The sequence below is a fragment of the Priestia sp. MDV22-iso46 genome, from assembly GCF_058629175.1.
In genome coordinates, this window is the sequence record NZ_JBZVWT010000007.1 from 56438 (window position 1) to 114108 (window position 57671).

A 57671-nucleotide genomic window follows, 5' to 3' on the forward strand; every position below is an offset into this window, starting at 1 on the left:
ATGAGAAAATGGCGGAGGTATCACCAGAAGAACTCGAAAAACTATTAGAAGAAGTCGGTACGCTTCAAGACCTCTTAACAAACAATGACTTTTATGTTATCGATGCAAAAGTCGAAGAAATTGCACGCGGATTAGGATTAGAAGATATCGGCTTAGATCGCGATGTACAGGATTTAAGCGGCGGACAGCGTACGAAAGTATTATTAGCCAAACTGCTGCTTGAAAAACCAGAAATTCTTTTACTTGATGAGCCTACAAACTACTTGGATGAACAGCATATTGAGTGGCTGAGACGCTACTTGCAAGAATATGAAAATGCCTTTATTTTAATTTCTCACGATCTTCCATTTTTAAATAGCGTGATCAATTTAATTTATCATATGGAAAACCAAGAGTTAAATCGCTATGTAGGAGACTACGACGATTTTATGAAAGTATATGAGATGAAAAAACAGCAGCTTGAAGCAGCTTATAAAAAACAACAGCAAGAAATGGCAGATTTAAAAGATTTCGTAGCGAGAAACAAAGCCCGTGTGTCGACACGAAATATGGCCATGTCCCGTCAAAAAAAGCTCGATAAAATGGAAGTAATTGAACTAGCTCAAGAGCGTCCAAAACCAGAGTTTAACTTTAAGGGTGCTCGTACTTCAAGCAAATTAATTTTTGAAACATCTGATTTAGTCATTGGATACGAAGAGCCGCTTTCTAAGCCACTGAATTTAAAAATGGAGCGAGGTCAAAAGATTGCCCTTGTAGGAGCAAATGGAATCGGGAAAACAACTCTTTTAAAAAGTATTTTAGGAGAAATCAAACCAATTTCAGGCTCTGTAGAAAAAGGAGATTACCAGCATATTGGCTATTTTGAACAAGAAATCAAAACGGCTAATTACAATACGTGTATTGAAGAAGTATGGAATGAGTTTCCTCACTTTACCCAATACGAGATTCGTGCAGCTTTAGCTAAATGCGGCTTAACAACAAAACATATTGAAAGTAAAGTAGAAGTTCTAAGCGGTGGAGAAAAAGCAAAAGTTCGTCTATGTAAGCTGATTAACAATGAAACCAACATTCTTGTACTGGATGAGCCTACAAACCACTTAGATGTAGATGCGAAAGATGAATTAAAACGAGCTTTAAAAGAATACAAAGGAAGTATCTTAATTATTTGCCACGAACCTGAATTTTATCAAGATGTTGTCACAGACGTGTGGAACTGCGAATCTTGGACGACTAAATTATTTTAAAAAAACGGGTTAAAAGAGGCATATCTTTTAGAAAAAGTGGGAATGATAAGATTAAGTTCCCCCCCTTTGTGTGAGTAGCCATTTTTTAAATGGTTACTTTTTTTATGTATAGTCCTTTAATAAAATGGCTATATTGTATCTATACTCCCTAAACCCAAAAAGGCCGCTGCAGCGATGCAGCGGTCTTTTCGTTGTCATGGCTTCATCTGTAGCCAGCTATCAAAATAATGAACAGCTATACTGCTTGGAGGATTTTCAGCTTGACACTCCGTAAGCAACATACCCAGCTCTTGCATCATCTTTTCTTCTCCTTTAGCAGAAAAAGAAATGTATTCTCCTTCATCTGAAGCTTTCGTTTCTACCCCTATTTCAATCGGAGTGGATAGTAAACGTCCCCACTTGCGTTCATTTTCTGTTATTTCAGCAATACCGTTTTCTTGATCTGCGTGGTTTCGGTACGCCATAATTGTGACTTCATCAGCGTACTGAATAACCCACCGCCCCAGCGAACCGGAACCATTGCTATTTTTGAATGGAACTTCGTCAAACCAAAACGGTATATCTACAGCAAGCGGCAAGTGTAACTCATGAGACTGTACAGCGGCTTGAGAAATAACATATTGATACTGCAGAATACTTTTCACGCGATTATTTTCCCAACTTTTATACAAATAAGGCTCTACATCCAAATGAACCCCTGAAAATTGCTGTTGCTCGTCTGCTTCTGCTTGGTAAACTGTTATCCAATTAAAAAATGCTTCCTGCTCTTCTATACCAGAAGGCCCTATCCAATAAGGAGCGCCGTCAAGTGCGTAAACACTTATGCCCTTGGCTTGTGCTTGTTGGATAAAATGCCTATATACGGAAGGTGAAAGATGAGTATCAATTTGTAAATAAACGTTTGTCACCTTTTTTTCTTGAAGCTTTTCGAGGATAGCTTCTTGGTTCAGCATCCATTTCTTTGTATCCCACACCCACGTCGACAGCGGTATATTCATCTCTGCATTCACATTTGATCCACATCCTATTCCTTTCCCCATATTAAACAGCCATACAACCACCAGAAAAATAAGAACGCACTTGCTTTTCACACTCTTTTTCCTCCTTTATACGAGCCAGAACTCATATAAAGAGAGTCTGACAGCTTAGCACAACTTTATGGTGAATTTCCCCCTTAAATCTGTAGCTTTTAGCAAACTCCTCCTTATCAATTTTTTGCAGCTTAATCTCTATATGTTCTATCGGTTGCTTGATTTATTTCTCTATATCTTTCTTATTAAATAAATATGCCTGTTTTGGATGGTTTGGCTGATTTGGATATTTCAACTGTAATTGTCCTTTACGTAATAGCTTTGTTAAATAATTATTACGTACTCCATCCGGCGTTCTTTCTAGTAAATAAGCAAACTCTTTAAGCATAAGCGGTTTTTCTTTACATAACTCAAGAATAATATGTTCCATCTGATTCGGCGAAAGCCGTTTTTTTTCACGAGCCAGCGCTGCAATACCCCATAGCTTCGTATCAATATTCTCCACATTTACCAAATTAGAAGAATCCTCTTCTTGTTCATTATTGCAGGAGTTATGATTTTTATTATAGGAGTTAACATCATTATTATATAAGTTACTATCATTATTATAGTAGTTATCTTCTTTATTTAAGGAGTTAACATTGTTATTATATGACTTTAACTCCTCTATTAATTCTTTATTATAGGAGTATCTATTTTTATTATAGGAGTCAATTTCGACATCGTTTTCAGGTGTATTTTGATATTTTTCGACATCTTTAAAATTATTTCCCAAATCGGTTATGGACGTATTGTAAGTGTCTTTTTCAGAAGAACTTACCTGTCTTTCTTGAGTGGACAGAGATAACGTGACCACTGTACGATGCATAGAAACATCTTGATCAATAGCCGGCGTTTTATAATGATGCAAGCTCCAATTTTGCTTTACTTTTTTTAAACCAGAGCCCGAACGTTCACATAACCCTAGTAAACTGAATAACTTAACGATATTTGGGTTTCGAAGCTGACTAACGGTATTGCTAAAAACTGAATCTGTAGGTACTAACAAAAGACCTGGATTAGAAAAAACGTAATGTGAAGGTTGCTTTTCTAAAATAACGCCGCCCTCGCCATTATAATCTGCATGAATAAGCATATTAATCAAAACTTCTGTTAAAGAGGAAGCGATTGACGGCTGGGGTTCGCTATTACGAACAATTTCATGAATATGAAAATAAAAATCAAAGATATTTCCTGACCACGTCCCGTCTTGAGAGGTAAAGCGCTCTGTCCATTCTTCGTTTCCTTTACTTTCCCGGTATTCTAAAAAGTATTGTGGTAAAACTTCTGTGATAATCCGTTCTTCACTGAATAAAAGCAGGCCTGCGAGTGTGACTCCTTCTTTATGGGTATCTCTAACCTTTCCCCAAGCTCCTACTTTGTATAAAAACTCCTTTGTTTCAAGCGCATTCCAAGGATGAGCTGGTTTTACTTCAGCAAACCGATCCCGGTAGCTTTTGATCGTATCAAAATTTAATTCGTTTAATCCATAGTGCTCTAGGATGAGATTATCTTGTAACATATTCAACTCTCCTATTATCTTTGTATATTTATTTAACAGCGCGAATATGCTGTTTCTTACCTCTTTTTACTAACGTACTAACTTTATTTATCTAGATGCCATCAGCACCCCAAAGTCCAGTCCGTAGATTGTACTTCTGTTGTACAATTTCTTCTAAATCGATATATACATCTTATCTATTCTATCATTTTTTCTTTATTCTCTCCTTCATTTTTCAATCTTCAAAACAGTCGAGTTTATTGTGTAAAAGCTGTGGATATTCATCTTTATCCACAGCTTTTACACAGACTACAAACCCTTTTCTAGCTGTTTCAATATAAATTTGTTATAATACCCTTCATAACAACGGATTAAGTGAGGGATTACGTATGGAAAAAGCTACATTTGCAGGTGGATGTTTCTGGTGTATGGTTACACCTTTTGAAGAGCTAGAAGGTATTCACGGCATTGTATCAGGATATATGGGTGGAACTGTGGATAACCCTACTTATGAGCAAGTAAAATCTGGAACAAGCGGTTACTACGAAGTGGTTCAAATCACATTTGACCCCGAAGTGTTTCCGTATAAACGTTTATTAGATCTTTATTGGCCGCAAATTGATCCAACAGATGACGGAGGTCAATTTCAAGATCGCGGCTCGCAGTATCGAACAGCAATTTTTTACCATAACGACAGCCAAAAACAAGCAGCTGAAGAGACGAAGCTAGAGGTCGCAGAAAGCGGACGTTTTAAAAAACCAATCGTGACAAGCATTCTTCCTGCCTCTACGTTTTATGAAGCCGAAGAGTATCACCAAGATTTCCACAAGAAAAATCCAAAGCATTATAAAGAAGACCGCGCTAAGTCTGGTCGAGATGAATTTATTCAAACGAACTGGAAATAATTCTTGTGTTCAAAATAAAGCCGCATAGCGTTTGCTATGCGGCTTTGTTTTACCAATTATCTGTATAAGTCGTTGTTGTTGACGGCACGCTCCAATATTGCTGCGAAGGCTGCCATGCTTTTAACGATCCATCAGCTCTCTTCACAATTGCTTTAAATTGAACATTTTGACTCGCAGGAAAATAGACGGTGCCTCTCCAATCAGCTGTAGATGAATTATATGTTAATTTAATTGGATAAATGGACGTATCCCACTGACCTAGCTCAGCTCTGTCTCCAACAATATAAACCGTTTCTCCTAATGCAGTTGGCGCATTTTTTACTACAACCGTTTGCGCAACAGGTGTAACGCCCAACGTATTTTTAAATTGCCCCATCAGCGTATCATTGTTAATAACATCGTAGAAACGAAGCAAAGTAAATCCTGCAAAATTATAGTTAAAGGCCATTTCAGCTGCTTTTTTATATTGATCTTCACTGCCTATAGTTAAAGCATTTTCCCCGTTTAAAACAACTCCTTTTGCATTCGCAATACCTGCTACCTGGCGTACAAGCGTCTTTGGCATAGAATATTCCGGATAATTTCCGCTGTCCGTCATTTCTAAGCACGTAAACGTTATATCTAATTTAGCTGTTTTAAACGCATCTAAAAGCGCGTTGTAATCATTATATCCAGCAGGTTTTTCTGCAGCATGAGGAATCGTGGGATTATTATACTGCCAATGAATTCCTGCCACTTTTGCACCGATTGGTACGTTAAAGGTGGAATCAAAAGCCTGATGAGCTAACTGTCCAATACGTTTTGTGTGATCTTCCAAAGCTCCTTGATACCATGCTAAGAAATCTTTTCCATAAGCTGTTGAATAACCATCTTTTAAGAACTGATAGCCATCTGATGGCGGTAAAATTTGCGATGCAGACGTTAAATTGGTTCCCCATGCTTGATTAATGCCGGCGAGTGAACCGTATTTAGTCAAAGCATATGATTGAAACTTGCTTTTGGCGAAGTTCGTATACACTTGAAATTTCCCTCTAGACGGATAGCCGGTTCCGTCTGCTGCTGTATAAGACGGATAACGAATTTCACCTGCAGGGCCTCCTGATAAATAGATTTTAGCAATCACGTCTTTATAAGGTGCTAACGCTTGCGCAAATGCCGTATAGAGCTCTCCGTATTGCTTAGAAATAACGTCGGTTGCAAGCGGGCTTAGCGTTTCTTTATTTGTCGTACCTGTTTCAGATTTAAAGTAAAGGCTGTCATCACTTTTTAAGTTCCATACCCAAGACGGAAGCGGAACGTTACAATCATCTCCTACATTACCGCCGCACTGATGAGTAGAAATAATAGGAACGATCTTTATACCCGCGTTACGAGCTGCTTGAGCAAATCGCTGAGCATAGGAAAAATCGAACTGCTGATCGCCGTTTTTCTCCATATCTCCCCACCAGAAGTCTACTGTCACTGCATAAAATCCATTTTGTTTCGCTTTGCGTAAATCGTTCTCAAACGCTTCCCATGTTGTATAGTCTGTTACCTTTTTTAAAGGCGCCATTAAATAGGTTTTGTAACCTGGATTCATTGATTTTCCATCTACGGCAGCCGCTCCGTTAATTGGACTTAAAATGAAAGCGTTAACAAAAATGAACATCAAAACGAAAGCCAATCCTTTTTTACATAGCTGTTTCATATCTTCCCTCCATTTTTTCAAAATCACCTATAGGTATTCGGCAGATTTTAGTTTTTTCCTTTTTCTTTTATAAAAAAAGACGCCCCGCCAGGACGCCTTCTTCATTAGTTCCAAATCTCATTCACCCATTCAGGATGGTCAATAAACGGATTGCGGTTATGCTGATAGTCTGAATAAATAATGTCATTTCTACGTCGTTCTCGATCATCTACTGGGTCTTGGGCATTCCATTGAAGAAGCACAGATAATTTCCCGTGATAAGGAGCAGTGCCATTATTCACTGTGTTATTAAGTTCTAAGTCAGGCTCATCACTTACATCGCCTTCATAGCGCACGGCCATATAAAACAACATACGAGCCACGTCGCCTTTTACTTCATCTCGAGGTTCCCATGAATCACTGTCAAAATAATTTCCGAGTGCTTCGCTATGTTCCGTCCCTCCGTTATCAAAATCTAAGTTTCCTCTCGTACTGTTTACAGACACATCGGTTGGACGTAAGTGATGAAGATCTGTTCCAGGTCCCATAGCTGTTCCGAAATCCCCGTGAGACTTTGCCCAGACGTGCTCACGGTTCCAATCGTCCACTCCGCCTCCATTTGTACCCTTAGCCTGTGAACGCCCCGTGTAGAGCAAAATAACGTTATTTGCGTTAGCTGGATCTTCATCCGTTTTCTTTAAAGCTTCCCATACGGCTGAATACGACAGTTCTGTGTGATGATCAATAATGTTATGAAGCTCTGTCTTTAAGCTGTTTCCTGTTTTTTCAGCTGCAGTACGATAATAGTCTTCTACTGGAACGGTTGGCTCTGTGGGATCTGGAGCGGGATCAGTTCCTCCTGTTTCTGTACTGATAGAAGTAACTGATTTTATTCCAGAGTGCGAAAAATAAGGAGTGAGTGTGCCCGTAACAGTAAGACTTTTCCCTTTTAACTCCGAGTGACTTTGAAGTCCAAATGTACTTCGCAAATTTGAAGGAATTTGAACGTACACCACCTTGTCTGTATTGGTTTCATTTGAACTGTCAGCAAGAGCAAGTGCATAATCGTTTGGGTAATTGCTCGTAATAACTGTAGATGTGCCTGTAGGTTGACCTACTACATATCCTTTAACCGTTTGTACACTGTTGTTTTGATTCTCAAGAGCTTGTGCAACAGATAAAAACGCGGCTGCTTGACTAACAGGAGTTAAGCTTACTAAAAGAACAAAAATAAGCAGGGACATTGCCCATGTTTTTTTACACAGAGCGTATAATTTCACTTTTTTATTCCTCCTTATGATAGGTTTGAAAACTAGTTTTCTTCCACCTCTTTATATTATTTTTTCACTGTGAATTCCCTGCCTCTTTTTTGTTAAGTTTTATAGTGAAAAAGATGTATTCTTCTTTACAGTGACGGCCACTTTATGCGAAGGGTTATATTTTTAAAAGTCCACATTGGAAAAAGCATTATGTGTCTTTCTTTATATATGGTATAATCAACCGAATCGTAAAAGAGCTTATACTATTTCAGAAAATGAAATGATTTAAATAGAAATGAGGATTGTCTATGCTTAGTTTTGACGAAAAATTAGCTATTATTTCATCGTTTCCAGAGCTGCATCGAAAAGATGTATCTTTAGGACGCGTGAATTTTCATTATGAAGAAAGCGTGTACGATAAAACGGTTGTTGTGCATCATCTGCATCCTAACGGAAATGGATTTGTATATGCAGGGTTTTTAAAAGGATATGAAACAAATGACAAAGGTCTTGTAAATATCCGTGATTATACAGAAGAAGAGCTTCGCTCTATTATTGAAGCTTCTATTGAATCTTTGTCTACCCTTCCTGATACAGCTAGAGAAGAAGCTATTGTAGGGAATGGAAATGAACAGCGCTGGAACGGCCCAGACAATGCAACGCTTTTACTTGTTCATGAAGATGACCTGTGGAATGTTTATTCTGGCTTGAATTTAGAGGCAGCATTTCTATCTTACGAAGAAGCAGAAGATTATTTGTTTGAAGAAGGCTTCCGCCGCCTATAAGCCTGCGTCTATACGAAAAAACCTCGCTGTTGATTAACAGCGAGGTTTTTTCATTTTTTTACAGAAGGCTGAGGGCTAATGCGCGGTATTAAAACCGCAAATAATATAACAACCCCCACACCAATCAATAATAAATAAAACCATTGTAGGTCTGATGACTTTTCAGAAACAGTTTGTTCTGTTCGCTCTTTCTTGTAGGAAGTGTTTTTAGAAGAAAACAAGTTATATTCTTTTGCTTTCGCAGAAATCGTATTATCTTCAGCTGATGCGTTCGCAAAAAGACTTTCTTTTAAGCTCTCTTTCTCTGCATCTTCCTCTTTTTCAAATGTAAGATCCTTTATTTCCTCCGGAATATTTCCTACTTCTTTTTTATTTTCTAGCAAAGATTCGGGGTCCAAATTAATCGGATCATCCTTATATACATTTGGTTTAATCTCTTCAACGTTTCCGTCATCAGCTTCAGCCGCTGCTGCTATAGGGAAACAAAGAAGTGAAAAAATAAGAACAATACTTCCAATCTTCTTATTAAGCACTATAGGTTTCATCATTTTCAACCTCTTTAGTCGTCTTTAAAGCACGAATAATAGATGGCAGAACACTTAAAACGGCAGTCATTCCCAGTAATACAATAAGCGCCTGTCCAAACAGAGACTGCGTATCATATTGAATTGACATATATACTTTAGATACTGGATCTTCGTAATTAAAGTTTGGCATAGATAAGTTAAGAAGCGGGGTAATATAAAATAAAATCAACCCTACTGTCGTCACCCATCCAGCGAAGCTTCCTAATAAGAAAGCAATACGTACGAGTGTAGATGAAGCAAGCAATAAGACGATTGTAAAGATTGACCATTCCATTGCCCGGTCTCCCGATAACGAATAAATATTAAGGCTAAAGATACTTACCATTAACCCTACAATCAAATTCAATAACCCAAACAGCGTACCTTTCACAAGCATAGGTGCATGTCGGTAGTATTGACTGAAATAGCCAATTAGTAAGCTGCTGATTAAGATAATAACCAAAATGACAACTGGTGGAACCTCTTTTACTTTTTCAGCCGGCACTTCACCGCTTACTTGAAGAGGATTCGCTAAATAATGATAAACGTAATCATTATTCTGTCCATCTACTAATGTATTATTTAACAAACGGTATACCTGGCCGCGAACCAACTTCGTTGAATCCACGTTTTGGGCCCACTTGCTGTTAAGCGTGTCAGCTTTATCCTGGACTTCATTTACACGCTTCTGCAATTCATCTGTGTATGTGACAACATTAGCTTGTCTTTCACCTAAAGATGAAATGAGTTCGTTCATTCCCTTCAACTCTTGACCCATGCTTTGCTGCAGCGTCATTAAGCCCGTTACGTCCGGAGCTTCTTTCTTTTCTAATGCTTGATCTTCACCTGCGCTAGATTGAAGCTCTTGATTCATTGCATTTGCTTTTTCTTGAATAGCTGATAGCTCTTCCATAATAGATGCTTGTTCAGCATCAACTGTTTGTCCATATTGATCAGCAAAATCTTGCACTGAACTTTGGAACTGTGCTAACTCTTCTTTTGTTAGAGACAGGTTTTGTTGGATTTGCTTACGTGCATCTTGAGAAGAGACGGTGCCAGCTAACGCCTGCTGCAAACTTCCTTTAATAGAGTCATTGTTAAGGACGCTGTTCTGTATGTCTGTATTTCCTATTTGAGCTAAAGTCAAATCATACTGCGATAAATCACCGTAATACTTTAGCAGATCTTCTGCACTGCTGCTTTGAATCTTACCTGAGAATGTATTGCTCAACTTTTCCTTGCGAGAAGCTGAAAGGTTTGGAGAAGATAAAATTTTATCTTCTTTGTTTTTAATCATCGTAATGAGATTGTCTACATCCACACTACCTTTAGAAGGCTTTTTGCCGTCTTCTTTCAACTTTTCATTCTCTTTTTTTAATCGTTCATTTTCTTCTTGAAGCTTAGCAATTTGACCGCTCGACGACTTGGTTGCTTCTTCTAAGTCTTTCTCTGCTTTGTTTTTCTGTGCTGTCAAAGACTTAACGTCTGCTTCCAAACTGGCAATTTTCTGCTTCAGCGCATCCGTATTTTCTCCTGAAGCTTCCGGCTGAACGGTTACATTTTGCAGCTCATCTTTGACTGCTTGTACCTGTGTTTTCAGATTAGCCACTTTTTCAAGCGCACTTTTCACAGCATTGGATGTACCTGATGCATCCGCTGTGTCCGATGTTTCAGGCGTTTCCGTTCCCTCAGATGTCTCAGGTGCTTCAGGTGCTTCAGGCGCTTCAGGTGTTTCGTTCACCATTCCTTGGAGCTGCTGTTCTAAGTCTTCAAGTCCTTTTGATATATCATCAAGCTTTGCTGTTTGCTGAGATAAATCCACTTTAATTGGTTCTGACGTTCCTTCGCCTTGACCGGAATCTGGCTGAGTTCCATCATCTTCTCCAGGATCCGTCGGAGTCTCTCCACCTTGATTCGGATCTGGCTGAGTTCCGTTATCTTCCCCAGGGTCCGTTGGCGTCTCTCCGCCTTGATTTGGATCTGGCTGAGCTTCGCCATCTTCTCCTGGATCCGTTGAGCCTCCGCCACCCTCATTTGATGAAGCTGTCTCTAGCTGCGCACGAAGCGGCTTTAGCTTACTTTCAATTTGATTTAGGGTTGTTTGCTCAGACTGCTGTTTATATGAACTGACTATTTGGCCGTTCAAATCTTGCAGAGCTTTTTCTTGTTCACTGACGTTATCCGCTTGTTGTTCTCCAAGTTCTCCGACGGCTTTTTGATTTTGATCCAACTGCTGTTGAATGGAAGATAAGCCACTAAACACTTGATTGGCCTGCTCATTAAAATTTTGCTTAGAGCTTGGCTGATTAGATTCAAGGGAAGACAACTCTTCTTGAATCGCAGCGACGCTTTGAGCCTGCGTTTTTTCAAGCATTTGTTTCTGTGTTTCTTGATATGTTTGATATTGATTTACATATTCAATGAAGCTGTTTAAATTCTTTTCAACCTGTTCTACGTCGCCTTGTCTGTCGCTTGAACCTTTTTCTGCTTTATTTACATTATCTTGGATTTGCTGAAGAATTTTCTTTTGATCATTTAATTCACCTGCTAAATCTTTTGAATTCGGTTTATAAAAAGCGACCATTGTTTTTTGAAAGGCGATTTCTTTATTTAGAATTTTATCGAACTGGCCGCGTACCTTATCTACTTCCTGTGATACATAACTCCAGTACAAAGAGGACATTTCATTATTAACCTTTGTAGTAGCATCTTCTAATTCCCCTACTACTTTTTCCTTATTAACTGCGTTAAGCTGACTTTGAACTTTGTATTCCAAAGTAGCTTTTTCTGGCTTTTTTTCCTGATACGATAAAATATTTTGTGAGAAGGTCGAGGGAATATAGATAACCGCATCATATTTCCCATTCTGTAAACCGCTTGTAGCTGCGCTTCGTCCAAGCACGGTCCATTGATAATCCGACCCCTCCTGTAAAAGAGGAGTCACTTTTTCTCCAAATTCTATCGCTTTTTCACTATTTTCTTTTACTCCATTATCTTCGTTAACAACCGCAATCGTTCTTGTTGAGTTTTCTGTGACTTGCAGCGGGTTGTCTCCAATATACTGGAAAAAGAAAGAAGGAAGAGCCAAAATTAAAACAACAGCTAATATGACTTTAAGTGTATACTTACGCTGTTCGGTCATGTTAAGATCTTCCTTTCACTTACACATAGCGGGATTTGAATTCTTGTTTCTTTTCCACTTTTAATATAATAACCGAAGCCAGGGTTAACATCGGCTTCTTTTCGGTCATAAGGAAGTGTAAATAAGCTTTGCTCTGTTTTCTTCATCAGCAACACGGCTTGGCTAATTTGCTTCACTTCTGTTGTTAACGCGTCAAATCCTTTTGAAAACTCATTGTTGTTCCCTGCAACAATCAAGTTAAAGCCCAGGTGACTATAATTTTTCATCAATTTTGTAATACGATCCTGCAGGACGCTGTCTAAGTTTTGCTGGAATCGTACAAATCCGTCTACTACAAGCATGATCGTGGCAAATGAAAGACTGTGTACCGTTCCTTCCTGCACTGCTTCCAAATACTTATTTTCACGTCGCTGCAATCGTTCTTCAGTTAAATCAAGCCAGTCGATAATCTGTTCTTTTGTTTCCATGTAAACAACTTGCTCTTCAGCTGCATAGCTTGATAAACCGCGGTCAACCGAATCAAATAGTCCGATTTGCTTCACGCCTTGTTCAAGCGCTGTTTGCAGTATGACCTTCACTACATTTGTCTTTCCTTTTTGCGTCTGCCCCATGACGATGCAATGCTTATTTTTCGTAAAGTTCATATGCACCGGTCGAACAAACTCTTCATCTAATCCAAGAGGAATGACTCCTTTTTCCCGAATAACCCTTCTGTCCGTCATAAACTCGGCAAGTACAAGTTTCGATGACAGCATTGGTACAGGCTCCGGAACAGTAGCATCAGCATATTGATTCTTTAATCGTTGAATGTGCAGCTTAACTGCATCAAAGATTTCAAAATCATCTTTTCCTTCCGCAGGTAAAAACAGCTGCGCAAAATAAGGTTGATCCGTTTTGATAATAGCCCGGCCTGGAATAGACTCTAGCGCATACGGCGTACGTCCTAAAATAGAATACGCTTCTGAATGATCCATTAAATAATGAACAACTTTTGTTTTCAAGTTATTCATAAGCGACTGACGAATAGAATTCACGCGCGTCGCGGTAAAGATCATATAAATTCCTAAAGACTGACCGTCACGCACGAGCTGTGTGAACTGCATTTCTAGATCTTGCATTTCTTCTTTGACAAGATCAAAATTATCAATCGTGATAAAAATTAGAGGAAGCTCTTCTGAACTTAGAGCATTATACATTTTGATATTGCTAACTTCCCGCTGTTGAAATAACTGCTTTCGCCTTGCGATTTCTTGTTTGATAATCGTCATGAATTTTTCAATTTTACGCATTTGATCCATTAAGAAATAATCCGCCGTATGAGGCAGCTGACGAAGCGGCAGCAGCGTGCCGTTTCCAAAGTCAAAAATGTAATAATGAAGCTGCTCCGGGCTCTGTCTTTCAGCTAGACTAAGAAGCAACATCATGACTGTAAACGATTTACCGTATCCTGACGAACCAAATATACCAATGTTTCCATCGTCCATCAGCTGATAGTTATATACCGTTTGGCTTTGCTTTTCCGGTTCATCAATCAAGCCAATTGGGAATACGCCGTCTCGCTTCTCTTTGTACTCACTGCGAAGCAATCTTTCTTTAAGAGGCGGCAGCCATGGACTATTTAATTTTTTGATAGCTAGTTCCTGCTGCGTTTTTTCAATTTTTTGCACCACAACATCAATTTCTGCTTCCGCTTGTTTAGATGACGTCTGCTGAGTAGATACATCAGATAAAGGAATCAACCCGAGATCTGTGACAATGGCGACTTCATCTTCAGCCCCATACGTATCTTCCATGTACGGCGCGCCGCTCCAAGCTGACTGAAACAGTTCATACACTTCATTATTTCCAACCTGCAGATAGCCTCGACCCGTCACCGTAATAGAAGCAGCGTCCGCATTTTTTAAAATTTCTTTACTGTCAGCGGCATCTTGGACTTTTAAAGCTACTTTAAAGCGCGCGTTACTCCAAATTTGATCGTCAATAACACCGCCTGGCTTTTGCGTCGCTAAAATTAAATGAACGCCCAGACTACGTCCAATGCGCGCCGCGCTGACTAATTCCCGAATGAACTCTGGTTCTTCACTTTTTAACTCGGCAAATTCATCCGAGATTAAGAATAAATGAGGCAGAGGTTCTTCTGCCATACCTTGCTTATATAAATCTGTATAATCATTAATGTGATTGACTTCATATCTATCAAACAAGCGCTGGCGCCGTTTTAATTCACTTTTAATAGAAGCTAGGGCTCTTGTACTAAAATTCTTACTTCCTTCAATGTTTGTAATGGTTCCAAGCAGATGAGGCATGTTTTTAAACGGCTGAGCCATTCCTCCGCCCTTATAGTCAATCAATAAAAACGCAACTTCATGGGGGTGGAAATTCACCGCTAGAGAAAGAATGTACGTTTGTAAGAATTCACTTTTTCCTGACCCCGTCGTACCTGCAAGTAATCCATGAGGGCCGTGAGCTTTTTCATGAAGATTTAGTTCAACAATATCTTCTTTTCCTTTTAAACCAATGGGAACTGCTAGCGACTTAGCTGATTCATTGCTTTGCCACCTTTGCACGATATCCAACTCACCAATTTCTCTTGCTTTAAATAATTCTAAGAATGAAACGCTATTTGGAATTGAGTTGGTCATGCCGACTTGGTGATCCAATGTTCGCAGCATCCTTGCAAATCTTTCATTATAATCAAGCGTGTGTTTATCAAGCTGAAATGGAATATTCACAGCTTTTTGCTTTTGAATTAATATATCCCCCTCGGATTCGTTAATATAACGGACGAGTGTATGAACATGCTCCGTTAAGCTTTCCTTTGTCTCTGCCGCAAATATCGCAGAGAACCCAAGGTGAGGGTGATATCCTTCTAAATACTCTAAGATAACGTGATCTGCAATTAACTGCTGATTCGTAATAATAAAAACAAAGTGAGGCAAGAAAACCCCTTCTCCTTTTGCTTCATCTAAATCGCGTTCTCTCAGCATTTCATAAATAGAAGATAAAAGCTGATCTCTCGTTTGTTCATTATAGATGAAACCTTTCGCAAAAGAATGCGGAAGCTGAAAATGAGGAAGCCATTTCATCCATTCCCACTCTTTATATTCTTCTTCATCAAAAATGAATACGAATCTTAGGTCATGATAACTGTGGGAAAATGCCAGCTGTCCTACAAGCTGATGCAGTTCATTCTTCACCGTTTTCATCTTTCCTACCAGACCGATAGAGCCTAAACCTAAATGAGCGGTAACAGGGGCATTTTTCACTTCTCGATAGACCTTTTCCATGTGCTGAGACTGCTCAAGCAAATCATCAATTTCTCGATTAGCCATATCTCCGCTATTCAAAGAAATTTGGTAGCTTCCCGGAACTGTTCCTGTTCCAAGGCGCACCTGTAAAAAATCACTGCTTTCTACAGTTCGTTCCCAAATTCGATCAGAAATCTGTTCTGTTAAATATTTCATTCGTTCAAACGTCGGAAAATGATAAGATAATACATCTCGTTGAACTGATACTAGTTCTTGTAATTCCTCGCGCTTGTTTTCTAAATACTTTGTATAAATTCGACGACGACGCTCCTGCCGCTTCTTGCGCTGTTTTTTATCTTTGAAGTATTGAACGGTAGATACAATCAGCGTAGTCGTAAACATCATGACAGATATAATAATAAAAATTCCCCTAGGCTGAATAATCGAGACCGTACCCATGACTAAAAGCATGACTAATGGCGGTAAAATAGTAAGCCATAAGCTTCGGTTATTTTCATCATTGTCCTGAGACGGAAAGGACAAGCTTACCTTATCATTAGGCAAATCATATATCATGCGCGGTGTCCGTCTATAAACCGGGTACTTCTTTTTCATTTCAGAAATAGGCTGTGCCGTAGCTGGAAGCTTAGATGCATAATCGTAGTAGCTTTGAATCTTCAGCAAATCTTTTTCGATCAATTGAATCGTCATAGAAGACCATAAAATAAGATCTCCGGGCTGAAGGTTCGTATTCTCTTCTAGTCGGTGTCCGTTAAGATAAAGCGGTTCTTGGTTATAAAAGACCTTCCACTTTCCGTTTATCTTTGATAAGTAAAATCCTTCTTTTGGCTCTACTACACACTTTTGTTTCTGCTGATACACATCAGCTGCTTCATCACTTGTGGAAAACGAAACTTCTGATCCGTAATCAATATAATAGACAGCTTCTTTAACAGCCGTCTCTGTAAGGACAAAGGTTAAAGCATGTCCTTGTTCTCGCCATACAAACGACTCAGAAACAGATAGCTCTGCTATCCTTTCTTCTCCGTAGGAAATTAAGAGCCGGCCGTTCTTTTCAGATGACAGCGTCATTTGCCCTTTCTCAAACGGATAGGAAAACGTAAAAGTTTGATGCTGAGTGTTTCCAACCGTTGCTTGGCGAAAGGTTTTAAAATCTACAGGCAGCTGCTGATACGTTTGCCCACTAACTACCCAAAGCATATTCATACAACTACCTCCCTACTTCGATTGGTCTTCCTGCTGTTTTTTCTGCTCTTCTTGTTTCTTTTTCTCGGCTTCTGCAACTTTCTGATCTTCTTCCTGCTGCTTGGCCGCCTGTGCCTCCTCAGCTTGTTTCTCTTCTTGCTGCTTGGCTGCTTCCGCTTCTTGCTGATCATTTTCTTTCTTAAATTCTTCAAGTTCGTTCGCTACTTTATCAAGCTCCTCTTGCTTTTTATCAGCCGCTAAATCGTTGTCTGTCTTTAGCTGACCTTCGTATTTCATTAGTGCATAGATAATTAATGAACGTTCTTCTAACAACCTGCTGACTTCTAGCGCTTTTTTGTTGTCTCCTCGGCCAATGTAAAACCAATAGGCAAAATACTGAGGATCTGACTGAAGCGTAATAGTCTTTAAAGCATTTGCTTTTTGCTCCTCCCCTAACTTTTCATTAACAAGATAGGAAGTTGCTATTTCGTATTGCACAATTTTAGGCATGCTTTCAATGTCATAATCTTCAAGTGTGTCGACTACTTTGCTGTAGTTTTTTTCAAGAAAGTATTCGTTGCTTTCTACAAATGCTTCTTGTTTCGGCTGAGCAAAAAAGTAAGAGTAAAAAGTATAAATAAGAGCTGGAATTAATAAGACAAGTATACCCACAGATGAAAACTTAAAAATAGTCCAGCGTTTTTGAGGAAGTTGAACGAGTGTCTTTTGATGCTTTTCAATTTGGGTTAGCTTATGCTTAACAAATTGACTCAACTCTTCCTCATTGCTGATATGCATTATTTTTTTAGCGTCTTCTTTTAATTGCAAGGTCTCATATAACTTAAAATACTGTTCAAATGTATGCGATGAGTCAACGGCCGCTGCTATCGTAGCCTTTAACTCTTGAAAGCTTTGTTCCTCGTTAGACTCATAAGGAGGTAAACTTTCTTTGACTCCATAATGTAAAAAAGCCGGACTTAAACTTTTATCAAAAATGATATTTTCTGGACAAATCAACAAATGCAGCCTTGAAAAAGAATGCTGCTTTACCTGTTTGATAAGCTGATCTGCAAACAGCCATTTTTGCTGTTCTTCTTTTCCTCTTAATGCTGTAAAAGGTTGAAATTCAGAAGTAGGCTTAATTGTTATTTTAAGTTCATCATCGCTCATCATGATTTCTTTTTGAAAAGCCGTGTTTACATCCTTTAACATTTCAATCTCAACAGAACGATTAAATCGAATTTTTTCTTTTTGAAAAATAAATGTATATTCATTATTATGACGTGTCATTACAGCTTCGAGCTGTTCTTCTAAGTAAGTCGGTTTCTTCTCTGACATTCTAATAGACTCCTTTAGAGAATTTCGATACAATCACCTGTGGTAATTCCGCAGTTAATCATCGTCTCATTTCCCGAGAAAATAAGATTTTTATTTGAAACACGTATCCACGCACCGTCCTTTGGTGATTGAGTAATCTTTTTAGCTTGCCAAACGATCTCGACTACTTTTTTGAGTGAATGATAGTTTGATAGTCGCAAATCGAACCGATCACCTGTATAGTGCTTTAAGTCTACTGTTACTTCTATATACATAGGGTTTCATCACCTCAAAACATAGAAAAAGCGCCTTCATCTTTTGAGAATAGGGCGCTCCTTTTATTACTTCACTTAGATTATTAGATGAAGTTAACCGCGGATTTGGCTAGCGATTTGGTTATCTGTATCTTCAAGAACATTTGCAGAGTCATCTAATTGCTTAGCAATCTTTGTAAGTAGGTTAGACATTTCAACGAAAGAAGGCTTTAATTCTTCGTATTGAGCAGCAAACGCTTCGCTTGAAGCACCTTCCCACATGTCTTGAAGTTGATTTTTCATTGTATCAAGACGGCTTACTAATTCTTGAACTTGACCGCTTTCGTTAGTATAACGACCTGCCATGTCGCGAAGCTCTGCTGGTGTTACGCGAATAATCCCTGACATACATATCTCTCCTTCGGTTTATATATTTACTATTATTGTAAGAAACTCTAGTGTTAAGGTCAAAGGTTACTTGCAAAAGCCTCCAAAAATGAGAATATGTATCTACAAATACCCCTAAAAAATGCAAATAAAACCTAAATAACCAAGATTTTGTTCTCATTTAAACCTTTTCCATCTGATCTATAGGTACCTATTTAAAGGAAAATAAAAACTATAAGACTATTAAATTACATTTTTGTTCATTATCTATAGAACTATTTACTAGTAATAAAAAAGCAGCAGCCTATTTAAGGCCCTGCCTCTTTATATATCTTCTATTTATTTAAGATTCAGACATGCTTTGAAAAAGCACATGCGCTTTTTATTTTTTGGCTACTGCTTAAAATAATTTTGATCTTCTTTTAACATCCTTATTTCTTCGGGGATGAATAATTTTGAGAGAGGCGTGTCAGGGTTAAGTAATATCGCTATTTCTTCATTTAATACAGGCAGCATATCCTTAAATGATACGCATACGGTCTTTTCATCTTTCAGCATCTGTTCAATCGGATATTTTGACGAAAAAACAGGTAAATATCGGTACGCTGCGCTTTTCATCGTCTGAACGTAGTGCTCTGCAATTAATATATCTGATGCTCCATGCTCTGAACTAACAACTAGCCATAAATTGCTATTCATTAAAGTTTTATAAAATTGAGCAATTTTCTTATTATCTTTCATTGCTTCAATTAATGATTTTTCTAATAAGTTAAATGTATATTTCATTGCCGAGACAACCCTGTAAGGAACTGTACCATTTCACTTCCAGCGCCATCATATACTTCATTCATTCTCTCTTCACTTCCTCTGTGCTGTCACTAAACATAATGTTTGAAGGATTCATTTCCTGACTTAAAATGCCCAACCCCATTTGAATAACGCCATAAGTAAAAAATTCCGTTCGACTGCATGTAGAACCATTCACTACTTTTTCTTCCCAAGACATAGAAAGCGAATTCCACATAACATTAAGAGTACCTAAAGGTTTTTCAATCGTTCTATGCATATTGTCATACGTATTCCATTCTTTTAAGTTCTTTATGTCATTCCACGTATCTTGTGAATGGGTGCTCCCATCGCTCCACACGCTCGACCAAAACTCCGTCCAGCCTGAAGAGCCTTCTAGCTCTCCATCTGCTTTTCTCATTTGTTCTGCAGTGTCTTTTACTAATAAATGTGCGTTTTCCGTTAGCGAATCAAGTTTGCGAATCATATGCTGTAACTCTTCCTGCAAGTCCAGCACTTTATCAATATCTGCAACAGACAAGAAATGTAGATTTGTAGCTTCCCAGCTTAGTTTTTGAAGTGCATCAGCCGTCTGTGAATGAGACTGCTGAATTCGCTCTGCAAATGTCTGCAGCACCTCTGGATTTACTTTTATCTCCATGTATGTCCGTCCCCCTATCTCTTGTAAGCCTTCAGTCATCATCCAAACATTTTTTAAGCCTATACGGAAAGACTCACTTTCTAAAGGAGTGAGTCGATAATGTTATTTATTACGCCGATGCTAACTCTCTTAATCGTGAAATTTCTAAGCGTAAAGTTTGAAACAATTCATCCCTTACGTCGTACAGATGAAAAGTAGATTGCGTAATATCATTATAAATATCCTCATATGAGCTCTTAGAACGCCCTGACCAATCTGACGCATATTGTTGGTGCGAATTTTGAAACAGATAGATACCCTCTTCAAGAAATTCCATGATACGTTGAACTTCATGTAAATATGATTCTAATTGATCTGCATCTCGACTATATTCTTTACTTTTTCTTCTTCGCTCTATGTCGTCAAAGAGATCATCAATTGCATCCATAAAATGTCCCCACGTCCTTCTTCCTCTTTTATTAGAAGTCTCTTAAAGTAATGTTAAAATAAGGTTACAAAAAACAAAATCCATCATTCAAACTATTTTCATACCTAGGAAAAAATATCTACATTTCTCTTTTTTTACTTATTTATACAGGTAAAATAGAGAAAATAAACAACGCCAGGCTGCTGTAATAAAGCAGTAGACGTTGCTTTTTAGGTTGTGACACTGCTGTTATAAAAAGGAATAATACCTAGTTTACATTCGACCTTTTTGTTTCTTTTTCTTGTTAAATGGCTTTTTTGAAGGTTTTTTAGCTGTACGGGACTGCTCTTTTGTTCCGTCATCCACGATTTCACCCATATAAAGTTCTTTTTTCACTAATGAAAGTTGAAGTTCACGTGCGATTTGTTTTAAATTTCGTTCTTCACGTTCAGTCACAAGAGAAATGACTGTACCTTCTGCTCCCGATCTGCCTGTTCTACCTGAGCGATGTACGTATTGATCTGCATCTTGAGGAACATCGATGTGAATTACATGCGTCAATCCCTTAATATCTAATCCTCTAGCTGCGACATCCGTTGCTAATAAGACAGGGAAATCTCCTTTTCGAAACCCTTTAATCGTCGTAGCACGATCTTCTTTTTTCGTTTCACTGTGTAAAGAGCCTGCTTCTACACGCTTAAATGTTAATTTCTCTTCAAACTCGATGAGAGTATCAATCCCTTTAAAAAAGGCTAAAGCTTTCATTTGTTCTTGACGAACTAGTTTTCTAAGCACGTCCACTTTATCTCTAGCTTCACTTTTGATGTATACATGCTCTACCTTCGAAGCTGGAAGTTCGTCTCTTCCTACCTCTATTTCAAGAGGATGGTTCATCATATCTTTCGCTAGCGATTTGGTACGTTCTGATACAGTAGCTGAGAAGACTAGGATTTGACGATCACTTAACGCCATTTTTACAATCTGTTGAACCGTTTGAAAATGCTCAGGTACAAACAATTGATCCGCCTCATCAATCACAATTGTTTTGACTTCGTGCATTTTTAATTTCTTCATTTTAATTAGCTCGTTCAAACGTCCTGGGGTACCAACAATGATATTAGGACGTTTTTTGAGTTTTTCTAATTGTCGTTTCATATTTGCTCCGCCAATAAACGCAGCACTTGAAATACCGCTTCCCTGCGACCAAGTTTGAATTTCACCGTGAATTTGCATAACTAATTCATGGGAAGATGCTAAAATAACTGCTTGAATATGAGATGGTCCCGGCTGAATGCGATGTAAGACAGGCAACAAATATGCCAGCGTCTTTCCTGTTCCCGTTGGGGATTCTCCTATTACATCTTTATTAGCTAAAATCTCTGAAATAGCTTTCGTTTGAATAGCAGTAGGCTCATTGAACCCTGCTTTTTTCCACGCCTCTTGTAAAAAAGGCTGTAAAGTCTCTATAAACTGACTCATATCTATCTCCTTTTCCATGCTTTTCTCGATATTATAAACGATTTTTTTCATTTCAATTAAACGAATGTATCAGTCGCCATGTGATGTGCGTTAATACTGACCTTAATTTCTATTTATAAATAAACCTTCCTTATCCCAAGGGACCCTGTCAATCCGTCAGTAGAAAAATCGGTTGTTGCCTTAACTTTTCTACATCAATAAACATAGCTTCAACTATGATACACTATTGCTTCTATAGAAAACAATATGATCCTCTTTATTATGAACGAAAACTTGTATAAGAAGGAGGTTTTATGTCCTATATGGATCCAGACGCAAAGGGCTCATCTGCTTACTGCCTCTTTTTCAAGAAAACAGCCGCCTCTCTGAACTACGAGAGGCGGCTGTTTCGTTCTATAATTGGCATATCAATAGTAACCGTTGTCCCTTTTCCTTTACCGCTTTTAAAATGCATGGTACCTTGATGACGCTCCATGATTTTGTAACACACGGCCAGCCCTAAGCCAGTGCCAGCTTCTTTTGTAGAATAAAACGGCGTTCCTACTTGTTCAATCCTCTCTTGACTCATTCCGATTCCATTGTCTTCAAAGTGAATCAATGCTCGTGTATCTTTTTCTTCAACTGTTATTGTAATATGGCCTTTCTCCATAATAGCTTCTACACCATTTTTAATCACATTGATGAACACTTGTTTCAACTGATTTGCATCAGCTGAAACATAAATAGGCCTTTTGGCTGTTTCTTTCAATAAAATAGAAACATTATTTAAATTGGCCTGCGCTTCCATTAGGGTAATAACTTGTTTTAAAATCTCGCATAAATTGGTCTTTTCAAAAGATACATGCTGCTTTTTTCCAAGAATGAGCATTTCACTGGAGATTAAGTTGATGCGGTCGATTTCAGACATCATAATATCTAAATATGTGTCATTTGTTTCCTTAGAGGCTTGCATAACCTGTACAAAGCCTTTTAAAGAAGTAAGCGGGTTTCTAATTTCATGTGCGACGGCACCTGCCATTTGTCCAATAACCGACATTTTTTCCGAGGTTATCATAAGCTCTTCATCTTGACGGTATGTAGTAATATCGCGTGCAATCATAAATACACCTACTACCTGCTTATGAACGATGATGGGAAGCAAAGAACACCTAAGCAACCGTCTTTCTCTCTTTCTATTGATCACATTCATTTCGAACTTAGCACCTTTTCCATTCAGCACTTCTTTAAAATACTCTTTACACATATCAAACTCTTCAGCTGCGATAAGAGCTGAAGGTTTCATCTTTTGTAATTCTTCACTGGAGTATCCAACGATTGCTTCACCTTCTGGATTAGCAAGAAGAACTTCACCCGTTTTACTTATTTCAAAAACGCCATCGGGATTATGTTTGAATAAAGATTGATAGTGCTGATTGCTCGTTTGAAGTTCGTGTTCTTTTACTACGAGCTCTTGCTGGGACTCCACTAGTTTATAAGCTCTCCTATATACCAATCCATACAAAATAATCCCCGTAGCTAAAATAAAAAACCAACCTTTGTATTGTTGAAAAAAAATATATACTTCAAAACGACCTTGCGCTAATGTTCTAGATATATTATCAGATATCAAGATCCATACAGCGCCAATAATGATATATATAATTGAAATTCTTAAAGCTACTTTACGCGCGTGTTTCACCAAATTTTAATCACCTGTTTATCAGTATTGATCCCCTGTCTTATTGTCTTTATATGAAGTGTTCACTTTTTGTAGTCATTTCATGCCGTTGTAAAAAATTGATGAATGACCTGACCTAAGTTACTAATAGATTTTACATTTGCTTGAAAATGATACTGGTGAAGCCATTGACTATGATCGGGTGTCACACCTGTTAAATAAATCTGTACACCCATTAGCTGAAATTCCCATATTAAATGTTCTAGGGCTGCAACACCTCGTTCATCAATTTGACCTATTCCATTAAAGTCAATGATAACTCGATCAACCGTTTCTTCATCTATTTGTCTGAGCAGCCGATGTTCATTTTTCATGATGACTTCCTCAAACAAATCGCCAAACAGAGGTATAAGCACCATGTTGTTCGATAAATGAATAAACGGTCCCGACAGTTCTATAACTCGGTTCATTGCTTTTTCTAATCGTTCTTTTTGCAGCAGCAGTTCTAAGTCTGTTTCAGATAAACGCGCTGTATGTTGTTCGATTTTTTCTGAAAGAATTCTAATTTGAGAATCTTCCTCTACACATATTACATGTGCCTTATCTTGCTCCCATTTGCAATTCACGGTATAAAGAGACATTTTAGCTTTGCGCGAATGCATGACTAATTCTGTTTTTATTTTTTTCTTCTGCCCTAATCGTTTTCTAGCTTTGTTCTGACTATCTTCGTCAACAATTTCTAAAAAATGTTGAACCTCTCCGAATAAAGCGGCTGCTTCATCAGATTGCGCTAGAATATTCATTTCCTCATCCATAATAAAAACAGGAAGCGGAGCATATTTAATAGTCGACAACCTTAATCCCCCTAATTGATTGATAATGAAAAAACTCTTTCAACTCCTCTAACTGTGCAATAAATCGAACTTGATTTGTTTGAACAAGAGGAAACTTATAGTTTGAAACTACTCGGCCTCCAACTAAAATAAGCGGCTGATGTTTTGTCTTTTGTAATCCTTCTATACATTCGCTTGCTTTTTCTATATGATGAGTTAAACTGAACGAGATTCCTACTAAATCAGGTTTCCATTGTTCAACAGCGTGCGTTGCATGTAAAAGCGGAGAATCTGCTCCTAAAAGTTTCGTCTGCCATCCGTGCTCTTCAAAGAGAATGGAAATCATTTTTAAACCTAAAAAATGCTGTTCATTTTCTATGCACAAAAACAGACCTTTTTTTTCATTTTTAATAACTTCTTGTCTTATACACAATTGATAGCGTGACAAAACATAGTCACAGGTAGTAGTAGCTAAATGTTCATCAGCCACTGAAATTTCATCTTCTTCCCACATCATACCGATTTGAGCCATTGACACTGAAATGAATTGCTGAAAAATATAAAATGTATCGAAACCCTGCTGTCTTTTTTTCCACACAATATTCCAAGCTTCATCTTGATTCCCTGATAACAGTAATTCAGTCAAGCGTTCTATGCTTTCAATCAAGAAACCACCTCTTTTTCATTCCTTTGTTATTATCAACCATACCACTTAACTCACCCGCACTCTACAGTAAAATATTCTCACACTGACAAAATAGCACCGGACGTCTCTGACAGGTCAATCTCTTTATTTTTCAAAGTCAACGAGGTAGTGATGCAGCAAGTGACGGTTTTGTTCATTGTATAAGTACGCATACACAGGTCGTCCTATTGTGCCGTAAGTCATTCTTTCTCCAAGAAGACCTATATCTGTTAGAAATTTTAAATATTTCCGAATAGACACTCTTGAAATTCCCGTTTTTTCAGCTACATCATCAGTCGAAAAAGGGTGATCTTTAAGATGCTCAATGGCTTCTACGATAACTTCTAATGTTCCTGTCGTTAAACCCTTAGGCAACGGCTCTACCGGAGCTTCTTTTATTTTTTTATTAGACAGCAGCCCGTCTAATTCCTGTTGATTAAGCTGAGGTTGCTGTTTTAACGTACGAAATGTTTGTTTGTAAGCCGAAAGTGCTTGATAAAAGCGTTCAAATGTAAAAGGCTTAATCAAATAATCAATCGCTCCGTAGCGTAGAGCTTGCTGAATCGTTTGGGCATCCGAAGCAGCGGTGATAAAAATGACATCTATTTCCTCTTGTTTTGTTCGAATCTCTTGTAAAACTTTCAAACCATTTTGTCCAGGCATAAAGACATCAAGCAGCACTAAATCAACTTGATATTCATTTACCTTCACCAAGGCTTCATGACCCGAATGAGCAACAGCGACCACTGTAAACCCCTCTATCTCTTCAATGTACTTTTGATTAAACTGAGCAACCATTGGGTCGTCTTCAACAATTAATACTTTAATCAACTTGATCTCTCCTTGTTTCGTACGGAATATCAATATAGAATGTGGTACCGCTATTTATAAATGAGTCAATGACGATTTGGCCACCTAGTTCATCAATCGTTTGCTTCACTAAATGCAGCCCAAACCCTCTGCTCGTGCCTTTTGTAGAAAAGCCTTTCTTGAAAATCTGATTCATTGTATCGGAAGGAATGCCGCAGCCTGTATCCGTGACTTGAATCGTAAGTTTATTGTTTTTATACACAAGCATAACGGACACTTTTTTAGAGGCTTGATGACAAACTGAATCAATTGCATTATCAATTAAATTTCCAATAATGGTAATGAGATGATGAGTAACTTGTGGATCTGAAGGTTCTGGAATAACTTCATCAGCGGAAAACGTCAGTTCTACGCTTTCCTCTCTAGCATAACTCATTTTGCCCATGAGGAACCCTGCCAACGCATGATCTTTAATAGATTTAGTCACTGAACTAGATTCATCGACACGGTGATTAACAAGCTGATGAATATACGTTTTTAGCTCATCATAATAATTCATCTGCACCATTCCTAAAATCACATGAAGTTTATTCATAAATTCATGCGATTGTGCTCGAAGCGCTTCCACATACATTTTAACACCTGTTAGCTGTTCTGCTAAGATATTAACTTCTGTTTTATCCCGAAACGTAGAAAGTGCCCCTACAATCTCTTCGTTTACTACTAGCGGAACCCTATTAACCACAATGGCTACTCCATTTATGACTTGCTCTTCATCGTAATGAGATTCCCCCGTAGACAAAACGTCGTCCAACCTGGAGGTGGGCATATATTCTCGAATAGACAAACCGATTGGCTCTGGTGCTAACCCTGCTTTAACAAATAAGCGGCGTGCAGAACGATTAGCAAGTGTAATATTACCTTCTTTATCAACAGCTATCACTCCTTCACGAACCGACTGCAGCATGATGCTTCTCTCTTCTAGAATTTTAGCAATTTCAGAAGGTTCCAAGCCAAATAAAATTTTCTTTATGTAATTCGCTAATAAAATAGCACCAAGAACGCCTACAAGTAAACCAATTAATGAACCTAAAACAATTCGACGATGCCCATCTCTAATTGCTTCATTTACATTATTCAAAGAAATCCCCACAGCTACTGCGCCAATTTGTTGATTTTTTTCATTATAAATAGGTGCAAAAGCGCGCAGAGATTTATCGAGCGTTCCTTTTGATACAGATACATAAGATTTTCCGTGCAATGATTTTTGCTCATCGCCTCCGGCAAACCTCTTTCCTATCTTTTTAGGATCTGGGTGAGATTGCCGAATTCCATTCATATCCATAACAACGATAAACAAGACGCTTGATTTTTTACGAATTCGTTTAGTGAATTCTTGAATTGACTGAGGTGTTTTTGTTTCTAGTCCTTCTTTCACGTTCGTTGATTCTGAAATAATCGTAGCAATAGTCCGAGCTTTTTCAGCCTGTTGATCTCGAATATTTTTTCCAATTGAACTGCTAACTAATAAATCCGTTAACAATAGCGATAGAATCACCACCATGCATACAAGCAGCACCGTGATGCTTCGCAGCCCCATTCTTCCGTGTTTCACATTCTTCCCTCGCTTCCCTGCTTTTCTTGTTTATAGCACAAGAAAAAGATCTTATCTAGAGTCAGATAAGATCTTCGCTTATTTAATTTCAGTTTTACTGAGTTGATTAACATTTATACAGGAAGGTTAACAATCTACTTTATAGTTTAGGTCCTTTTCGATATTTGAACCATCCCATTTTATAAAAGGCAAAGACCATTACGCCTACAAGCCCAATCATAATGCCAAGTACAATAAAATAATTATATTTCCCCGTCAGTTCCGGCATATATGAAAAGTTCATGCCATAGAGACCAGCAATAAACGTCAACGGTAAGAAAATAGCTGACATAAGCGTTAGCGTAAACATAATTGAATTCATACGATCCGAGTTAATGGACATAAAGCTTTCTCGAATATCATTTGACAAATCCCTGCTCGCCTGCATAATTTCAATCATATTTAATAAGTGGTCATAAATATCATTAAAATAGCGAACCTGCTCTTTTGCTTTTAACGCATTAGTTGACATAATACGATACATTAAATCTCTCATGGGGTTTAAAATGCGGCGCATTCGTGACAAATCACTTCGGATGTCATAAAGCTGCCTCATTAATTCATCCATAGGTTCGTCTTTTGCATTGTCTTCAATGTCGTCTATGTGATCTTCAAATTTATAAAGCACAGGGAAGTATTCGTCAACGGTATGATCTAAGAGTTCATACATGATATCCCATGTTCCATCTTCGGTAGCCTCAGGGTCTTTTTTGATAAGCTCCCACACCCTAGCCACGCTCGTTAGCTTATCCATATGGTAAGTGACTAAAAAGTTATCCCCTACAAACGCAGATACTTCTAAGTGCTCAAGCTCTTCTTTATGAAGGGCATAATAGACTAAAAAATAATGCTCATCATACAGCTCAAATTTAGCGCGCTGACCTTGATTTAAACAGTCCTCAACTGCTAAAGGATGAAAATTAAATTGTTCAAGCTGCTTTTTTTCTTCCTCGGTGGGATTGTAAAAATCAACCCAATACCATTGAAAGTCATGGCTTGAACGAATCTCATTCATTTCTATTTCTTTAATAGCTCCTTCTTTGGTTTTAGCTACAATTTTAATCATAAGATAACCTCTGTCTTTTTTGATACTATTCTCTGCACATACCCTTTTTACCATTTTGTTAAACTTTTTTCTTTTAATGTACGCCTTTTCTCGTCTATACATACGATGATGGTGACGACAAGAGAACAAAACGGTGAGGAGGTATATCCATATGTATGAATTTTACTCCCGGCATGAAGAATATTGGGAAGATGATACAAGACTAGACGAACAGCTTCTAAGAGATATAAACAAAGCTGTAAGCGATGAGTTTTCCGCTATTCACTACTATACACGCTTAGCAGAACTGGCTCCTAATAATCAGTTTCAACAAGCTATATTAGGTATTCGGCAGGGTGAAATTAAACACTTTGACTGGTTTTCTAAAGCCTATTATGATTTATCAGGCAGCTACCCACAGATTTCATTAAACATAAAACTGCCAAATACTTTTCAAGAAGGGGTCTCTGAATCCATTAAAGATGAAGTAGAAACCGTTCCATTTTATCAATCAATCGCTAGAAGAATCACAAATGCTCGAATTCAAAGCCGCATTGTTCGAGCTGCGAGCGATGAACAGCGCCACGGTCAAATTTTCCAAACCATTCAGTCCCGCTTCTCATACTAAATAATACGCTTGCAATCGCAAGCGTATTATTTGGTATGGTTTTATCATTATCTCTTACTTTGTAGCATTAAATTCTTCTTTGATTTTTTGGAACAGCGTTTGATTTGTTAATACGTCATACCCTGTTAATGCCATTGTTTGTGCCCCAAGTATCATTGCTTCTCTTCCTTGCTCACTTAAAGCTGCTTCTCTAAATTCGTGCGTATGACAAACAAAATAATCATCACAAATTTGAATATACGGATGAATAGCCGGAACAACCTGACTTACATTCCCCATATCTAAAGATCCATGATCGCCTTGGTCTTCCGTAATGCTTTGTTCGCTCACGCCTAATGAGATGAGATTATTTGTATAGACATCGGATAATGTTTGATTCGTTTGCATATCATCATAAGAAAACTCATAGTTTGAGATTTTTAATTTTGTTCCCGTGGCTAGAGCAGCGCCGTTTGCACATGCCTTCACCTTCTCTGTCACTTCATCTACATATGCACGAGTTGAAGCGCGGACATAAAATTGTGCTACTGCATAATCCGGTACAACGTTGGCCGCCTTGCCTCCCTCTGTAATCACTCCATGAATGCGTACATCCGGCTTCACGTGCTGGCGAAGCGCATTAATGCTGTTGAACGTTTGTAATACGCCGTCTAACGCGTTGATTCCTTCATGAGGAGCAGCAGCTGCGTGCGCGGATTTTCCGAAGAACTCAAATTGAATGGCATCCATCGCAAGAGAACGTCCGCTTTTTTGGTGGCAGTAATAAGGGTGTACCATCATAGCTACGTCTAAATGATTAAAAATGCCTTGCTCGGCCATCGTTACTTTGCCGCCTCGTGTTTCCTCTGCAGGCGTTCCATATACGTATACTTTACCGCCTGTTTCTGCAACTGCTTTACTAAGACCAATACCAGCTGCAATCGACATGGTTCCAATTAAGTTATGTCCGCATGCATGTCCGAGATCCGGCAAAGCATCGTACTCAGCCATAAACCCAATCGACGGACCTGGCTTTTGACTGTCATAAACAGCAGTAAAAGCCGTTGGCAAGTCACATGTACCAATTTCAACTGTGAACCCTTGTTCTTTTAAAACATCCGTTAATGCTTTGCACGCTTTGAATTCTTCGTGACCAAGCTCAGGATTTTGCCCAATATATTTGCTTACCTCATAAAATGTATCCTGTAAGTTATTAATTTTTTCATTTATTAATTGTTTCATTAGTTGTACTCCTCTTTTAAATATTTAAACAAATTATAGTATATTTATTCGTTTTTTAAAAGCTGGTTTTTAAGACGGGTTTTCCTATCACCTTAATATGCCTTATAATTAAATTACTAACTGTTTTAAAGAAGGTATGCATAATGATTAACATAAAAAAATTCAATTTTTTAGGCGGTCGTATTATTAAAACAGGCATTGCCGTTTTTTTAACTGCGCTCATTTGCCAGTCCATTGGCTGGCCGTATATGCTCGCTGTTATTACAGCTATTGTTACGATTGAACCAACAGCTGCCGATTCTATTAAAAAAGCTTTCATCCGCTTTCCTGCTTCAGCAATCGGAGCTGCTTTTGCCATGCTTTACACATTTCTATTAGGAGTGACGCCGCTTACCTATATGCTTGTTGCTGTTTCTACTATTATATCCTGTTCTAAATTGCGTTTGCATGCAGGAACACTCGTTGCCACGCTAACAGGGGTGGCTATGCTGACGATTGTGCACGATCATTATTTCATCTCGTTTTTAATTCGGTTAGCGACCACCAGTATTGGGCTGCTTACTTCTTCACTTGTGAATATCATCGTTCTTCCTCCTAATTATACACCGATTATTACGAGGAAAATTCAAAATCTCTCAAAACAAATGAGCAGCGTTTTACAGCAAAGAGGAAGCGAACTTTCCCAAGTACATGCTTGTCATAAACAAACAAAGCTTCAATTTCACCAGCTTTCCGCTGAAATTGAAAAAATTGAGACGCTTTGTGAGTATCAGCGAAAAGAATGGAAGTTTCATCATTTCACTCGTACAGCTATGAGAAAATTCCACTATGAATATAAGAAACTTTCTCTTATGAGGCAGCTTGTCTACCATATTGGTAATTTAATTTACTTGCCTGCTCATCAGCTGCAAAGTGCAAGACATCAAGTAATATGGGATACATTCACTTCCTTTCATAATGTCTTACAAAATGAACAATATAAAAGCTCTTTGCAGCATCAAACGCTTGTTTTGACTTTAAAACAAAGGTTTTGGGCACATAAGCAGGAGGAAAACAGAGGGGATCACCCTTTTTCAACAGAAACAACAATGCTTTACGAACTGCTTGCAATTCACCATCTGCTTGAAGAACTACACCGTATTCATTGTTTGAAGGATCGATATAACTTAAATAACTCATCTGTCTCACTTTCTTCATAAAAAAATCCTCACATATGTGAGGATTTTCTTGTTTACGAAACTTGTGACTCATCTTTCTTATATTCTTTCTCCCAGTAGTCTGCATTTTTAATTCCCAGCTTAACAGGATCAAATACAGGGTCTACCCCTTGTTTTTTCTGAGCTTCATAGTCTTTTAATGCAACTAACGCAGGCTTAGCTAAAATTAAGATAGCAATTAAATTTAGCCATACCATGATACCAAGCCCGACATCTCCTAACGCCCAAGCTAGTGATGCTTGTTTAACTGAGCCGTAGAACGTAGCTCCTAGAAGGACAAGCTTTAATGCAAACATAGCCCACTTTCCGTTCTTTCCGCGAGTTAGGTAAGCAATATTTGTTTCAGCAATGTAATAATAAGCCATGATCGTTGTAAACGCGAAAAAGAATAGGGCAACTGCCACGAAGCCAGCTCCGAACCCCGGCAACACTGTTTCAATAGCAGCTTGTGTAAATCCAGGTCCTGCTTCTACACCCGGTAGATTTGAAATAATAAATGAACCGCCTGGTCCTTCCGTATTGTACATGCCTGTAAATAAAATCATAAACGCTGTCGCTGAACAAACGAACAGTGTATCAATATAAACCGAAAAAGCTTGTACAAGACCTTGTTTCACTGGGTGTGAAACTTCTGCTGCAGCTGCTGCGTGTGCACCTGTTCCTTGCCCTGCTTCGTTTGAATAAATACCGCGCTTAACTCCCCAAGAAACAGCTAAACCAACGATTCCTCCAAAAGCAGAATCTAATGCAAAAGCACTTTTAAAAATAAGAGCGATAACTCCCGGCAACTCGGAAATGTTCATGGCAATAATAATAAGAGCTAAAATAATATACCCAAGTGCCATAAAAGGTACAACGAATTGGGCCACTCCTGCAATACGCTTAACGCCTCCAAAGATAATAAAAGCAAGAATAATAACTAATCCTACTGCTGTAACCGTTGGACTAACGCCAAATGCGTTGTCGATGCCAAGCGCGATGGAGTTAGACTGAACGCCCGGCATTAAGATACTCATTGCAACAAGTGCTGCAATAGCAAATAAAATGCCATACCATTTCATACCTGTTCCTTTTTCAATGTAGTACGCTGGACCACCTCGATATTGGCCATCTTGTTTAACTTTATAAATTTGAGCAAGTGTTGATTCGATGAATGCACTAGAAGCACCAATAAAAGCAACTGCCCACATCCAAAATACAGCTCCTGGACCTCCAAAAGCGATAGCTGTTGCAACTCCAGCAATGTTTCCTGTTCCGACTCGTCCCGACAGCGCTAAAGACAGGGCTTGGAAGGAAGAAACTCCTGCTTCTGAGCTTTTACCCTGAAACATCAGCATAACCATGTCTTTTAAGTGTCTTACCTGCAAAAACCTCGTTAAAATTGAGAAAAACAGGCCGATCGCAAGACACCCATAAATAACAGGTGTGCTCCATAGCACATTATTCAAACTCGTTACAAATTGCTCCAAACGATAACCCCCTTATTTTTCATTCAGACTATTTTAAATTATAAGTTAAATTATAAATTTTAATAATAAAACTCTAAATTAAAACTCGTTTTTAGTTAAAATACACAAAAAAACTTATAAAATCCTCAAAAACATCCAACGATAAACCGTTTACATTCCGTAATTATCGCTTTCAAAAGAGAGATATCTGCACCTTTCTTATCAGGAACACATAGGCTGTAGGAGTTATTTTCTATTAGAAGGTGTGAAAAACAATGATGAGAATAGAGCCTTTATTTTATCGTCCTTTAGCTCTAGACCTTCTTTATGCGTGCGTCTTAGCTTATAAGCAATACGCACAGGGAGGCACATTTGATGTACCTGAAGGCTACCGACTTATTAAATCGTTTAAAGCTTCTGCCGTAGGGGTGCAAGAATGGTTTGGTTTTATTTTAGAATCTGATGACTCTATCGTAATTGCCTTTCGAGGAACTCAATCTGAGGCAGACTGGATTGCTGATGCTCGCATTAGGCAGCGCCCTTATCCATACAATCAACAAGCCGGTCTCGTCCACGAAGGTTTTTTAGCCGTTTACGAATCATGCCGTGATGAAATTTTTGAAACGTATCAGTCCCTTGCCCCCAAGCCACTTTATATAACGGGGCATAGCCTAGGTGGCGCACTCGCTGTTCTTCATGCCTTAGATGTCGCCACAAACGCATCTTTTCCAGAAGTTACAATGTACAACTACGGAGCTCCTCGAGTAGGTGATCCTCAATTCGTTCAAACATACACAAATCTTGTTTCAAATAGCCGCTGTTTTGTTAACACGACGGATACGGTTCCTAAAATCCCGCCGAAGCGCCTTTATTCCCCTTCCACCAAGCAAACAATTTATTACGATCAGGATCCTCTGCAACTCTCGTTTACGATTCAAACAGGCTCTACCGTAGGGAACCATAATCCCCAAACATACAGTGTTGGTATTTGGATGATGTCGGACTATCCTATTTTGGTCCAAAAATAAAAAAACAGGCGGACTGCCTGTTTTTTTTATGCACCAATTGCTGCTTTGATTTCTTCTATTTGTTCTTGATGACGCTTTTCATGATAGCCAATAAAATCAATCCACTGCTTTAAATCCATTAACCCAAACACAGGGTGTGGAAATGATTTTTGCTTTAGCTTGTCTTCACTTGCTGTTTCTTCTAGCTCTATTAAAGCCGCTCTTGATTCTGCCAGCTTACTCTTCATTTCTTCTAATGTCTGCTTTTCATTAGAAGGCGTAACTTGAGCCGGTGCATCTACTTTCCGTGAACGGTCTACCGCTAAATGAAACGGCTTATCTTCAGTCGGCTGATCCACACCGTTTTCTAACTGATCCTTTACACGTGAAACAATCATGCGCTCCATCAAATATAAATGTTCTAATACTTGCATAACGCTCCATGTATTAGATGCTGGCTGTTGATTTAATTGTTCATATGTTAATGATTCTACACTGCTCAATACGTCATTTCGAAACTGTTCATTTTTATTCATATTTAATCCTCCTCTAGGATTCCTCTAGCTTATCGTATCAAAAAACTCTTCTATATAAAAAGGATATCCCTTTACTTAACCATGTTTTAGCTGCAATTGTTTCACGTGAAAAAATCATATTTTCTATTTGACATAGATCAACTGAGGTGTTATATTTAGATTTCTGGCTTTTCTTTAAGAGCTGGACATAGTGAAAGTAACTTGAAAGGATGTATCGTACAATGCAAGGTAAAAATACTGGCATTCGACACATGTCTTTGAACAAAACTTATTCACACTGGATCGGCTTCGGAGCCGTAAGGATGCAAGAGAGGTAGGGCTTGCGTCGTTTAGGTTAATCGATCATGTGGAAAAACAAACCGCGGCAATGGATGAAATCCATGCAAGCACAATCAATGCTAATTGTGCCCTAACAACAACGAAACATACAAAAACCGTAATCATGGATTTTATAAAGAAAGTAATCATTTTGTTTTTACACTTGCAAAAGCAAGTTACTGATAAGAAACACGAACAAAAGCGAGCAGATGCATCTGCTCGCTTTTTTAATGATGGTTTTTTATTTACTTTATCATTTCTTTTTTAGCGGATCTTACAAAAAAGCCGAAACCACACTGGTTTCGGCTTTCTCTTATTGCTCTGCTAGTACATCAGCAAATGCTTTTGCATAAGGAGGAAGGTCTGGCGGACGGCGGCTTGAGATGATGTGACCGTCGATTACGACTGCTTCATCATGCCAAATAGCTCCCGCATTTTCCATATCATCTTTGATTCCTGGCGTACTTGTTACGTTTCGACCATCTAAGATTTTTGCAGAGATTAATACCCATCCTGCATGGCAGATTTGGCCGATTGGCTTTTGCTGTTCATCCATATGACGAACCATTTCAATTACTTCAGGGTAGCGGCGCAGTTTATCCGGCGCCCAGCCTCCAGGTACTAAAATAGCGTCATATTCAGCTGGATCAACATCTTTAAAAGCGTAGTCCGATACGGCTGGAACACCGTATTTCCCCATGTACGTTTCGTTTGCTTTTTCTCCAACTAAATGTACTTCTGCTCCTTCTTCTCGAAGACGCATCACTGGATACCATAGTTCTAGATCTTCAAAGTCTGCACTAACAAGCGCAATAACTCTTTTATTTTCTAAACGCATCGTAACACCTCCGCCATCAGTATAGCATGTTGGAGAATAAGATTGAAAATAAGGGACTAACTTGTACATAATTAAAGGATTTTTCAAGTGCTCTTCAGAAAATTTTTGTATGCCAAATGGTCTAATTTTATATTTTCACTTGACTGGGGACAAACATCACACTACAATGTGTAGTGTGATGTTCATAATGTTGTAAAATTATCCAAATAAGAAAGACTTTCTGATTTAATTACTACATTTCTTTTTTCGGGCTTTTACACTACATAATGTAGTGTTTTTCAAATACACTTAAAGGAGGAAGTAAAGTGAATAAAAACTTCGAAATTGGTTCACTTATTATTCGTTTAGTATTAGGTTTTACATTTTTAGTACACGGCTTTCAAAAATGGCAAGGCGGGATTGAAAATACAGTAGGGTTCTTCGATAGCTTAGGAATCCCTGGTTTCATGGCATATATTGTTGCAACCATTGAACTTGTAGGTGGGGTTCTTATTATTCTTGGCCTAGCAACAAGAGTTGTATCTGCTTTATTTGTGGCAGTTATGCTTGGCGCCATTTTTACAGCCAAGCTTAAAAGCGGATTTGTTGGCGGGTTTGAGTTTGATATTGCCTTAATTGCCATGTCTGCTCACTTATTTCTTGCAGGAAGCCAGTTCCTTGCTCTTGATGCAGTGGTATTCAAAAAGAAAGAAACTGCCTTTTCTCTTCAAGAAGAAAGCAGTAAATAAAAAAAGAAAGCTTATACTCTCCCAATATAAGCTTTCAGATTAGTCCCCGCCGTTTAAGGCGGGCTTTTTTTATATTTGCAGCAGCAAATTGGCAAATAAAGAAGAACGCTCGGACAACGTATCAATTTGAATATGTTCATATTCCGCATGTATTCCTTTTCCGCATGCTCCTAATCCATCCAACGTGGGAACACCAATGGCCGCTGTAAAATTGCCATCACTTCCGCCGCCCACAGCTGCTTCTTCCAGTTTCATACCCAGTTTGGCCGCGATTGATTGAGCACATTCAAATAGCTCTTCCGTTTGTTTAGACTTGACCATCGGAGGACGATTCATTCCTCCCGTTACTTCGAGCTTAATCCCTTTTAAAATGGGTGTTAAATTCAAAATAATATCCGTCATGCGTTTTGCTTCTTCTTCTGTAGAAACACGTAAATCCACGTGCGCTTCTGCATATTCCGGCACTACATTTGTACCGCTGCCTCCCGTAAATGTCCCAACGTTCACCGTTGTACCTTTTTCATAATCTGTTAAACCCTGCAAGAAAATCACTTGGCGCGCCAGCTCTTCAATCGCATTGATTCCTTCTTTGTGGTGATTACCCGCGTGTGCTGCTCGTCCCCATGCTTTTACGGTGAAAATTCCCGCTCCTTTGCGCGACGTTTTTAACGCGCCTGAACCCGCCACCGCCGGTTCCGCTACTAGCACTGCTTCACTTCTTTGTGCTTCTTCTTCAATGTATTTTTTAGAAGAAATTGACCCAATCTCTTCATCCGAATTGCAGAAAAACACAATTTTTTTATCGAGCGATAAGCCAAGCTCTTGAATCGCTTTAATCGCCCATATAGATTGCACAATGCCGCCTTTCATGTCTAAAATTCCCGGACCGTACAGCTTGTTTCCCTCTGTTCTTAGACTCAGCCTTCCCTTTTCCCATACCGTGTCAAAGTGACCGATAATTAAAAGCTGCTTTTCTCCTTCTCCAATCGTAAATTTCAAATGGTTTCCTACTTCTTTTTCTTCTATGATTTCGTATCCTACCCCTAACCGTTTATGAAACAGCTGCGTTAAATACATTCCACACTGATCTACTAACTCTTTACTGTAGGACGGTGATTCTTTTTTCACAAATCCAACTAAATCTTCAAGCATCTCTTGTTCGTGTTCTTTTAAATAACTAAACACGCTTTGTTCTACCATTACCTGACTCAAATCAATTCCTCCTCCAAACAACCCCTGCTGCTTGCATTAAATGCTTTTATTTATCGTACGTATAACTATGTTCTACGTTTCACATAACGACCTTAAATTATCCTTAATTATAATGGTTTTCAGACAATTTTCCATCCTTTAAATACAGATAATACTTTAACTTATTCATAACCGACCGAAAATAGCCATAAACTTCAACAAATTCATACAAAAAAGCTTCAATCTTCAACAGATTAAAGCTTTCGTTTGACTAATTGACATTTATTTTAATATTTTTCCCTTTTGACTTCACACTCACAAAAACAAACATAGACACTAAAAAAATAAACAGAATAACGCCAACCATTTCAAAGTTTACTTCGGCCCATGGGTTAAAGAAAGTGAATGCTAAATAGAATGACACACCATACGCGAGGACAACAATAACCCAGCCCATCAAGCGGGAAGCAGATTGTCCAAATTTACTCGATTCATTCACCATTTTATGTACAATCATCGAATCGATTGTATCTGTAAGCATCATACCAAACATAAACACTAGTCCTAACAAAAGCGGCGTATACTTGCCTGCGTTCCCTACAGCTAGAGACCACACGGCCGTTTGACTGACCGTTTCGGCTGCTAAAGCGAACAATGCTCCTACAAGAATAATTAAAAAAGGATTCGTTGTTCCTTTTGCGATTTTCGGAATAAACTTTCCTTTTAACCCGCTCAGCTGAAACTCTTCCTCTTTATTTTTGGTTCGAAGCAAATGATACGTGTTTAATGTCCCGATTAGAAAGAGAGAGATGATGGATACCCAAGATGCAAAATGATCGAAATACGATGGAAACGTAAAATTCTTCATCACCACGCCCAGCACTCCGGCCGTGACGGCCACCATTCCTCCGTGACCTAGTGAAAACAGCGTTCCGACCCAAGGGGCAAAACGGCTGCCCATTCGCCAATTATATCGAGTCTGGCCATCAATAAAAGCTAAGTGATCTGCATCCAATCCGTGCCTGATTCCTAATAAAAAGACAAGTAAAAAAACTGATAAACCTTCCATTTCCTACACTCCTTTTTTAAAAATAAAACGTAAAAAAGCCTCAATTCTATAGAAATTGAGGATGTGTCGGCATATGAAAATAAACAGCAATTGCTCACTGCGTACCTTGATACACCGCCTCTTTCCTAGAAGAGTCAAGTGTACAGAATAGGTAGGTCTCCTGGCTTGAGATCATCATTTTCTACCGCCTTCCCCGTTTTGAGTGACGATAAGATAGAAAACTCCCTGCTTACAGTGGCTGGACCGCTCGAGATTTGCACTCGATTCCCTGTTACCTCTTACGCTATGTAAGAGCACCTAAACTGTGCGAATGATTCATTTTCTTCCTCATTATACTAGTACTTCTTACAAATGAATAGAGAAAATTCAAATAAAAAAGCCCTGCTAAGCTTTACATGCTTAGCAGGGCTTTTTAAAGCAATTAAACTACTTCTACCGTTACGTCTACGTTACCGCTGATTGCTTTTGAATACGGGCAGTATGAGTGAGCTAGGTCTACATATTTTTTCGCTGTTTCTAAATCTAAGCCTTCGATATGAGCTTCAAGCGCTACTCCAATTTTCACTCCTTGATCAGCTTTATCAGGAAGCAGCTGAACAGTAGCTTTTACTTCACTGCTTTTGATTTCTACGTTATGTTTTTTCAACATAAATTCTAACGCGCTGTTGAAACAAGCACTGTATCCAGCTGCAAACAGCTGCTCTGGGTTTGTTGCTGTTGTTGCTTCTCCACCAAGCGCTGGAGGTGTTGCAACGTCTAAGTTAAAGATGTTATCTAAAGAGTGAACTTCTCCTGTTCTTCCACCTGTGTTAACGACTGTTGTTTCATATAAAGCTTTCATGTATAAACCTCTCCTCTTTTTCGTTAATTTTATTAAAAGTTTTTTATTTATCGTTTCTGTAATTTAATTGTACACAATTTAATTTTAAAAAACAAGTATTAAATGCATTAAAAATTTCCCAATAAAAAAAGCCGCGTATTTGCGACTTTTTCTTAATAATATTGAGACTGTTCGTCATAAGCTGATTTTCGAAAAATAGACAAGTTGGTAATAGCCCTCATCAGTTTCGTATTAAAAATAACATAATGAATAAACAGCGCCAGCACGCAGCCTAAAACGGCTCCTGTTAACACATCGAATGGATAATGAACGCCAACCCATACGCGTGAAAAGGCAATGAGTACGCCCATGACAACCCACATGCGCCCTGAACGTTTGAAATGCAACCAAATGGTAAAAGTGATAACTAATGCAGATGTAGCATGATCGCTTGGAAATGAAGAATTTGCGGCGTGATCAATAAGCTGATTCACGTGGTGAGAGATAAACGGACGATCTCGATAAGCAAATAAACTAATCACTTTATTGATAATGACTCCTGTGGCACAAGCACATAAAGCTTGAAATGCTACAACACGGCTGCCGTTTTTATTAATAAGTAAAAACAAGCCGAGTAAAACGATAAGTACATACTGGGCATAATCTGCAAAGAATACCATCAGCGAATCTACAAACTTCACATGCGAAGCGTACTGATTCACCGCATGGAAAATGGTATAATCTACTGAATTAATAGCTGATAACATAATCGAAATCCTTTCTTATTTTTAAATGCCATTAGCTATCTTATCAGTTTCTGAAGAAAATGAACATTATTTCTCGGGCTATTGATGATATATTTAGTAAATAACTATTGATTTCCTTACCATTTATACATCCCGAATCTGTCCGTGCTATAATGTACGCAACTATACATAGACACAAGGGGGAATTTTTGTTGAGTAAAGGCAGAATTTTAATTGTAGAAGATGAGCGCAAAATTGCTCGTTTAATTCAGCTCGAGCTTGAACATGAAGGGTACGAAACGGGCATGGCTTACACTGGAACAGAAGGATTGGCAGAGTTTCAAGAACACGATTGGGATTTGCTGCTTTTAGATGTGATGCTTCCTGAACTGAGCGGACTCGAAGTACTTCGTCGCATTCGAGCAAATGATGATCAAACGCCCGTTATCTTATTAACAGCTCGAGACGCCCTTCCTGATAAGGTAAGCGGACTAGATTTAGGAGCGAACGACTACATTACAAAGCCTTTTCAAATTGAAGAGCTTTTTGCACGCATTCGCGTATGGCTTCGCCATCCTGCATCAACATCGCCTGCTGAACAAGAAACGGCCACTCTTCAACTAGGCAATTTAGTCGTTAACGAAAAAACGCGAGAAGTCACGCGTGAAAATGAAGCTATTGAGCTGACTCCTAAAGAATATGATTTGCTTGTCTATATGCTTCAAAACAACAATCAAGTGCTGAGCTTTGAACAGCTTCTTACAAACGTGTGGGGATTCGATTACTACGGAGACACCAATATTGTATACGTATACATTCGTTATCTGCGCAAAAAGATTGATGCACCATTTTCAACTCCTTACATTCAAACAGTGCGCGGCGTTGGCTACATGCTGAAGGAGTAGCTTATGAAACTACAAACAAAGATTATTCTTACATCAACTGCACTGCTTTTTATTTTACTAGTAATTGCAAACAGTTCGATTTACTTCATTTTCAAGAAGACCATGGAAGACAACGCAATTGAACGTTTGCAAGCAGAAACAAGCAATGTAACAAATGGGCTAAAGCAAACGAGTGCGACGGTTAAACAAGCCAATTTGCTTCGTGCCTATTTGCCTCCTAACGGGATGATTCGTATTTTACCTAAATCCGGCAGTCCTTTAGTTGTATCCGTTACGGATCAAACGAAAGAGCTTCAGGACTTACCTTATTCCTATTATTCAAATGAACAAACAAGCATCAAAGAAGATGATGGTCATCTATACGCGATTTCACACACCCCTGTCATTTGGACGAACGGTGAAGTTGTTTCTTTGGAAGTCACGGAACAACTGGCAGATGTGGAACAATCTCTGCAGACATTAAAATTTATCTTGCTCATTGCCTCTCTTGTTATATTAATTCCAACTATATTTGCCGGACGGCTTTTAAGTAAAATTATTTTGCGGCCTATTAAATCTCTTATTCATACTATGGAAGAAATTCAAGTGTCTCGCACATTCAAAAAAATTGACCTCTCTTCTCCTTCTAAAGATGAGTTAGATCAAATGGCCAACACCTTCAATAATATGATGGATTTATTAGAGGAAAACTATAAAAAGCAAGAGCAGTTCGTATCCGATGCTTCTCATGAATTAAAAACACCCCTGACCGTTGTAGAAAGCTATGCCAATATGCTAAAACGCTGGGGAATGAAGCGGCCGGATATTTTAGAAGAAGCCATCGAAGCTATTCACTCTGAGTCTTTACGCATGAAACAGCTTACGTCTCAAATGCTGGTGCTTGCGAAAGATGAGTCGCAGTGGGAGCTTCACATGGAACACGTAGATGCGGCGGCCGTCTGTAACCAAACAATCAAGCATCTAGAACAAGCCTTTGAACGAACCATTTATTTAAATATAAAAACGGATCATCCCGTCGTAACAGCGGATGAAAAACGCTTAAAGCAGCTGCTGTACATCCTCTTAGATAATGCCATTAAATATAGTGAAAAAGCGGTAGAGGTAACCATAACAAGAAGCAAAAGCTTTATGATTACGGTCACAGATCAAGGAATTGGTATTCCAAAAGAAGACTTATCAAACGTGTATGAACGCTTTTTTCGCGTAGATAAAGCAAGAAATCGAGAAACCGGTGGTTCTGGACTTGGATTATCCATTGCTCGAAAGATTGTAGAAGCTCATAGCGGGCGTATTGAGATTAACAGCCAAGAAGGAAAAGGGACATCAGTAACGGTTTCCTTTCCTCTTTGATTTCTCGCCTTTTCTTAGAGATTTTTAAGAATTGCCTGCTATACTACTTTTTAAGATACTGGAGGTGAATGTATGAAGAAAACGGTGCTTTTTATACTTATTTTTCTTGCTGTTGGTTCAGCTTGCTTTTACGGAATAGCAAAAGCAGTGAATCGTCCTGATACACTTTTATCCGAATCTGACGTCAGCAGTATGATTCAGCAAAAATATGGCGGCACTATTGAAAATGCAAGCTTTTCTCAAAAAGATGATGAACCGATTTATCGAATCACTTTGCTTAAAGATGATATTCCATACCACATCACAGTAAATGGAGAAAATGGAGAAGTCCAGTCATTAATCAAACAAAAAGTAGAGAAACAAACGTCTACTCAAACTAAAAATAATACAGAAGAAGAGCAAAAAAAGAGCGAGCAACCACCAGTTTCTCCTACATCCGACGAGCCTCTCATTTCAATGGAACAAGCAAGAGACATTGCTTTACAAAAAGTAAAAGGAACGTTTTCTTCAGTTGAAATAGAAGAGGAAGAAGGCCAAACCTTTTACGAAGTCGAAATTGATCAGTCTAAAACAAGAGAAGCTAAAGTGATGATAAATGCTTACTCCGGACATGTAGATTCCATCACCTATGAAAATGACGATGATTAAAAGTACAGCGGAAAGCTGTGCTTTTTTTATCCATTTTTATTTATTTCTAAGAAAATTTTAAACTTCTTCTTCTTTTCCTTTAAAGTTCATTAGCTAAGATAGTCTTAACAACAAATCGAGGAGGCCATAACATATGAAAGTTATTACAACCGTTTTAGCCAGTGCAGTACTAGTCGGTGGATTAGGTGCAAGCGCATATGCAATGACAGACCAGTCCAAAAGCAATGATAAGAAGCAAACCACAACGATTGAAGAAGCAAAGGCAAAAGACATTGCCCTTCAAAAAACAGACGGCGGCGACATTACAAATATCCAATTAGCCGTAGATGACGGCGTTAAACAATATGAAGTAGACATCACAAAAGGTAATAAAGAATACGATGTAGACATTGACAGCAGCAGCGGTAAAATCATTGAATTTGATGAAGAGCAAAAAGACGGTGAAGATGAGAAAGAAGAGGAACTTCAAAACGTTTCCCCTGCTATTTCATTAGATCAAGCGATAAAAACAGCTTTAAAGAGCGCTAAAGGAACCGTCAATGAAACGGATCTAGACCAAGAAAACAACCGTTTAGTATATGAAATTGAAATTGACACAGCCGATAAACGTGAAGCAACTGTTTCAGTAGATGCCAAAAACGGCGGCGTGATCAGTGTAGAAATAGATGATTAATAGAAAAAGCACACTCCAAAAGGAGCGTGCTTCTTTTTTTATACCGCTAATTTAATAACCGTTAATACAATACCAATTAAGAATCCACATAGAGCTCCGTTCACTCGAATCCACTGCAAATCTTTTCCGACATTGTTTTCCATCATATCCACAAGTGTTTCATCATCTAATTTATCTAAGTTTTCTTGAACAAGCTGTCCAATTTTCGAATGATTCTCGTCTACAAAGCTCATGATTTGCTTTTGAATAGCCGTATCAATTGCTTCTTGACGCTGTACATCCTCTTCAAGAGCATTCAGCCAGCTCTCTACGTAAGGAACGGCGTAGCTTTTCATAAATTCAGGGCTTTCAATGAATGCTATCACTTTCGCTTTCATTTTATCGACGATTTCTGTTAATTTATTCGTTACGTTTAATTCATTAATCGTTTTTTGTTTCCATGCTTCTAATTTTTCAAGAAGTTCTTCATTCTGCTCCAAGCCTTGCAGCTCTTTTCTAATTCCGTTTACCAAAGCAAGGCGGTATTCATCCTCTTCGTTACGAAGACGCCCTGTAATAGAAAGCAATAAATTTTGCAAAATAGACCCTAGCTTCTCTTCATTAATCATGCTTTGAAATGATTTGAGAGCAAATTGTAAAATACCATCAAGCTCAATATTATCAAGCGCATTTTTAGCAATACTTCCGAGCTGATACTGCGTTTCTTCTTTTTTAATCCAGCTCTCCCCTTTATTTAAAAGAACATCAAGCGCTTTTTCATCATACTGATTTTTTACCACTTCTCCAACAATCGAATGCACAATAGGCTTTAACTCTATTGCTGAAAGCGATGATTTGAGCTCTTTTTCAATAATAGGAACGACTTTCTCTGTATCCACACGATTAATCGCATCAACAAGCAGTGCGGTTCCTTTTTGTTGAATCGTTTCCGAATGAACACCTTTTCGAACAATCGGAAGCAAACGCTGTGTAAACGCAATTCTTTTTACTTTTTCTTGAATACTTTCTTTTGACAGCCAGTCGTTTTCAAGGGTTGAGACTAGCCCTCTTGTAATACGCTGTCTGTTTTTAGGAAGCAGCGCAGTGTGTGGAATAGGAATGCCTAAAGGGTGACGAAAAAGAGCCGTAACGGCAAACCAATCCGCTAATCCGCCGACTAATCCAGCTTCGAACCCACCTTGAAGCAACCGACCCCAAATTGAATCACCAAAAGGCATTGTGGCAACGAAGCCCACTCCCATAATCACCAAAGAAATCACGGCTAAGTGCTTTGATTTCTTCTTTGGGTTTGTTGTAAATACATTATTTGATTCCATTGTAGTCCTCATCCTTTATTTATTTAACTAAACATTTCATCTAGAAATATGTAACGTGATACAGAAATTTCCGCAAAAAAAGAAAGACAAGCTTTTATCCTCGTCTTTCTAGTATATTGCCTTTTTGCTATACTTCAAACTTTTTTTCTTTTCGACTTTTATTAATAAATGAAAAAATGAGGAGTACGACCAAGATAACCGCACATACACTGGATCCAATCACATTGTTTTTGTTAAACATAAATGATACAAAAATAACAAGCAGTGCTGCTGTTGCAAAGAGCGTTGTATAAGGAAACCACTTTAATGCGAAAAACGGCTTTTCTTTATACCCTTTACGCAGCTTTAATTGAGCTAAACAAATACTTACCCAAATAAGAATAATCGTGAAGCCGGGAATGGTCATTAAATAACTAATTACATTATCCGGTGTTTTATAAGCTAAAAACACACCCATTAAAATACAAACAGCCGTAATCATCAAACCATTAATCGGAATACCGTTTTTCGAAACTTTCAAGAAGCGCTTTGATGCTTCTCCGCTTTGAGCCATAGCATAGAGCGTACGCGAAGTTGCATACATCCCTGAATTCGCTGCTGATAAAACGGCCGTTAATAAAACGAAGTTCATAATATGAGCCGCACCCGGCAGTCCGGTGATACTAAACACTTGCACAAATGGACTGTCTTGTCCTGATACAGAATTCCAGGGCATAAGGCCGCAAATAATTAAAATAGGCAAAATATAAAAGCCAATCACCCGCCATACTGTGCCTTTGATCACTTTCGGTAACACGTTTTTCACATCTTTTGTTTCCGTTACGGCCACACCAATTAATTCAGCTCCGCCGTAAGAGAACATCACAATTAAAAAGGCACTCAGCACACCGCTCATGCCGTGAGGGAAAAAGCCTCCATGAGCCGTATAATTTGCCCAAGGGTTTTGCACATCACTTGGAATCACACCGAATAAAATGAAAGCTCCCAAAATGATAAAAGCGGTAAGAGCAATTACTTTAATACCGGCAAACCAAAACTCAATTTCTCCGTAATACTTAACTTGAAATAAATTCATCCCTACAATCAGCACTGCACAGAGAAAGCTTAAGAGCCAAAGAGGTACAGAAGGGAACCAAAACTTCAAAAAGCTTCCTCCCGCAAGCAGTTCAACAACTGTCACGACAATCCAGTTCACCCAGTACAGCCACCCTACAATAAAAGAGGTTTGCGTACCGAATGCCTTATGCACTAAATTTTGTACGTTCATATTCGGATAGACAATTGCCATCTCCGCCAATGCTGTCATTACAATAAATAAGATAAGACCGCCAAATAAATACGCCAGTACAACACTTGGTCCTGCAATACCTAGCGTATCAGCACTACCTTTAAAAATACCTGTCCCAATCATACCGGCAAGCGCAATGAGCTGCACATGACGAGGCAACAGACCTTTTTTTAAATTTTGATCTTGTTTTTCCATGATGCCCGTCCCTTCTGTTCATTTTACGTGTTAGTTTAACCAAATCACTTCTTGCGCAAAAACCCCTACCGGATATTCAGTAGGGGGTGAACCAACACTGTTTTTCTTCTCTATGATGAATGAAAATGATCTGATTTTACCACTGTTACTTTAGTCATTTTATGCGTTGAATTAATACATTGTCAATGTTATTTATTTTCCAAAAATAAAGTCAAAAGAGTATCTACACCCTTTTGACTTCTAGTCTTCTTGCAATGATGGATAAAGCATAGTTTACAATAAAATACATCATCGCGATGATCAAAAACATTGGGACTACGTAACTTTGTTTCTGTCCGTAAATGATTTGAGCGTTATGCAGCAAATCAGGAAGTGCGATCACTACTGCAAGCGACGTATCTTTTAATAAGGAAATAAATTGACTAACTAAAGGAGGTACCATTCTCCGCAAAGCTTGAGGCAGCACAACGAAACGAAGCGTTTGATAATAGTTTAAACCTGATGAACGCGCCGCTTCAATTTGTCCTTTTTCAATTGATTTCAATCCGCTTCGGATAATTTCTGAAATCATAGCAGATTCAAATACAGTGAGGGCCACAATCGCTGCTGACGTAATTTCCATATCAATTCCGATTTCAGGTAAAGCAAAGTATGTAAAAAAGATAATTAAAAGCAGCGGCAAATTCCGGATAATTTCTACGACAAAAGCGAGTACATGAGACAGAACTGGAATGCGGGCATACCTTAAAATACCTACTATACTTCCAATAAGAAAACTTAACACAATCGAAATGAATGCCACTTTTAAAGTGACCCAAAATCCTTCCATTAAGAAGGAAAGGTGATCAGGAGAATAAGCACCCATAAAATCCATCACTTTCACTCCTTTCAGCTTGTTTTACCAAGACGTTTCTCAAGATAACCAACTCCTAAGCTTAACGGAATGGTTAGAACTAAATAGAACAGAGCCACAAAAATATACACATCAAACACTACGTAAGTTTGAGAGGAAACAAGATCTGCCTGATACATTAAATCAAAACCAGCAACAATCCCTAACACGGATGAGTTTTTGACTAAATTAATGAATTGATTTCCAAGAGGAGGAATGACGATTTTAATGGCTTGAGGCAATATAATGAACCGCATCGCCTGACCGTACGTAAGGCCGGATGAACGTGCCGCTTCAAGCTGCCCTTTTGGAACAGCCATAATTCCCGCTCGTATGGCTTCGGCTATAAAAGCTGCCGTATAAATAGTTAGTCCCAGCACTCCGGCAGCTGTACCGCTGATTCCCGCCACAATAAAAATAAAAAAGACGATAACCACAAGGGGAATATTTCGAATGAACTCTACATAGACCGTACCAATTACATTTACTATTTTGAGAGGGGCTATTCGCATTACCGCAATGATCGTGCCAAGTACAAAGCTGGCCACTAAAGCGATCAGACTGGCGATAATGGTGTACTTAAAACCTTCTAAATAAAGATCCATATTGTTCGTCAGAATTGAAAAATCCAGCAATTTTCTTCCTCCTTTCAACTAAACAAGCAGGATGAGCATAATGCTGCTCATCCTGAGAAAAGAAAACTGTACGCTTATTGTTTGATCCACTTGTCGTGAATTTCATCATATTTTCCAGAGTCTTTTATCTTTTTAAGCGCATCGTTTAAGGCATCTACCAGCTCTTTGTTTCCTTTTTTCACAGCAATGCCATAAGGCTCTTCTGTGAACGGCTTTCCTACCAATTCATAAGAAGGATCTTCATCAGCCATTCCATAAAGAATAGCATCATCAGTTGTTAAAGCATCTCCTTGCTTAGATTTTAAAGCTGTAAATGCTTCTGCATAGTTTTCAAACTCTAATACCGTTGTCTCTGGTGCTTTTTCGCGAATATTAATAGCTGAAGTTGATCCTTTAACAGCCAACACTTTAGTACCTTTCTTCAAATCATCAACGCTTTTAATTTTACTGCCTTTTTTCACAAGCAGAGACTGTCCAGCTTGGAAATATACATCCGTAAAGTCTACTTCTTTTTTACGTTCATCTGTAATAGTCATTGTTGCAACAACAGCATCAATATCTCCTTTTTGAAGAAGAGGAACCCTTGTTTTGGACGTAACTTCTTTAAATTCTACCTTGTTTTCATCGCCTAAAATCTCTTTAGCCAGCTGCTTAGAAATATCAACATCAAAACCTTCTACTTCACCCGTCTTTGGATTCTTTAAGCCAAACAAACGCGTATCATTTTTAACTCCAATGACGATTTTCCCTCGGTCTTTGATTTCAGTGAGCACATCTTTTTTAGCTGATGATCCACTCGTTTCTTCACTTTTCCCTCCGCAAGCTGCTAACATCATAGCCGCTGCTAATGAAAGCACAGCTGCCTTTAAAAACGTTTTTGATTTCTTCATATTACTCCCCCTATTAAACAATTAATGATTTAAAATACGGCTAAGAAATAAACGTGCCCTTTCTTCTTGCGGGTTTTCGTAAAACTCAGCCGGAGTTGCCTCTTCTAAGATTTTTCCTTGATCCATAAATACAATGCGGTCCGCTACTTCTTTTGCAAACCCCATTTCATGAGTTACAACTACCATGGTCATTCCTTCTTTAGCCAATGTTTTCATGACATCCAGCACTTCTCCAATCATTTCTGGATCAAGAGCAGAGGTAGGCTCATCAAAAAGCATAATTTCTGGCTTCATCGCAAGTCCCCTCGCAATAGCTACACGCTGCTGCTGGCCGCCTGACAGCTGGGATGGGTAGGCGTTAGCTTTTTCACCGATTCCGACTTTATCTAAATAGTATAGGGCTGTCTTCTTAGCTTCTTCTGACGACTGTCCCAATACTTTCATAGGTGCTAAAGTGATATTTTCTAAAACTGTTTTATGCGGATATAAATAAAAATGTTGAAACACCATACCTATATTGCGGCGCAGTTTATTAATATTTGTTTTTTTATCCGCGACCAATATATTATTTACCGTTAACTGTCCGTTAGATATTGTTTCTAAATAATTTATGCATCGCAGCATCGTGCTTTTACCTGAACCCGAAGGTCCAATTACGACGACAACTTCACCTTTTTCAATTGTTAAATTGATATCTTTTAATACGTGAAAATCACCGTAATATTTATTCACTCCGTCAAAAACAATCATTTTCCCCCTCCTAATTTGCGAACAACAATAAATATTTAAATTTTTAAAATATTTAAAATATATTAAAAATTATATTCTTACCCTTAAAGCAAAGTCAACAGTTGACAAATTATCTCTTTTTTGTAATCAAAATGAACTATCTTCAAATAAAATATGCTAGAAAAATAAAAGGCTTTGTTGGCATTTGCCGATATGTAAGCATACGTTCGCTAGGCTGAAGGTACTTGTATAAGCTTAATCAATAGATTATATTAGTTAACGCATATCTTTATACGAATTGTCTTTCATTTTTAGGGGGCAGTTCTCTCTAATCACCCCTCTTTCTAATTATCCGTCTATATCTTTATTATATTAATATATATAATTCTCTTAACGGTAAATTAACAAAAAAGAAAATACAAGCTTCTATTTGTGTTAGAGGTTCTGACATAGATATAGTGAAATTGTATTATCCCTCTAAAAAAAACACGCTTTATTAGCGTGTGTGGTCTTTTATATTTTCCAGACTCATCTGAAAATGTGGATAGTCTTTAAACCCTTGCCAATCTCCTCCCCATTCGAATCCTAAATTTTTTGCGATATCTACAACCTCCATCCAATCAGACTGATTGTTATTATTACCGTCATATTCCATGTCCCAAATAACTCGTCCGTCTTTTAACTGAATAGCAAAATCAATAGCTAGTCCATAGTTATGATAAGACTGGCCGCCCTTTGAATAGGTAACAATATTGCCTTCTTCCGTCCTGCCTTTTGCATAAAGCTTATCTTGTTCTTCTTTTGAACGGAAACCTTCCGTAATGACAATCGAGATTCCTTGGTCACTTGCTTGTTGAACAAGTTTATTTTTCTTTTCTTCTACGACAGGATGCAAATCAGTTGCTCCTGAAAAATCTTCTAGCGTTGGACCTGGCTTTAACTCATCGCGAAACAAAAATACCAGGCTTACCGCTATCGTAACTATCAAAGCTATTCCCAATTTTTTAAGAACGTTCATCTATATAAAGTCTCCATTCTTTTTTGCTGTTGTTTAGATAAAATCATATCGAATTTCATTTTGTTATCCAATAAAAGAGCTGTAGTGTTCAACAAACGTCTATATTTTTTCGTTTTTTATCTATTTTCACCATTTTTTCACTATTGGTGGTTACATTAACAATTGTGGACAGCTCTGTACCACACCCCTATAACTTTTAAGGAGTGACAACAGCATGAAAAAGAAACTATTCGGTTATATCATGGCAAGCGGTTTAACACTAGGAGTTATGGCCGCTGCAAACTCCACGGCATTTGCAGCCAGCAAAGATGAAACAAGCTCTTCAACAGTTGTAGAGCGAACAAATGGCAGTACAACAAATACGGATGATGCAACACAACAAAAAGTTGATGATATTATGAAAAAAGCACAGGAAAAATTACAAAAACTCGGCGTAAACTTGCCTCAGCACAAAGACGGCCCCTTCAGCAATCTAGATGCGGCTACGAAGAAAAAAGCGAAAGCTATTATGGATCAGCTTCGCGACGGCACGCTGACTAAAGAACAAGCGGAAGCCAAATTAAAAGAACTTGGCGTGAATTTTCCTGAACATAGAGGCGGTCCTTTTAACAATTTAGATGCGGCTACAAAGAAAAAAGCGAAAGCTATTATGGATCAGTTTCGCGACGGCACGCTGACTAAAGAACAAGCGAAAGCCAAATTAAAAGAACTTGGCGTGAATTTTCCTGCTAAAAAGAAAGATTTTCTAAGCGGGGTAGATGCTGAAACAAAAGCGAAAGCTGAAACCATTTTGGAAAATGCCAAAAAAGAAATACAAAATCTTGGCGTTACAATGCCGTTTGAAAATCACGAGCACAAAGCTCAATAACTAAAAAAGCTACTTGGCTGTTGAAAGCCAAGTAGCTTTTTTATGATGCAGTTTTCCTTCTCACTAACGTCATGTACACACCTAATGCTAATAAATCGCAGACCATAATCACAATGCCCATCGGCAGAGCATTTTGCCCTCCTCCAAGACCAACAAGAGGAGCTACGGCTGCTCCGAGCAAGAACGGAAGCAACCCTAGAAGCGCTGAAGCACTTCCCGCGTTCGAAGCTTGATTTTCCATAGCGAGTGAAAAAACGGTTGTGTTCACAATTCCTACGCTCGATACTACAAAGAAAAGCAAGATGCAGACCAAAATAACGGACATGTGAGTAACAATCACGGCCACTAAAAGCACGCTTCCAACAGCTGCTTGAAGCAATCCATACATAAGAAGAGTTGCTTCTTTTATTTTACCCGCTAAACGTCCTGTCACTTGAGTAGCTATAATTAGTCCAAAACCGTTAATAGCAAAAACAAAGCTGAACATCTGCGGAGATAGTCCATAAATGTCTTGAAGGACAAATGTAGAACCTGAAATATAAGCAAACATGGCACTCATAATAAAACCTTGCGCCAGCGCATATCCCACGAAGACACCATCTTTTAGCAATACGCCAAATGTACGCAGTACTTCTGTTAATCCACCTTCTTTACGGCGTTCGAGCGGAAGCGTTTCTTTTAAACCAAATAAAACGGCAAAAAACATTAGTGCACCAATCACTGCTAACACACCAAATACTCCTCGCCACGACATAATCGTCAGCAGCTGTCCACCAGCAACCGGAGCTAAAATAGGAGCTAAGCCATTTACAAGCATAAGCATGGAGAAAAACTTTGTTAAATCCGAACCTGAAAACAAGTCTCGCACGCTCGCTCTTGAAATAACCATTCCTGCTGCTCCTGCCATACCTTGAATAAATCGCAAAACGATAAAAATCCAAATAGACGGTGCAAACACGCATAAAACAGATGCAACTGCATAGGTGATTAATGCTGCTACAAGCGGCTTTTTCCTTCCGCGAATATCACTGAATGGCCCCATGACCACTTGCCCAAATGCTAAGCCCAATAAGCAAGCTGTCAGACTGACCTGCGCTAAAGAAGCTGAAGTATGCAATTCTTTCGCAAGCGTCGGCAGCGCTGGCAAATACATATCGATTGATAACGGTCCAAATGCGCTCAGTGAACCCAAAATTAAAATAAATAAAATACGATTTCCTCGGCTTAAAGACATTCCTTGGGAAATACTTTGCTGATTCATCTATTGTTGTCTCTCCCTTCAGCAGTTTTACAATAGTCTCATCTTAAACCCTCCAGCTACTGGATAGTCAAGACGTAATTCGAATTTGAATTTCCGTCAGCCGCTCTTCTTCATGATGTGAAATAAATGAATCTACAATCCGCCGAATTAAGAAAGGACCTTCTGCTTTGTATCCTTCCGCTTTAATAAAGTTCAGTAATGCATCGTAATAGACTCCTGTGGTATCTCTCTTTTCTCTCATATAAATAGATGCGTAATCTCCTTCAGGTATTAACGTAACGAGTTCATGCTTAAAAGAAACATCACTTTCGACCAATAAAAAAATGCCATCGTAATCTGTAAATTGTTGTTTTTTCGCGTTTTCTACCGATAGCATAAACCCTACTTTCCCAATCATAATCGGGGTAATATGACTAATTTTCTTTTTTAAATCACGGAGAACACTTTCAGTCCCGTCTAACGTACCTACCTCTGCTTTTACTTGCACAACTTCACGAGAAGGAAGGTGTTTTATGAACGGGGCTCCTATTTGGTTAATATGTCTCGTCTGTTCTAATTCCTTCATTCGAGTTGTTAGCTGCACATTCACTCTTTGAAGGTGACGAATTTTTTCTTTTGTTACCTTCTGATATTCCGCTAAAGTTTCAATAAATTCATCCAAGCTGCTGTGCTCCATCTTTCTTTTAATTTCTTTTAAAGGAACTCCCATCAGCTTTAAATAGACAATGATATCTAATTTCTTAAATTGTTCTAACGTATAATATCGATAACCGGTTTGTGGATCAACTTCGTAAGGCTCGAACAGGCCAATTTCATCATAATAGCGAAGTGTTTTAACCGGAATATCATGCAGTCTGGCCATTTGTCCAATCGTAAATTTGTTTTGCACTATAAGTTCACCTTCTTTATGTAAAGCTGCTTGCACTTAAAGCAAGCAACACCGTAATTCTCGTCATTCATTTAGTTCTTGTACAAGCTCTTCCACAATAAGATGTGCAGGCAGTTTTTTTGCCAGCGTAAATCCGGTTCCTGCCCACAAAGAAGTGTACTCTGGATTATTCATTTGTGTAGCTTTTGCTCGAATAGGCTTTGTCATGTAATGAATATGAGGGTAGGCGGATGGTGCTGATTTATCATAGGAAATAAAAAAGGCATTCACAAATCCTCTAGCACGTTTCCCTGTAAAAGCTCGTGTGACACCTGTTTCATTAAAACGCTTTTGAAGAATGCTTTCTTTATGAAGAGCACTCGCTCCGCTTTCTGGACAACAAATAAAAGCCGTACCTAACTGGGCAGCAGAAGCCCCTTCTTGTAACACACGTTTTATGTCAGACCCCGTCATCAACCCTCCCGCAGCAATCAATGGCTTTTTAGTGATTGAGCGAACTTCTTTCAGCAATTTCATAAGCGGGTAATCCACCGAACTCTCTAAAAAAGTAGATCGATGGCCGCCGGCTTCAATGCCTTGCAAACATAGCGCATCCGCTCCTGCTCTCAAAGCCACTTCGGCTTCTTGAGGTGTTGTAATCGTAACGAAAACACGGCTTCCAATTCCTTTTAAACTTGCTACAATCTCTCGATCCGGGCACCCAAATGTAAAGCTCACAGCAGGTACTCGATGTTTTTGAATGATGTCGAGCTTGGCATTCCATTCATCATCATCATTCTTTGGTATATCAACTTGACACTCCAAATATTCAGCTGCTTTTAACAGTTCTTTTTGATAACAATCAAGTGCATCAACTGCTACTTTTTCATTTGTCGGCACAAACAGATTCACTCCAAAAGGTTTTTTCGTAAGTGAGTGCATCTCTATAATTTCCTGCTCCAATTCACGCGCACTTTTATATCCCGCAGCTAGAAACCCTAGTCCTCCGCTATTAGATACTGCTGCAGCTAGTTTAGGCGTCGAAACTCCTCCTGCCATGGGAGCTTGTACAATTGGATATTTACATATATCTTCCACACTTCTCACCTCAGCCTTTCATGCGTTCTCTCTTCATTCTACTATAACCCCAGAAAAAAAAGCCCTCCAAAAGGGCTTTTTTTCCATATATAGATTATGCTCGTTTCAAAAATTGAGATCATAAATGATGCTAAGGAACGCGCACTACCTGATTATTCCCTCAAAGGTTCACCTATGCGGATGACACTAACTCCGTAAGGGAAGTGACAGCCGCTTAAGTTTAGAAAGCCAGACCTGATTGTTCTTTGATCAGGTCTGGCTTTCTACATCGATTACTTATAATGGAGGAACTTTACGCATACAGCTTCTGGAACCGTAACGTTAGATTGAAGAAGCGTTAGCTTTCCACTTTCTTGGCCTCTTTCAAACAGTACCAAGTTTCCTGTTTCTTGATTAGACGCTACAATGAATTGTTCTGTTGGATCTAAAACAAAATCGCGCGGCCAGTCACCTTCAGTGCCTGTCCATTCTATGAATGTTAACTGTCCAGAATCCTGATCTACTTTGAATGTTGCAATTGAGTTATGTCCGCGGTTTCCTGCATAGACAAAGCGGCCATCTGAAGAAATGTGGATAGCACTCCCTTGATTATTTTCTGTAAAATCAGCTGGAATTGTTGAAACAGCTTGTTGTTGAGTGAAGCTTCCTTTGCTTTCGTCATAAGTTAAAAATAAAACTTCAGAGCTGAATTCTGTCATTGCATACGCATAGCGGCCATTTGGATGGAACGTTAAATGTCTAGGGCCCGAACCAACAGATGTAGAAAGACTGTTGACTTCCTTCAATTTATTCTCTTCTACTTCATATGTCACGATTTTATCAATACCTAAGTCCACAACGGCCACGTGCTTTTCTCCAGGAGTAAAATCGGCATAGTGTACGTGCGGTTTTCCTTGTTGTCCTTTTTTGAGATCTGAATGAGGATGTTCCACTACGGATGCTACATATTCAATTTCCCCTGTTTCTTCATTAACAGAATACGTCTCAACGCTCCCTTTATGAAAGTTAGCAGATAAAACAAGCGTATTATCTTCATTCACTGAAACATAGCAAGGAGGCGCGCCGTCTAGCAGCTGTTTGTTTACAAACTTTAGTTGCCCCGTGTTTGGATCAACCTTAAAAGCAGCTACTCCGCCTTTTTCTCCTTCTTTAATAACTGTATAAAGATGTTCGTTGTCTTTGCTTGCATTTAAGTATGTAGGATTTTCAATTTTAGCCACGGCTTTTACTTCTACAATCTTTTTAGCCTTCGTATCTAACGTAAATGTATAGACACCTTCACTGCCTGCTTTTGTATATGTACCTGCAAATCCAATAAATTTTCCATGTTCACTCATTTTCCTATACCCCTCCTAAAGAATTGTTTTGTTTCATTTATTTTACTATATCATACCGCATTTGTTATAGAGAATGCTCCAATTCAACGTTCATTTATCAGTTTTCCCTACATGCCTATCGTCAAACCCTTCCTTTTTAAGCCTGTATCTTGCATTTTCCTACCATGGGGCGTTATGATTAAGGATGATTTTATATCGCCCCATAGCAGACGGCTTCTGTATTTCTTGGATTTTCAAATAAAGAAGAATGAACTGATGAATAGTCGACTTTCATCGCTATAACCGCTGCTCAACTTTTTTCGTAAAGTTACATCAAAAAAGGAGTGAACAACAATGATCACATTAAAAAGTGAACGCGAAATTAATTTAATGCACGAAGCAGGTAAATTATTAGCTTCTTGTCATAAAGAAATCGCTAAAATGATCAAACCAGGCATAACAACAATGCAAATTGATAAATTTGTTGAAGAGTACTTAGCAAAGCACGGAGCAACGCCGGAACAAAAAGGATACAAAGGATATCAATATGCAACGTGCGCTTCTTTAAATGATGAAATTTGCCACGGCTTCCCAACAAATAAACCGTTAAAAGACGGCGATATCGTAACCATCGATATGGTTGTAAATTTAAACGGAGGCTTAGCAGATTCCGCATGGACTCACACCGTTGGAGACATTTCAGACGAAGCACAGCGTCTAGTAGATGTTACATACGAAGCGCTTTTAAAAGGAATCGAGCAAGCACAGCCAGGAAATCGCACAGGTGACATTGGCCACGCTATTCAAAGCTATGTAGAAGGCGAAAAATTCTCTGTCGTACGCGACTTCACAGGACACGGAATTGGAAATACCATGCACGAAGCGCCTACAATTCTTCACTACGGAAAAGCTGGCAAAGGTACACGTTTAAAAGAAGGTATGGTTATTACAATTGAGCCAATGGTGAATGCTGGTACATGGCATTCTAAAATGGATAAAAACGGCTGGACGGCTCGTACAACAGACGGTAAATTATCCGCTCAATTTGAACATACACTTGCGATTACGAAAAACGGTCCTCTTATTTTAACAGCACATTAAAAAAACAGCCCTTTTGAGGCTGTTTTCTTAATGTAGAGGAAATTTAATAACAAAAACTGTGCCGCGGGAAGAAGTAGATAATAATTTAATCTGTCCTCCGTGGCTTTCTAGAATACGCTGAGCAATTGGCAGACCAAGACCTGTTCCACTATCTTTTGAAGTGGAAAACGGCTGGTACAGCGACTGCTGCATATGCAAAGGAATCCCTTTTCCATTATCTTCAATATACAGACAATAATTATCATCATGAACCTGTGAATAGATTGTAATGACTCCTTCTCCATCCA

54 protein-coding genes, 1 pseudogene and 1 riboswitch (2 of these 56 running past the window's edge) are annotated in these 57671 nt (G+C 38.6%); of the genes and pseudogenes, 15 read left to right on the plus strand and 40 right to left on the minus strand.

Annotation, left to right across the window (positions count from 1 at the left end):
- Positions 1–1244 carry the 3' portion of an ABC-F family ATP-binding cassette domain-containing protein gene (locus AC4NPH_RS24550; RefSeq protein WP_013055117.1) on the plus strand. It extends 313 nt beyond the left edge of the window, so 1244 of the gene's 1557 nt are visible here — the last part of the coding sequence; the start codon falls outside the window, past its left edge; it ends in the stop codon at positions 1242–1244.
- 194 nt (positions 1245–1438) lie between these two features.
- On the opposite strand, the gene AC4NPH_RS24555 is transcribed toward AC4NPH_RS24550, so the two are convergent.
- Positions 1439–2335, minus strand: coding sequence for a hypothetical protein (locus tag AC4NPH_RS24555; RefSeq protein WP_061859862.1), 897 nt, complete (start codon positions 2333–2335; stop codon positions 1439–1441).
- A gap of 163 nt (positions 2336–2498) precedes the next feature.
- On the minus strand, positions 2499–3836 hold the full coding sequence (locus tag AC4NPH_RS24560; RefSeq protein WP_308334408.1) for a DUF8451 domain-containing protein: 1338 nt from the start codon (positions 3834–3836) through the stop codon (positions 2499–2501).
- A gap of 368 nt (positions 3837–4204) precedes the next feature.
- On the opposite strand from AC4NPH_RS24560, the gene msrA reads away from it, so the two are divergent.
- Complete coding sequence (gene msrA / locus AC4NPH_RS24565) at positions 4205–4720, plus strand: peptide-methionine (S)-S-oxide reductase MsrA (RefSeq protein WP_029324598.1); 516 nt, start codon at positions 4205–4207, stop codon at positions 4718–4720.
- Positions 4721–4769: 49 nt separating this feature from the next.
- Here msrA and AC4NPH_RS24570 read toward each other — a convergent pair whose 3' ends face one another.
- Both AC4NPH_RS24570 and AC4NPH_RS24575 read right to left on the minus strand, forming a co-directional pair.
- The gene (locus AC4NPH_RS24570; RefSeq protein WP_013055113.1) at positions 4770–6407 is read right to left on the minus strand and encodes a family 14 glycosylhydrolase; all 1638 of its coding nucleotides are present in this window, start codon (positions 6405–6407) and stop codon (positions 4770–4772) included.
- Between the two features lie 104 nt (positions 6408–6511).
- Positions 6512–7666, minus strand: coding sequence for an endonuclease (locus tag AC4NPH_RS24575; protein WP_098197378.1), 1155 nt, complete (start codon positions 7664–7666; stop codon positions 6512–6514).
- A gap of 287 nt (positions 7667–7953) precedes the next feature.
- Here AC4NPH_RS24575 and AC4NPH_RS24580 point away from each other — a divergent pair, with 287 nt between their 5' ends.
- Positions 7954–8430, plus strand: coding sequence for a hypothetical protein (locus AC4NPH_RS24580; protein ID WP_013055111.1), 477 nt, complete (start codon positions 7954–7956; stop codon positions 8428–8430).
- Positions 8431–8480: 50 nt separating this feature from the next.
- Here AC4NPH_RS24580 and essA read toward each other — a convergent pair whose 3' ends face one another.
- The 13 genes from essA to AC4NPH_RS24645 form a co-directional block, all read right to left on the minus strand.
- The gene (essA, locus tag AC4NPH_RS24585) at positions 8481–8978 is read right to left on the minus strand and encodes a type VII secretion protein EssA (protein ID WP_013055110.1); all 498 of its coding nucleotides are present in this window, start codon (positions 8976–8978) and stop codon (positions 8481–8483) included.
- On the minus strand, positions 8956–12138 hold the full coding sequence (gene esaA, locus AC4NPH_RS24590; protein WP_061859865.1) for a type VII secretion protein EsaA: 3183 nt from the start codon (positions 12136–12138) through the stop codon (positions 8956–8958). The genes essA and esaA overlap by 23 nt, the downstream gene beginning before the upstream one ends.
- The gene (gene essC, locus AC4NPH_RS24595; protein ID WP_098197380.1) at positions 12135–16613 is read right to left on the minus strand and encodes a type VII secretion protein EssC; all 4479 of its coding nucleotides are present in this window, start codon (positions 16611–16613) and stop codon (positions 12135–12137) included. Before essC ends, esaA begins: the two co-directional genes overlap by 4 nt.
- Before the next feature lie 12 nt (positions 16614–16625).
- On the minus strand, positions 16626–17930 hold the full coding sequence (gene essB, locus AC4NPH_RS24600) for a type VII secretion protein EssB (protein ID WP_098197381.1): 1305 nt from the start codon (positions 17928–17930) through the stop codon (positions 16626–16628).
- A gap of 14 nt (positions 17931–17944) precedes the next feature.
- Positions 17945–18184 (minus strand): ESX secretion system protein YukD, encoded by a 240-nt coding sequence (yukD, locus tag AC4NPH_RS24605; protein ID WP_013055106.1) that lies wholly within the window; start codon positions 18182–18184, stop codon positions 17945–17947.
- 93 nt (positions 18185–18277) lie between these two features.
- Entirely contained in the window at positions 18278–18571 is a 294-nt protein-coding gene (locus tag AC4NPH_RS24610) for a WXG100 family type VII secretion target (RefSeq protein ID WP_013055105.1), read from the minus strand.
- Positions 18572–18943: 372 nt separating this feature from the next.
- Entirely contained in the window at positions 18944–19336 is a 393-nt protein-coding gene (locus AC4NPH_RS24615; RefSeq protein ID WP_013055104.1) for an SseB family protein, read from the minus strand.
- Between the two features lie 61 nt (positions 19337–19397).
- Positions 19398–19997, minus strand: coding sequence for a WXG100 family type VII secretion target (locus AC4NPH_RS24620; protein ID WP_013055103.1), 600 nt, complete (start codon positions 19995–19997; stop codon positions 19398–19400).
- Positions 19998–20106: 109 nt separating this feature from the next.
- Positions 20107–20424, minus strand: a complete 318-nt coding sequence (locus tag AC4NPH_RS24625) for a hypothetical protein (protein WP_013055102.1) — start codon at positions 20422–20424, stop codon at positions 20107–20109.
- Positions 20425–20676: 252 nt separating this feature from the next.
- Complete coding sequence (locus AC4NPH_RS24630) at positions 20677–21882, minus strand: DEAD/DEAH box helicase (protein WP_013055101.1); 1206 nt, start codon at positions 21880–21882, stop codon at positions 20677–20679.
- Positions 21883–22252: 370 nt separating this feature from the next.
- Positions 22253–23560: an ATP-binding protein gene (locus AC4NPH_RS24635; protein ID WP_234015017.1), complete on the minus strand. Its 1308-nt coding sequence runs from the start codon at positions 23558–23560 to the stop codon at positions 22253–22255.
- Positions 23561–23640: 80 nt separating this feature from the next.
- Entirely contained in the window at positions 23641–24393 is a 753-nt protein-coding gene (locus tag AC4NPH_RS24640; protein ID WP_013055099.1) for an STAS domain-containing protein, read from the minus strand.
- The gene (locus AC4NPH_RS24645) at positions 24380–25039 is read right to left on the minus strand and encodes a cobalamin B12-binding domain-containing protein (RefSeq protein WP_098197382.1); all 660 of its coding nucleotides are present in this window, start codon (positions 25037–25039) and stop codon (positions 24380–24382) included. The genes AC4NPH_RS24640 and AC4NPH_RS24645 overlap by 14 nt, the downstream gene beginning before the upstream one ends.
- 179 nt (positions 25040–25218) lie before the next feature.
- Here AC4NPH_RS24645 and AC4NPH_RS24650 point away from each other — a divergent pair, with 179 nt between their 5' ends.
- On the plus strand, positions 25219–25314 hold the full coding sequence (locus AC4NPH_RS24650) for a hypothetical protein (RefSeq protein ID WP_349816864.1): 96 nt from the start codon (positions 25219–25221) through the stop codon (positions 25312–25314).
- Between the two features lie 241 nt (positions 25315–25555).
- Here the strand turns inward: AC4NPH_RS24650 and AC4NPH_RS24655 are convergent.
- From AC4NPH_RS24655 to corA, 3 genes and pseudogenes are all read right to left on the minus strand, one after another.
- Positions 25556–25921 (minus strand): annotated as a pseudogene (locus tag AC4NPH_RS24655) (response regulator); the annotation flags it as partial.
- On the minus strand, positions 25881–27467 hold the full coding sequence (dcuS, locus tag AC4NPH_RS24660) for a DcuS/MalK family sensor histidine kinase (RefSeq protein ID WP_013055096.1): 1587 nt from the start codon (positions 27465–27467) through the stop codon (positions 25881–25883). The pseudogene AC4NPH_RS24655 and the gene dcuS, both read right to left, overlap by 41 nt.
- 154 nt (positions 27468–27621) lie before the next feature.
- Positions 27622–28587, minus strand: coding sequence for a magnesium/cobalt transporter CorA (gene corA / locus AC4NPH_RS24665; RefSeq protein ID WP_013055095.1), 966 nt, complete (start codon positions 28585–28587; stop codon positions 27622–27624).
- 151 nt (positions 28588–28738) lie between these two features.
- Here corA and AC4NPH_RS24670 point away from each other — a divergent pair, with 151 nt between their 5' ends.
- On the plus strand, positions 28739–29194 hold the full coding sequence (locus AC4NPH_RS24670; RefSeq protein WP_098315302.1) for a ferritin-like domain-containing protein: 456 nt from the start codon (positions 28739–28741) through the stop codon (positions 29192–29194).
- Positions 29195–29248: 54 nt separating this feature from the next.
- Here the strand turns inward: AC4NPH_RS24670 and AC4NPH_RS24675 are convergent, their stop codons facing one another.
- Positions 29249–30415 carry a M20 family metallopeptidase gene (locus tag AC4NPH_RS24675; protein ID WP_098197383.1) on the minus strand — a complete coding sequence of 389 codons (1167 nt, stop codon included), beginning with the start codon at positions 30413–30415 and terminating at the stop codon, positions 29249–29251.
- Positions 30416–30558: 143 nt separating this feature from the next.
- On the opposite strand from AC4NPH_RS24675, the gene AC4NPH_RS24680 reads away from it, so the two are divergent.
- A complete protein-coding gene (locus AC4NPH_RS24680) occupies positions 30559–31614 on the plus strand; it encodes an aromatic acid exporter family protein (RefSeq protein WP_098315301.1) in 1056 nt (351 codons plus the stop codon).
- A gap of 32 nt (positions 31615–31646) precedes the next feature.
- Here AC4NPH_RS24680 and AC4NPH_RS24685 read toward each other — a convergent pair whose 3' ends face one another.
- On the minus strand, positions 31647–33101 hold the full coding sequence (locus AC4NPH_RS24685) for an alanine/glycine:cation symporter family protein (protein WP_013055091.1): 1455 nt from the start codon (positions 33099–33101) through the stop codon (positions 31647–31649).
- A gap of 254 nt (positions 33102–33355) precedes the next feature.
- Here AC4NPH_RS24685 and AC4NPH_RS24690 point away from each other — a divergent pair, with 254 nt between their 5' ends.
- Positions 33356–34108, plus strand: coding sequence for a lipase family protein (locus AC4NPH_RS24690; RefSeq protein WP_035439339.1), 753 nt, complete (start codon positions 33356–33358; stop codon positions 34106–34108).
- Positions 34109–34134: 26 nt separating this feature from the next.
- Here AC4NPH_RS24690 and AC4NPH_RS24695 read toward each other — a convergent pair whose 3' ends face one another.
- The gene (locus AC4NPH_RS24695) at positions 34135–34623 is read right to left on the minus strand and encodes a DinB family protein (protein WP_025601698.1); all 489 of its coding nucleotides are present in this window, start codon (positions 34621–34623) and stop codon (positions 34135–34137) included.
- Positions 34624–34969: 346 nt separating this feature from the next.
- Here AC4NPH_RS24695 and AC4NPH_RS24700 point away from each other — a divergent pair, with 346 nt between their 5' ends.
- Positions 34970–35209 carry a hypothetical protein gene (locus AC4NPH_RS24700; RefSeq protein WP_013055088.1) on the plus strand — a complete coding sequence of 80 codons (240 nt, stop codon included), beginning with the start codon at positions 34970–34972 and terminating at the stop codon, positions 35207–35209.
- 45 nt (positions 35210–35254) lie between these two features.
- Here the strand turns inward: AC4NPH_RS24700 and AC4NPH_RS24705 are convergent, their stop codons facing one another.
- Positions 35255–35779 carry a type 1 glutamine amidotransferase domain-containing protein gene (locus AC4NPH_RS24705; protein ID WP_013055087.1) on the minus strand — a complete coding sequence of 175 codons (525 nt, stop codon included), beginning with the start codon at positions 35777–35779 and terminating at the stop codon, positions 35255–35257.
- A gap of 305 nt (positions 35780–36084) precedes the next feature.
- Between AC4NPH_RS24705 and AC4NPH_RS24710 the strand changes: the two genes are divergently transcribed.
- Complete coding sequence (locus tag AC4NPH_RS24710) at positions 36085–36507, plus strand: DoxX family protein (protein WP_098197384.1); 423 nt, start codon at positions 36085–36087, stop codon at positions 36505–36507.
- A gap of 69 nt (positions 36508–36576) precedes the next feature.
- On the opposite strand, the gene AC4NPH_RS24715 is transcribed toward AC4NPH_RS24710, so the two are convergent.
- The 4 genes from AC4NPH_RS24715 to AC4NPH_RS24730 form a co-directional block, all read right to left on the minus strand.
- Positions 36577–37740 (minus strand): M20 family metallopeptidase, encoded by a 1164-nt coding sequence (locus AC4NPH_RS24715; protein ID WP_013055085.1) that lies wholly within the window; start codon positions 37738–37740, stop codon positions 36577–36579.
- A gap of 229 nt (positions 37741–37969) precedes the next feature.
- Positions 37970–38767 (minus strand): HoxN/HupN/NixA family nickel/cobalt transporter, encoded by a 798-nt coding sequence (locus tag AC4NPH_RS24720; RefSeq protein ID WP_013055084.1) that lies wholly within the window; start codon positions 38765–38767, stop codon positions 37970–37972.
- 133 nt (positions 38768–38900) lie between these two features.
- Positions 38901–39083, minus strand: a riboswitch (cobalamin riboswitch).
- Positions 39084–39188: 105 nt separating this feature from the next.
- A complete protein-coding gene (locus AC4NPH_RS24725; RefSeq protein ID WP_013055083.1) occupies positions 39189–39608 on the minus strand; it encodes an organic hydroperoxide resistance protein in 420 nt (139 codons plus the stop codon).
- A gap of 152 nt (positions 39609–39760) precedes the next feature.
- Positions 39761–40354 (minus strand): undecaprenyl-diphosphatase, encoded by a 594-nt coding sequence (locus AC4NPH_RS24730; protein ID WP_025752866.1) that lies wholly within the window; start codon positions 40352–40354, stop codon positions 39761–39763.
- Positions 40355–40506: 152 nt separating this feature from the next.
- On the opposite strand from AC4NPH_RS24730, the gene AC4NPH_RS24735 reads away from it, so the two are divergent.
- The 4 genes from AC4NPH_RS24735 to AC4NPH_RS24750 all read left to right on the plus strand — a co-directional run bounded on the left by AC4NPH_RS24735 (position 40507) and on the right by AC4NPH_RS24750 (position 43909).
- Entirely contained in the window at positions 40507–41238 is a 732-nt protein-coding gene (locus tag AC4NPH_RS24735) for a response regulator transcription factor (protein WP_269150811.1), read from the plus strand.
- 3 nt (positions 41239–41241) lie between these two features.
- The gene (locus AC4NPH_RS24740; protein ID WP_053488227.1) at positions 41242–42588 is read left to right on the plus strand and encodes a HAMP domain-containing sensor histidine kinase; all 1347 of its coding nucleotides are present in this window, start codon (positions 41242–41244) and stop codon (positions 42586–42588) included.
- A gap of 72 nt (positions 42589–42660) precedes the next feature.
- Complete coding sequence (locus tag AC4NPH_RS24745) at positions 42661–43236, plus strand: PepSY domain-containing protein (RefSeq protein WP_013055079.1); 576 nt, start codon at positions 42661–42663, stop codon at positions 43234–43236.
- 133 nt (positions 43237–43369) lie between these two features.
- Positions 43370–43909: a PepSY domain-containing protein gene (locus AC4NPH_RS24750; RefSeq protein WP_013055078.1), complete on the plus strand. Its 540-nt coding sequence runs from the start codon at positions 43370–43372 to the stop codon at positions 43907–43909.
- Between the two features lie 38 nt (positions 43910–43947).
- Here the strand turns inward: AC4NPH_RS24750 and AC4NPH_RS24755 are convergent, their stop codons facing one another.
- The 7 genes from AC4NPH_RS24755 to AC4NPH_RS24785 form a co-directional block, all read right to left on the minus strand.
- Positions 43948–45225 (minus strand): DUF445 domain-containing protein, encoded by a 1278-nt coding sequence (locus tag AC4NPH_RS24755; protein ID WP_098197389.1) that lies wholly within the window; start codon positions 45223–45225, stop codon positions 43948–43950.
- A gap of 127 nt (positions 45226–45352) precedes the next feature.
- Positions 45353–46708 carry an amino acid permease gene (locus tag AC4NPH_RS24760; protein ID WP_013055076.1) on the minus strand — a complete coding sequence of 452 codons (1356 nt, stop codon included), beginning with the start codon at positions 46706–46708 and terminating at the stop codon, positions 45353–45355.
- Positions 46709–46931: 223 nt separating this feature from the next.
- Positions 46932–47582, minus strand: coding sequence for an amino acid ABC transporter permease (locus AC4NPH_RS24765; RefSeq protein ID WP_013055075.1), 651 nt, complete (start codon positions 47580–47582; stop codon positions 46932–46934).
- Positions 47583–47596: 14 nt separating this feature from the next.
- Complete coding sequence (locus AC4NPH_RS24770) at positions 47597–48235, minus strand: amino acid ABC transporter permease (RefSeq protein WP_013055074.1); 639 nt, start codon at positions 48233–48235, stop codon at positions 47597–47599.
- Positions 48236–48309: 74 nt separating this feature from the next.
- Complete coding sequence (locus AC4NPH_RS24775) at positions 48310–49125, minus strand: transporter substrate-binding domain-containing protein (protein ID WP_098315300.1); 816 nt, start codon at positions 49123–49125, stop codon at positions 48310–48312.
- A gap of 21 nt (positions 49126–49146) precedes the next feature.
- Positions 49147–49875: an amino acid ABC transporter ATP-binding protein gene (locus AC4NPH_RS24780; RefSeq protein WP_013055072.1), complete on the minus strand. Its 729-nt coding sequence runs from the start codon at positions 49873–49875 to the stop codon at positions 49147–49149.
- Between the two features lie 475 nt (positions 49876–50350).
- Positions 50351–50872: a M15 family metallopeptidase gene (locus tag AC4NPH_RS24785; RefSeq protein ID WP_013055071.1), complete on the minus strand. Its 522-nt coding sequence runs from the start codon at positions 50870–50872 to the stop codon at positions 50351–50353.
- A 214-nt stretch (positions 50873–51086) separates the two neighbouring features.
- Here AC4NPH_RS24785 and AC4NPH_RS24790 point away from each other — a divergent pair, with 214 nt between their 5' ends.
- Entirely contained in the window at positions 51087–51740 is a 654-nt protein-coding gene (locus tag AC4NPH_RS24790; RefSeq protein WP_013055070.1) for a hypothetical protein, read from the plus strand.
- 40 nt (positions 51741–51780) lie between these two features.
- Here the strand turns inward: AC4NPH_RS24790 and AC4NPH_RS24795 are convergent, their stop codons facing one another.
- The 4 genes from AC4NPH_RS24795 to AC4NPH_RS24810 form a co-directional block, all read right to left on the minus strand.
- Positions 51781–53001 carry a multidrug effflux MFS transporter gene (locus AC4NPH_RS24795; protein ID WP_013055069.1) on the minus strand — a complete coding sequence of 407 codons (1221 nt, stop codon included), beginning with the start codon at positions 52999–53001 and terminating at the stop codon, positions 51781–51783.
- Between the two features lie 67 nt (positions 53002–53068).
- Positions 53069–53890 (minus strand): MerR family transcriptional regulator, encoded by an 822-nt coding sequence (locus tag AC4NPH_RS24800; RefSeq protein WP_013055068.1) that lies wholly within the window; start codon positions 53888–53890, stop codon positions 53069–53071.
- Positions 53891–53953: 63 nt separating this feature from the next.
- A complete protein-coding gene (locus tag AC4NPH_RS24805; protein WP_081113328.1) occupies positions 53954–54967 on the minus strand; it encodes an NAD(P)H-dependent flavin oxidoreductase in 1014 nt (337 codons plus the stop codon).
- A 272-nt stretch (positions 54968–55239) separates the two neighbouring features.
- Entirely contained in the window at positions 55240–56304 is a 1065-nt protein-coding gene (locus tag AC4NPH_RS24810) for a lactonase family protein (protein ID WP_098197391.1), read from the minus strand.
- Between the two features lie 333 nt (positions 56305–56637).
- Here AC4NPH_RS24810 and map point away from each other — a divergent pair, with 333 nt between their 5' ends.
- Entirely contained in the window at positions 56638–57384 is a 747-nt protein-coding gene (map, locus tag AC4NPH_RS24815) for a type I methionyl aminopeptidase (protein WP_013055065.1), read from the plus strand.
- 27 nt (positions 57385–57411) lie between these two features.
- Here the strand turns inward: map and AC4NPH_RS24820 are convergent, their stop codons facing one another.
- Positions 57412–57671: the final stretch of an ATP-binding protein gene (locus tag AC4NPH_RS24820; RefSeq protein ID WP_013055064.1), read on the minus strand. It continues 1546 nt past the right edge of the window; only the last 260 of its 1806 coding nucleotides appear in the window; its start codon lies off the right edge, out of view; its stop codon occupies positions 57412–57414.

Coding starts and splice junctions, on each gene's coding strand:
- AC4NPH_RS24745 (WP_013055079.1), top strand. CDS start 42,661: ATGAAGAAAACGGTGCTTTTTATACTTATTTTTCTTGCTGTTGGTTCA.
- AC4NPH_RS24730 (WP_025752866.1), bottom strand. CDS start 40,354: ATGTTATCAGCTATTAATTCAGTAGATTATACCATTTTCCATGCGGTG.
- essC (WP_098197380.1), bottom strand. CDS start 16,613: ATGAATATGCTTTGGGTAGTTAGTGGGCAAACGTATCAGCAGCTGCCT.
- AC4NPH_RS24810 (WP_098197391.1), bottom strand. CDS start 56,304: ATGAGTGAACATGGAAAATTTATTGGATTTGCAGGTACATATACAAAA.
- AC4NPH_RS24755 (WP_098197389.1), bottom strand. CDS start 45,225: ATGGAATCAAATAATGTATTTACAACAAACCCAAAGAAGAAATCAAAG.
- AC4NPH_RS24570 (WP_013055113.1), bottom strand. CDS start 6,407: ATGAAACAGCTATGTAAAAAAGGATTGGCTTTCGTTTTGATGTTCATT.
- essA (WP_013055110.1), bottom strand. CDS start 8,978: ATGATGAAACCTATAGTGCTTAATAAGAAGATTGGAAGTATTGTTCTT.
- AC4NPH_RS24680 (WP_098315301.1), top strand. CDS start 30,559: ATGATTAACATAAAAAAATTCAATTTTTTAGGCGGTCGTATTATTAAA.
- AC4NPH_RS24690 (WP_035439339.1), top strand. CDS start 33,356: ATGATGAGAATAGAGCCTTTATTTTATCGTCCTTTAGCTCTAGACCTT.
- AC4NPH_RS24735 (WP_269150811.1), top strand. CDS start 40,507: ATGTACGCAACTATACATAGACACAAGGGGGAATTTTTGTTGAGTAAA.
- AC4NPH_RS24620 (WP_013055103.1), bottom strand. CDS start 19,997: ATGGAGATAAAAGTAAATCCAGAGGTGCTGCAGACATTTGCAGAGCGA.
- AC4NPH_RS24760 (WP_013055076.1), bottom strand. CDS start 46,708: ATGGAAAAACAAGATCAAAATTTAAAAAAAGGTCTGTTGCCTCGTCAT.
- AC4NPH_RS24560 (WP_308334408.1), bottom strand. CDS start 3,836: ATGTTACAAGATAATCTCATCCTAGAGCACTATGGATTAAACGAATTA.
- dcuS (WP_013055096.1), bottom strand. CDS start 27,467: ATGGGGCTGCGAAGCATCACGGTGCTGCTTGTATGCATGGTGGTGATT.
- yukD (WP_013055106.1), bottom strand. CDS start 18,184: ATGTATATAGAAGTAACAGTAGACTTAAAGCACTATACAGGTGATCGG.
- corA (WP_013055095.1), bottom strand. CDS start 28,587: ATGATTAAAATTGTAGCTAAAACCAAAGAAGGAGCTATTAAAGAAATA.
- AC4NPH_RS24780 (WP_013055072.1), bottom strand. CDS start 49,875: ATGATTGTTTTTGACGGAGTGAATAAATATTACGGTGATTTTCACGTA.
- AC4NPH_RS24725 (WP_013055083.1), bottom strand. CDS start 39,608: ATGAAAGCTTTATATGAAACAACAGTCGTTAACACAGGTGGAAGAACA.
- AC4NPH_RS24775 (WP_098315300.1), bottom strand. CDS start 49,125: ATGAAGAAATCAAAAACGTTTTTAAAGGCAGCTGTGCTTTCATTAGCA.
- AC4NPH_RS24705 (WP_013055087.1), bottom strand. CDS start 35,779: ATGCGTTTAGAAAATAAAAGAGTTATTGCGCTTGTTAGTGCAGACTTT.
- AC4NPH_RS24630 (WP_013055101.1), bottom strand. CDS start 21,882: ATGAGTCAGTTTATAGAGACTTTACAGCCTTTTTTACAAGAGGCGTGG.
- AC4NPH_RS24740 (WP_053488227.1), top strand. CDS start 41,242: ATGAAACTACAAACAAAGATTATTCTTACATCAACTGCACTGCTTTTT.
- AC4NPH_RS24675 (WP_098197383.1), bottom strand. CDS start 30,415: ATGAAACAATTAATAAATGAAAAAATTAATAACTTACAGGATACATTT.
- map (WP_013055065.1), top strand. CDS start 56,638: ATGATCACATTAAAAAGTGAACGCGAAATTAATTTAATGCACGAAGCA.
- esaA (WP_061859865.1), bottom strand. CDS start 12,138: ATGACCGAACAGCGTAAGTATACACTTAAAGTCATATTAGCTGTTGTT.
- AC4NPH_RS24795 (WP_013055069.1), bottom strand. CDS start 53,001: ATGAATCAGCAAAGTATTTCCCAAGGAATGTCTTTAAGCCGAGGAAAT.
- AC4NPH_RS24670 (WP_098315302.1), top strand. CDS start 28,739: ATGTATGAATTTTACTCCCGGCATGAAGAATATTGGGAAGATGATACA.
- essB (WP_098197381.1), bottom strand. CDS start 17,930: ATGTCAGAGAAGAAACCGACTTACTTAGAAGAACAGCTCGAAGCTGTA.
- AC4NPH_RS24790 (WP_013055070.1), top strand. CDS start 51,087: ATGAAAAAGAAACTATTCGGTTATATCATGGCAAGCGGTTTAACACTA.
- AC4NPH_RS24785 (WP_013055071.1), bottom strand. CDS start 50,872: ATGAACGTTCTTAAAAAATTGGGAATAGCTTTGATAGTTACGATAGCG.
- AC4NPH_RS24765 (WP_013055075.1), bottom strand. CDS start 47,582: ATGGATTTTATGGGTGCTTATTCTCCTGATCACCTTTCCTTCTTAATG.
- AC4NPH_RS24750 (WP_013055078.1), top strand. CDS start 43,370: ATGAAAGTTATTACAACCGTTTTAGCCAGTGCAGTACTAGTCGGTGGA.
- msrA (WP_029324598.1), top strand. CDS start 4,205: ATGGAAAAAGCTACATTTGCAGGTGGATGTTTCTGGTGTATGGTTACA.
- AC4NPH_RS24695 (WP_025601698.1), bottom strand. CDS start 34,623: ATGAATAAAAATGAACAGTTTCGAAATGACGTATTGAGCAGTGTAGAA.
- AC4NPH_RS24720 (WP_013055084.1), bottom strand. CDS start 38,767: ATGGAAGGTTTATCAGTTTTTTTACTTGTCTTTTTATTAGGAATCAGG.
- AC4NPH_RS24580 (WP_013055111.1), top strand. CDS start 7,954: ATGCTTAGTTTTGACGAAAAATTAGCTATTATTTCATCGTTTCCAGAG.
- AC4NPH_RS24610 (WP_013055105.1), bottom strand. CDS start 18,571: ATGTCAGGGATTATTCGCGTAACACCAGCAGAGCTTCGCGACATGGCA.
- AC4NPH_RS24625 (WP_013055102.1), bottom strand. CDS start 20,424: ATGGATGCAATTGATGATCTCTTTGACGACATAGAGCGAAGAAGAAAA.
- AC4NPH_RS24615 (WP_013055104.1), bottom strand. CDS start 19,336: ATGAAATATACATTTAACTTATTAGAAAAATCATTAATTGAAGCAATG.